We start from the raw sequence: 56,667 nt of genomic DNA, 5'->3' as shown, positions 1-56,667 counted from the left end.
GAGCGGCCGTCGGTCCACGATGCCAGCGGGTCCCGAACGTAGAGAGCCGATTTCAGGACGTCGTCGCACGCGTCGAGCAGCGCCCGCGCCTCGGGGTGGAAGTCGCGGTACAGCTCCCGCAGTTCGGCGACGGAACCGGGTGTGGTCCACGATTCCTCGGTCCACTCCTCCTGGCCGCAGGTGGCGAAGACGAAGATGTCCTTGCCCTGGTTGAGGGGGAACGTCACGATCTGCGTCGCACTGTCAGGGCCCCACCACTTGGTGAAGCAGTCGAGGTTCGGCAGGTTGCCGACGCGTTCGGTGGGGACGACGGCGCGGAACGCCACGACTCCCGTGAATGTCGGCTGTTCCCGTCCGAGGAGCGCGGTCCGGACCGCGGAGTGGATGCCGTCGGCACCGACGATCACGTCCGCGGAAACCGCACTGCCGTCGGTGAACTCGATGCGCCCGTCCGCGACGCCGGCGACCCGGCGGCCCATTTCGACGGACCCCGACGGCAGCCGGTTCTCGAGCGCGGTCATCAGGTCGCCGCGGTGCATGGTCAACTGCGGTGCGCCGTACTGCTGTTCCGCGCTGTCGCCCATCGGCAGCCGGGACGTCTCGGCTCCCGTGTCCCACGTGCGGCTGATCCGGAACTGCGGCCGGGCGGCGGAGTCGCGGATCGCCGGCCCGACACCGAGACCGTCGAGCGCCCGGACCGCGTTGGGGGTGAGGTTGATGTCGGCGCCGACGCGGGCGAACTGCCTCGTCTGCTCGTAGACCGTGACGTCGAGGCCGAACTTGCGGAGGGCGATGGCCGTGGCGAGTCCGCCGATGCCGCCGCCGCAGACGGCGACCGTGGTCACTGTGCACCCTTTCCTGGCACCGTCACGGGCGGCGTGAACGGTGCCGGCATGTCGCCGTAGGCGGCGAGGTCGACCTCGACGATCACGGGGGCCTGCCGGGACACGGCGTCAGCGAGCACGCTGTGCGCCTCGGCCGCGCCGCCGATCCGCAGGTAGGGCACGCCGATCGACTGTGCCAGCAACGGGAAGTCGGGGGTGACGAGATCGACGGCGTACGTGTCTTCGCCGCCGCCCTGCTGCATGTTTCGCAGCACACCGTACCCGCCGTCGTTGAACACGAGCAGCACCAGCCACGGCTTCTCCTGCGCCATGGTGAGGATCTCGCCGAAGTGGACGGCCAGGCCGCCGTCGCCGACCAGCGCCAGGGTGGGGCGGGTCTCGTCGGCCAGTGCGGAACCGATGGCCATGCCCAGGCCCTGCCCGATGCCGCCGCCGCGGGGGAAGACGTTGGACCTGGGGTCGAACATCGGCAGCAGCCGGTTACCCCAGGAACTCGACGCGATGGTGACGTCGCGGGCGATCACGGAGTCCTTCGGGAACGCGGCGCGGACGGCGTCGCACAGCACGGCGTGGTCGCCGAGTCCGGCGCGCTGCCGGGTGCGGACCAGTTCCCTTGTCGCCCGGCCACGCTCGGTCCACGACGCGTCGACCGGGGCCAGTTCGGACAGCGACCGCAGGAACGTCGCGACGTCGGCGGTCACCCCGGCCTGCGCCGGGTAGACCCGTCCGATCGCGGCGGCGTCGAGGTCGACCTGCACGTGCACGGCGGGGACGGGCATCGAGTAGTCGCCGGTCTCATTGGACCGGAAGTGGGTGCCCAGCGACAGCAGCAGGTCGGCGTCGGCGAGGAGTTCGCGCCCAGCCGGGGTGTTGCCGTAGTTGCCGATGCACAGCGGGTGGTCCTCCGGCACGGCGCCGCGCCCGGAGTTGCTGGTGAGCAACGGGACTCCCCACTGCTCCACCAGTGCGGTCAGCTCGGCACCGGCCGTGGCGACGCCGCCGCCCGCCCAGATCACCGGGCGTTCCGCCGACCGCAGCAGCGCGAAGGCGACGGCCAAGTCGTCGACGTCCGGCGTGCGCAGCGGTTCGACGACCGGCTCGACCACGTCGATGACGTGCTCCGCGTACTGCAGGTCGATGGGCCATTCGATGCTCGACGGCCCGCCGGGCGCGGCGAGTGCGGCGGCGATGCCTTCCCGCAACACCTTTCCGGCGCTGTCCGTGTCGAGGATGGTGGCGGCGTGCTTCGACGTCGCCGTCAGCATCCCCAGCTGATCCTTTGTCTCGTGGATGAACCCGCGACCCGATCCCAGGTACCGGCTCTCGACGTTGCCCGTCACGTGCAGCACCGACGTTCCGGCGCTGAGCGATTCGATCAGCGACCCGGCCGCGTTACCGGCGCCCGTCCCGGTGCTCGTGAGCGCACAGCCCAGTCCCCCGGTCGCCCGGGCGTATCCGTCGGCGGCGCTGACCGCGGTGGCCTCGTGCCGGACCGGCACGAACCGCAGGTGCTTGGCGACCGCCTGCACGAGGGGCTGGTTGTGCACGCTCACGATGCCGAAGACGGTGTCGACACCGGCTTCGCGCAGCACCTGGACGAGCAGGTCGCCCCCGTTTCCTACCGACATGGTGTTCCTCTCAGACATAGCGCGCGACGCCTCCGCAGACGTCGAGGCTGGTGCCCGTCACGTAGGACGAGCGGGGGGACAGCAGGGTCACGATCATGGCGGCCACCTCGTCGGCGCGGCCGAACCGGCCGAGGCCGATCCCGCGGTCCTGGGCGATCTCCGCCTCCCATTCGGCGAAGGTGGCCTCGGTGCCGGATTCCTCGTAGCGGCGGCGCCACTGACCGGTGTCGACCAGGCCGAGCGACACCGAGTTGACGCGGATGCCGTCGGCCGCGAGTTCCAGCGACAGCGACTTGCTGAGGTTCAGCAGCCCGGCCCGGGCGGCGCTGGTGGTGACCAGCCGCGGCTCGGGCTGGCGCGCGAGGACCGCCGAGATGTTGACGATGGACGCGGCGTCGGACTTGCGCAGCGCCGGCAGGGCCGCCTCGACGGTGTTGAGGACGCTGGAGAACTTGAGGTCGAGTTCGTCGCGCCAGTCGTCGAGCGTCGCCTCGCCGCGCGGGACCATGCGGGACTTGCCTGCGTTGTTGACCAGACCGTCGAGGCCGCCGAATCGGGCGACACCGGCGTCAACCAGTGCGGCGACCGCGGCCGGATCCCGGACGTCGCAGGACGCGGTCAGGACGCGGTCGCTGCCGGGCAGCGGCGCGATCACGGAGTCGAGCCGGTCGCGGTCGCGCGCGCAGGTGACGACGTTGGCATCCTCCTCGAGCAGCATCGCGACGGTGGCGAGCCCGACTCCCGAGCTTCCGCCGGTCACCAGGTGGGTGCGGTCTTTCAGTTGCAGGTCCACGACGTGGTCCCCTTCTCTAGTGCAGGACGAATCCGCCGTTGACGACGAGTTGCTGGCCGGTGATGTACGACGCCTCGGGTCCCATCAGGAACGCGACGGCGCCGACGAGATCCGACGGCTGCTGCGGCCGTTCGAGCGCGCGATTGAGGCGGTACAGCTCGTGCCGGTGCTCCGGAACCTTCTGCGCCGATTCGCTTTCGGTCAGACCGGGCGAGACGGTGTTGACGGTGATGCCGTGCGGGCCGAGGTCGCGGGACATGGCGCGGGTCAGCGCGGCCACCCCGCCCTTGGATGCGATGTAGTGCGCGAGTCGCGGCGAACCGTACAGGGCGGCGTCGGAGCCGATGGTGACGACTCGTCCGCCTCCGTTCCCGATGATGGAGGGAACGATCGCCCTGCTCACGAGGAACGTGCCGCGCAGATTCACGCCCAGCACACGGTCCCACTCGTCGATGTCGAGTTCGTGAATCGGTTTGCCGCCCACGCCGTCCGCGAGGGCCGCGTTGTTGACGAGGCCGTACAGCGGGCCACCCGAGGTGACGGTGGCCGCCATCGCGTCGACGGACTCCGCATCGCGGAGATCGACCCGCACGAACTGCGCCTTGACGCCGTCCGCGCGCAGGCTTTCCGCCGCGGCCTCGCCCCAGTCCTCGCGGATGTCGGCGAGCCACAGGGTGGCGCCGTCCTCGCCGAGCCGGCGGGCCAGGGCGAGGCCGAGACCCCGCCCCGCCCCGGTGACGAGGATGCTGCGGCCGTCGAGACTCACGGTCAGTCCCGCGTGACGCCGTGCATGGCCGACGTCTCGGGGTACGTCGGGATCTGCGGCTTCTGCGCGCCGATGATGACGCAGAACAGGGCGTCCTTGTCGCCGTTGTTCTTCAGGCTGCGGGGCACGCCGGCCGGGACGACGATCATGTCGCGGTAGCCGAGGGTGCGCTTCTCCACCTGGCCGTCGCGGTGGACGCCGACCTCCACCTCGCCCTCGAGGACGAAGAAGGCTTCCTCGGCGTCGTGGTGGGTGTGCTCCGGGCCCTCGGCGCCGGGGGGAAGCAGCATGTTGGAGAACGTGAATCCGCGCGATCCGATGGTGCGGTTGTCGTTCTCGTGGTTGCCGGTCGCGCCGGAGCCGACGTAGCGGATCTGCGCGCGCTTGAACTGGTCGCCGGCCTTGGCCTGGAAGCCCAGGGTGTCCCAGTCCTCGTGGCGGGAGCCACGGGTGAGGATCAGCGAGTCGGTGAATTCCTTCAGATCGGCGGTGCCGTATTCGAGTGTCATGTCGTGCTCCTTCTCTAGAGGTGGTTGCGTAGGCGTTCGGTGATGTGGATGAAGGATTCGACCCAGGCGTCGAAGGCGTCCGGCCGCTCCTGGTTCGCGAGGTGTCCGGCACCGCGGATGGTGACGAACACGGCGCCCGGAATTCCGCCTGCGAGAACCTGACTCGCGGGAACACCGGTCACCCCGTCCTCGTCGCCACTGAGGACGAGTGTCGGGACGTCGATCTTCGGCAGATCGGCCGTGTGATCGGCGGCCGCCATCGACTCCGCGGCGTACCCGTAGCCGGGCAGCCGGATCGACGACGCCATGATCGCCGTGGCCTTCGCGGTCAGTTCGTCGTCGGCGGTCCCGGACAGTAGCCGCGGGGCCCGTTCGGCGGCAAAGGCTTCCGCACCCTGCTGCTCGAGGGTCGCGGCCCGGGCACGCATCCGGTCGGCGGCTTCGCCGTCCGCTCCCGAGCCGACGGTGGAACTGCCGAGCAGCAGACTCCGCACGAGCCCGGGGTGGCGCAGCGCCAGCCGGGTGGCGATCACGCCGCCCCACGACATTCCGAGGACGTGCGCCCCCGCGTCCCCGCAGCGGTCGCGGATCACGTCGGCGGCGGCGTCGGCGTAGTCGTCGAGGTCGAACGGACGGCCGGGGTCTTCACTGCGGCCGTAGCCGGGAGCGTCCCAGGCCAGCAGTCGCAGCGACCCCGCGAGTTCGTCGAACTGCGGCGCGAAACTGTCCGCGCTGCCGCCAATCCCGTGCAGCATCAGCAGCGCGGGACCGGAGCCGGATTCGACGACGTGCGTCACGACGCCCGCCCGAGGTCGAACCGCTCGAACGCCCCGGGGTCGGGGACGCCGGCCATGTGGTCGCGGACCTGCGTGGACGGCGGGCCCGCGGTGCCCCACAGGTCGGAGAGCTCCGGAACCCGGCGCCACACCTTGCACAGCCACCGGTCCTCGTCGACCTGCGCGATGCCGGACGTGTACTCGCACACCAGCCCCGCCGGGTCGGCGAAGTAGGAGAACGTGTTGTCCCCGGGACCGTGCTTGCCCGGACCCCACAGCGGCACGGTGCCGTGGTGCCGCAACCGGCCGATGCCGCGCATGAAGTGGTCCACGGTGGGCATCTCGTAGGCGACGTGGTTCACCGACGTCCACTCGGCCTGGTTGAACGCGATGCTGTGATGGTCGGTGTTGCAACGCAGGAACGCCATCTGGTGCTCGGACCAGTCGGAGACCCGCATGCCCAGGATGTCGCAGTAGAACTTCACCGCGGCGTCGATGTCGACGGTGTTGAGGACGACGTGCGTGACACCCACGGGGACGGCGTCGTCGCGGCCGAGCCTGGGGACCGCGAGCGCGTCGGCGAGCAGTTCGACGACGCGCCCCTCGGGGTCGACGAGGCTCACGCCGTAGCCGCCACCGAGGTCGTCGACCGGCCCCGGGCCGCTGACGATCGGGACACCGCGCAGTTCGAGCCTGCGGGCGGCCTCGTCGACCTCGGCGGGTGTGGCGACGGCGAACGTGATGCGGCCGAGTCCGTTCCGTTCGGCCTGCGTGAGTTGCAGCGCGTGGTGGTGCTCACCGGTCCCCCGCAGCCAGGCACCGTTCGTGCCCTGTTCGACCACGCGCAGTCCCCACACCTCCGAGTAGAAATCGGTGGATTCGAGGCTGGCCTGTGTGCGCAGTTCGACGGAGCGCAGGCACCGCAGCCGGGCTATGGGTTGGTTCATCGCAAGCCTCCAGTTGCTTAGGTCTCAATATCTTAGCGCTAAAGTAATAGGTCGTACAGAGGTGGCGGGAATTTCTTTCCGGACGACCTACTACATCAATTTGCCCACGAGCGGGTCGCTCAATTTGCCCAGGGGTTGGGTTCCTCGTCGAGGCCCCAGTAGATGCTCTTCTGCCTCGAGTAGGCGGCGATGCCACTGCGGCCCTTCTCCACCCCGAGTCCGCTTTCCTTGACGCCGCCGAACGGCGTGGAGATGCTGAACTGCTTGTAGGTGTTGATCCACACGGTGCCGGCCTGGAGTCGGCGGGCGAGTTTCCAGGCGCGGCGGTAGTCGCCGGTCCAGATTCCGGATGCCAGGCCGAACACCGAATCATTGGCCTGCGCAACGAGGTCCGCTTCGCCGTCGAACGGCAGGACCACCAGGACGGGTCCGAAGATCTCCTCCTGACAGGTGCGCGAATTGTTGGGCAGCCCGTCGATGATCGTCGGCAGGTAGTACGCGCCGTCGCGCAGTCGCTCGTCGTCGGGGATCGCCCCGCCGCACAGCACTCGGCCGCCTTCTTCGCGAGCGAGGTCCACGTAGGCGGCGACGCTGTCGCGGTGCTTGCGGTGGACCATCGGCCCGACCTGGGTGTCGGGGTCGCGGCCGGGTCCGAGGCGGAGCCGGGTCGTCTTGGCCACCAGTTTCTCGACGAACTTTTCGTAGATGCGGCGGTCGACGAACAGGCGGGATCCGGCGATGCAGCTCTGCCCGGTGGACGAGAAGATTCCGTACATCACGCCGTTGACGGCGGCGTCGAGGTCGGCGTCGTCGAGGACGATCGTCGGCGACTTGCCGCCGAGTTCCAGCGACACGGGCATCAGTTTGTCGGCTGCCGCGTGCGCGATGGAGCGTCCGGTGTTGGTGCCGCCGGTGAACGTCACCTTCCCGACGCCGGGGTGGGTGACGATGGCGTCGCCGACCACCGAGCCCTTGCCGGGGAGCACCGACAGCAGCCCGGCAGGCAGTTGTGTTTGGTCGATCAGCCGCGCCAGTTCGAGGGACACCAGCGGCGTCCACTCGGCGGGTTTGAGGACGACGGCGTTGCCGGCCGCCAGGGCGGGGGCGATCTTCTGCGCGTCGCTGGCCACCGGCGAGTTCCACGGCGCGATGGCGCCGACCACGCCGATGGGTTCGAGAACGCTCATCGTGAGGAAGTTGCCGCGCGGGGCGGTGAGGTCGTCGTCGGCGGTTTCGAGGACGGCGGCGAAGTAGCGGAACGTGCCCGCCGCGCTGCCGACGAGTGCCGTGGTCTCGGCGACCGTCTTGCCGGTGTTGTAGCTCTGCAGCAGTGCCAGCCGGGACGTGTTCGCCTCGATGGCGTCGGCGATGCGGTGCAGGTACTTGGCCCGCTGGTGCGGGAGCAGCGCGCGCCACGCCGGGTCGTCGGCGGCGGCGCGGCCCTTCCGAACCGCCTCGTCGGCGTCGTCGGCGGTGGCCTGGTGGATCACCTGGAGGGTGTCGCCGTTCGATGGGTCCGTGACCGCGAAGGCGGGGCCGCTCGCCTGCCGCCACTGCCCGGCGACGAGGATCCGGTCGGCGACCGGGACGAACGGCAGTGTCTGTGGTGCGGTGTCGAGGATGGTCACTGGGAGATCTCCTCGAGGGTCTTTTCGCGGGTTTCGACGGCGAAGAAGCCGACCACGAGGGCACCGATCAGCGCGACCGCGGAGAACATTCCGAAGACGACGGTGAGCGTGCCGCCCCCGTCCAGGATGGCGCCGACGGCGAGGGGGCCGACGATGATGCCGAGGCGTCCGCTCGCTCCGCCGATCGCGCAGCCGATGGCGCGCATCCGGGTGGGGTACAGCTCTGCGGTGTAGACGTAGAGCGCCATGTTGACGGCGAAGACGAACAGGGCGGATCCGGCCGACCAGAACAGGACCTTCGTCGCGGTGTCGGCGCCGGTGGCGGCGAGCAGGAAGAGCAGCGACGAGCACAGGACCATCGACGCGGTGATGCAGATGCGGCGTCCGAGGTTGTCGATGAGGAACGCGACGAGGATGCAGCCGAGCAGACCGGCGACGCTGGTGACGATGCTGTAGTGCAGGGCGGTGTCGACGCTGACATTGAATGCGGACCGGTAGAGCGTCGGCAGCCAGGACGCGATGCCGTAGTTGACGAAGTAGGCGCAGCCCCAGATCGCGGCGAGCATCAGCGTGCGGCGCAGGTAGACGCCCCGGAACGCCTCCGCGAAGGTTCCGCGGCGCACGTCGACGGTGACGGAAGGCAACGGCTGCGGAGCCGGGAGCGTCTTGCCGTACTTCTCGGTGATCTCGTTCTCGATGCGGGTCATGGCGTTGTGCGCGTCTTCGTGGCGGCCGCGGGACGCGAGCCAGCGCGGCGACTCGGGAAGCTTCCACAACATCGGCAGCAGCAGGACGGGCAGCGCACCGAGCGCGAAGAGGATCTTGTAGCCGTAGTTCGGGACCACCCACGCCGACACGATCGCCGACATCACGAGTCCGACGGGGAAGATCACCTCGTAGAGCAGCACGAATCGTCCACGCTTGTGGGCTTTGGTGATCTCGCCGATGTAGCTCGCCGCCACCGGGACCTCGGCGCCGAGGCCGATGCCCTGCACGAATCGGAAGATGAGGAAGAGCTCCAGGGAGTCGGTGAACGCCATGCCCAGGCTCATTACCGCATAGAGCGCGAGCGAGAAGATGATGACGTTGAGCCGGCCGACGCGGTCGGCGAACCAGCCGCCGGCGAGCGCGCCGACGAGCATGCCGATGCCGCCGATGGCGATTACCCAGGCGATGTCGCCGGGGGTCAGGCCCCACTTGGGAATGAGGACGGGGAGCGAGTACGCGATCATCAACTGGTCGAAGCCGTCGAAGAACGTGACGGCGCCGACGATGACGCGGGCCTTGATGTGCCACCTGCTCATCGGCAGGCGTTCGAGTCGGGCGCTGATCATCTCAGCTGTGGCAGCCATGGCGGGCGATACCGTCGTCATGAGCATCCTCAGGGTCGGGTCGAGGCATTTACTTAAGCCCTCAAAGGCTTACCGCTAAGATGTAATCTCACGCACATGAGAAACGTCAACCCTTGACTTTGAAAGAAACATATTGTTCACACCTGTGAGTACTTGTTAACCGCCCGTGGTTAACAAGTACTCACAGGTGAGTGAGCCGTCGACCACGCGGTGGACTGCATCCATTCTGCACAGGTGCGTGCGGTCGTGTGTCACCAGCAGCGTCGCGACCTCGCGTTCTCGCACGACACCGAGGATCAGATCCATGATCGCGGCGCCCCGTTCCTGGTCGAGCGCGCTGGTCGGCTCGTCGACGACCAGCAGCGACGGATCGTTCATCAGCGCCCGGGCGAGGTTGACCCGCTGCCGCTGCCCACCCGACAACTGCGCCGGCCGTTTTCCGGCGTGATCTGCGAGGCCGACGGCGTCGAGCAGATCGCGAGCCTTCGCGCGCCCCGCCCGCCGCGGCACGAACCACCGCTGCCCGAGATGCGCCATCGCCTCGAGTTGTTCGAGGGCCGTCAGCGACGACACCAGGTTGGACTGCTGGAACACGATGCCGATCCGGTCGCGGCGCAGCGTGGACGCCTCGCGCCGGCTGAGCGCGGTGAGTTCGGTGTCGCCCAACCGGACGGAGCCAGAGTCGGGCCGGATCAGTGTCGACGCCACCGCGAGGAGCGTCGACTTTCCGGAACCGGACGGACCGGTGATCGCGGCGATCTCACCCCGGCCGAGGGTCAGCGACACGGAGTCGAGGGCGGTGACGCGTCCGGCGCCGTCCGGGTAGGTGAGGGTGACGTCGTCGAGGGTGAGGGCGGGTGTGGTCATCGTGTGCTCCCGAGTGCGGTGAGGGGGTCGGTGGTGAAGAGGAAGCGGAGCGCGAAGGCGGCGCCGAGGAGGCCGAGCCCGACGAGTGCGGTGGCGGGCAGGAGAGTGGTGGAGATGTCCAGCACGAACGGCACCGCGTCGCCGATCATCGCCCCGGCGACGGCCGCCATCCCGACACCGGCACCCACGCCGGCGAGCAGAACGACGAGCGCCTGCCCGAGCGCGTCCCGCACGAGCGACCCGGTGGACGCTCCGAGCGCCTTCAGCGTCGCGACGTCGGGGGTGCGCTGGAGTGTCCAGACCGTGAAGAACGCGCCGATGACCAGCGCGGAGATCGCGAACAGCATCACCGTCATCAACGTCAGCGACCCGTTCTCGGAGGTGTAGGAGCCGACGGCGGAGAAGGAGTCGGCCACGGTTCGGGAGGTCGTCCCCGCGAGGGAGTTCGTGGCGTCGTCCCCGCCAGACACCGCGAGCACCGTCGCCGCGCCCCCGCGCGGGTTCGCGTGCTGCCAGTCGGCGAGCGTCATCCACACGGCCGGGCTGTGGCCGTACCAGTCGTCGCCGCGGACCGCGGCGACGGTGAACGCCTGGCCGGCGATCGTCACCGTGTCGCCGGCGGATACCCCGAGCGACCGCGCCGCGCCGTCCCCGACGATCACGGTTCCCGGCGCGGACGGTGCGCGGTCGCCCACACCGCCGTCCGCGCCCACGAGCGCCACCCCCTTCGTCGCACCTCCAGCTGCCGACGCCGAGCCTCGTCCCACCCCGATCGGGTGCACCGAGTCGGCACTCCGCCGCCAGACGGCCACCTGCTCGGACGTCAGCGCGGACTCGTCGAACGACGGACCGTCGTCGGAGGCCGCGAAGACCACCGACTGGGCGTCGATACGTTCCACGACGGACACGTTCTGGTGGCGCAATCCGGCCGTGAGACCGCTGAGAAACGTGACGAGCAGCGCAATCAGCACCACGACGACGGATATCAGCGCGAAGCGACCACGCGCGGCACGCAGGTCTCTCGATGCGACGAACACAGATGGTCCTCTCCAGATCACGACCGGCGCCGCAGTCGATGTGGGCCGGGGCGGCGCTCACGGCCTCCGAACTCACCGTGCCCCCGGCACGGCACGGTTCCATCGCACGTGGGATGGAATTCTCGGCGGTCGAAGGTCGGGTGCGGGTTCCGACTTTCGATGGATGCCGGGTGCGCTCACGTCGATAAGCTGGACGGGGTGCACCGCTCCCCTCTCACTCCCGTGTTCGCGGGACTCCAACTCGGGCTGCATGCGCTGACCGCGGCGCTCACTGCAGTCGTGATCTTGCGTGCCGTCCTACTGGACGCGCCGAACGCGCCGGCGATCGTGGTGCTGTCGGTGGCGTTTCTCGCGGTGTACGCGGCGGGGGCGACGCGACGTCTGCGCGGGGGGTGGTGGCTCGCAGCGCTGACGGCACTGTGGGTGGCCCTGATGGTCCTCGCCCCCGACGCCGCCTATCTCGCGTTCGGACTGTTCTTCCTTTATCTGCATCTGCTGCCGCGACGATGGGGAGTCCTGGCGGTCGCGGCCGCGACCGTCGTGGCGGTGGCAGGCACCGGAATGCACCGCGGCTGGAGCGTCGCGGGTGTCGTCGGTCCGGTGATCGGCGCGTGCGTCGCGGTGGCGATCGGCCTCGGCTACCGGGCGTTGTACCGGGAGGCCGTCGAACGCGATCGCCTCATCGACGAATTGACCCGGACCCGAGCCGAACTCGCCGAGCAGGAACGTGCCGCCGGTTCCCTGGCCGAGCGTGAGCGGCTCGCACGCGAGATCCACGACACCGTCGCGCAGGATCTGTCGAGCATTCAGATGCTGCTCCACGCCGTGGAACGCGCGGACCCCGGCCACCCCGCCCGGGACCGTATCCGGTTGGCGCGGGAGACCGCCGCCGACAGCCTCGCCGAAACCCGTCAGCTCATCGGCGATCTCACACCCGCCGTCCTCGACGGGCAGTCGCTCGCGGACGCGCTCGCGCGGATCTGCACGCAGGCGAGGAGTGACACCTTCGACACGATTGCCGTCGTCGTGGGGGATCCGGTGCGGTTGCCGATGCCCGTCGAGGCGGCGTTGGTGCGGATCGCGCAGGGTGCGGTGTCGAACGTGGTCCGGCACGCGCAGTCGTCCCGGATGGCGGTCACTCTCACCTACTACGAGGATGCGGTCCGGTTGGACGTCGTCGACGACGGCATCGGCTTCGATGTCGCACTTCTCGACCGTGAACCGTCGAAAGCGTTCGGGCTGAATTCGATTCGCCGTCGCGTCGAGCTGCTCGACGGGTCGATGTCGGTGGAGTCGGAACCGGGACTGACCGCGGTCGCGGTGTCGTTCCCGCTCGAGGCCGGCGCATGATCCGACTGCTGCTCGCCGACGACCACGCGATCGTGCGCGCGGGCCTGCGCGCCCTGCTCGAGCACGAGGACGACATCGAGGTGGTCGGCGAGGCGGCCACCGCCGACGCCGCCGTGGCCTTGTGCGCGACGACCCCGGTCGACCTCGTCCTCATGGACCTCCGGTTCGGCGCCGGCACGTCGGGGGTGGACGCCACCCGGAACCTGCGGTGCCTGCCGAATCCGCCGCACGTGCTGGTCGTCACGAACTACGACACGGATGCGGACATCCTCGACGCGATCGCCGCCGGCGCCGCCGGGTATCTCCTGAAGGACACTCCCCCGCCCGAACTCCTCGCCGCTGTCCGGGCCGCGTCGGCCGGCGACAGCGTGCTCTCCCCGGCCGTGGCGTCGAAACTGATGACGCGCGTCCGCCGACCGGCCACCAGCCTCAGCCCGCGGGAGATCCAGGTGCTGACGTTGGTGGCCGCGGGGCGATCCAATCGGGAGATCGGGAAGGAACTGTTTCTCTCCGAGACGACCGTGAAGTCCCATCTCGTTCACATCTTCGGCAAACTCGGCGTCAAGTCTCGGACCTCCGCAATCGCCCGCGCCCGCGAGCTCGGCACCATCCCCAGGTGAGCGGCAAAGCGTCCGGACGCACACTTTGCCGCTCACATGCGTTTACGCTGGGAAAATGGACCCACCGGTCGTCCAGTACATCCAGCGGGACGGACACGCGCTGGCGTATCAGGTGGTGGGCGGCGGCGCGCTGGACGTCGTGTGGCTGTTCGAGATCAACATGCACCTCGACCTGATGTGGACCGACCCGCAGATCCACTACCTCATGGAACGCGGCAGCACGTTCGCCCGCACCGCGTATTTCCAGCAGCGGGGGCTGGGACTGTCCGAACCGGTTGACCACCTGCCGACACTCGAGGAGCAGGCCGACGACATCGTCGCGGTGATGGACGAGATCGGGATGCGTGAGGCAATGCTGGTGGGTGTGGCCAGCGCAAGCGGTGCCGTGGCACTCGTGGCGGCGCGGTCGCCGGAGCGGGTCACCGGGGTGGTGCTGATCCAGCCGTTCGCCGAGCGGCTGATCGGCGGCGACCACGATCCGGACGGCTGGACGGCCACCGAGCGGGACCAGTTCGTCTCCGCATGGCGCGCGGCCACGGAGTCGTGGGGGTCGGGCGCGACCGTGCCGCTGTGGGATCCCCTCGAGGATTCCCCGTTCAACCGGCGGCTGATGGCGATGCTCGAGCGAAACTCCGCGGCACCGGCCGTCGCGCGCGCCCACATGGAGTGGATCTTCCGCCTCGACTACTCGGACATTCTGCCGTCGATCCAGTGCCCGGCCCGGGTTGTGCTCGTCTCCGGTAGTCCCGTCCCCGCGACGGCCTCCCAGTACGTCGCCACCCATATTCCCGGCGGCACCTTCCATCTGCTGCCGCCTGCGCCGTCCGGCGCGTCGCTCGGTGAGGCGTGGAAGCCGATCATCGATCACGTCGAGCAAGTCGCGACCGGCGGGCACCCGACACCGGACGCCGGACAGTTCGTCGCGTCCGTGCTGTTCACCGATGTCGTCGGGTCGACGGAGATGCTCGCCCGGATCGGCGACGCCGCCTACCGCGACCTGCGCGCCACCCACGAACGGCAGGTCCGCGACGCGGTGGAGAACGCGGGCGGACGTCTCCTCAACGTGGCGGGCGACGGCACGTTCAGTATCTTCGACGGCCCCGCCGCGGCGGTCCGGTGCGCGCGGGGCGTCGTCGACGACGCCTGCACCCTCGGCCTCGAGGTGCGGGCCGGCGTCCACACCGGACAGGTGGAGCGGAACGGACCCGACGTCAGCGGGATGACCGTCCACGTCGGCGCGCGCATCGGTTCCGCGGCCGGAGCCGGGGAGGTGCTGGTGTCGCGGACCGTGCGCGACCTCGTGGTGGGGTCGGGACTGCGGTTCGCCGCTGTCGGTGAACGCGAACTCAAGGGCGTGCCGGGCCGATGGCCCTTGTACTCCCTCACCGACGCCGACCACGCGCCCCGGACCGTCCCGCGACTCACACCGAAGCTGAGCATGATCGACCAGGCCATCCTGCGGACCGCGAAGCGGGCACCGCAGGCACTGCGCGCACTCGTCGGCCTGGCCTATGCGAGGCAGCGCAAGCTGTCCCGCTGATCCGGTGCTCGGCGCGAAGTGTCTCCTTTAGAGGACTACACGCGATGTACTCGCGGCCATAGCGTTTCACTCACTGTTGCCCCCGTCACACAGGAGTGATCATGAGCAGGCTGAAGTTCGGAACGTTTCTGGCGCCGATCCACACACCGGGTCAGAATCCGACGCTGTTGTTGCAGCGCGACCTGGAGTTGGTTCAGTTGCTCGAGAGGCTGGGCTACGACGAGGCCTGGTTCGGGGAACATCATTCGGCGGGCTCCGAAATCTACGCGTCCCCGGAAATCATGATCGCCGCCGCCGGCGAACGGACCAGCCGCATCAAGCTGGGAACGGGGGTGACGTCGGTGTCGTACCACAATCCGCTGTGGGCGGCGGAGCGGATGGTGATGCTCGACCACCTGACCCACGGTCGCGTCCTGTTCGGCCTCGGTCCCGGGTCCCTGCCGACCGATGCGGCGATGCTCGGTCTGTCGCAGATCGACACCCGCGAATTGCTCGCGGAGAACACCGACATCATCATGCGCCTGCTGCGGGGTGAGACGGTGAGCGCGAAAACGCGGACCCATACGCTCGTCGACGCGTGCATTCAGATGGCGCCGTACTCCTCTCCCCTCTTCGACGTGGTCGTCGCCGCGATCGCCTCCCCGACGGGAGCGCGACTGGCCGGCCACCACGGAATCGGGCTGCTGTCGATCGCCGCGACACTGACCGCCGACGGATTCAGTGCTCTGCAACATCATTGGGGAATGCTCGAGGAATTCGCGACGCTCGCGGGCCGGAGCGAGGACGTCGATCGCTCGAAGTGGCGGCTGGTGGGTCCCTTCCACATCGCCGAAACGCGGGAGCAGGCCTACCGCGATGTCGAGCACGGCATCGAACACTGGTTCAAGTACCTGCAGCACGTTGCCGCGTTCCCGCAGATGGCGGTCGAGGGCGAGAACAAGCGCGAGATGATCGACTTCATCAACAACTCCGGCATCGGCGTCATCGGCACCGCGGAGGAGGCCCGCGCACAGGTCCAGCGTCTCGTCGATCAGTCGGGCGGCTTCGGCACTCTGCTTCTGCAGGGTCATGATTGGGCCAACCCGCAGGCCACCGCGCGATCGTACGAGCTGTTCGCCCAGGACGTCATGCCGTTCTTCCAGGGCCAGGCGCAGCCGCTGCTCGACGCGGACGAGCGTGCCCGCCGGGTGCGGGAGGGGCAGGCGGACGAACACAGGAAGGCCGTCGCGCACATGACGAAGAAGTACGAGGCCGAGCTGGGACGGGTGTAGGGCGATGGCCGAGATCAGCATTCAGAAGCAGTTCCCCGTCGGTGCCGACACGATCTGGGACCGCGTCGGCGACCCGGGAACCATCGCCGAATGGATTCCGTCAGTCGCGGCCGCCCGGATGGAGCAGGGGATCCGCCACATCGTCTTCGCCGACGGTCAGCCCGCCCGTGAGCGGATCGCCGAGCACAGTGACAGCGAACGCCGGTACACCTACGAGTACATCGACGGCCCATTGCCGTTGACGCACTACCGGCCCACCATCTCCGTGCTCGGCACGTCGTCGGAGTCCTGCACCGTGGAGTGGGCCGCGACGTTCGCCGCGGACTCGGCGGAGGTCGAGTCGGAGTTGGCGACGGCGATCGAATCGATCTATCGCGCTGCGCTCGACGAGTTGTCGATCCTCGTCTCGAATCCGTCCGTCCGCGGATAGACCTTGTTCGGAGTCCGCTTCCGTCCGGCGGACTCCGAACATTCAGCACCGAAGAAGGTACCGATGCGAACCCCCACCTCACCGCACATCACCGCCACCACCCCCGAAGACATCGCGGACGCCTACCGCACCGTCCTCGGAAAATTCTGCACCGGCGTCGTCGCCGTCACCGCACTCGACGACACCGGCAACCCCGTCGGACTGACCGTCGGCTCCTTCAGCTCCGTCTCCCTCGACCCCGCCCTCGTCGCCTTCTTCGTCGGCCGGCATTCCACCACCTTCCCCAAGGTCGCCGCCTCCGGCCGCTTCTGCGCCAACATCCTCGCCGCCGACCAACACGAACTCGGCCGCGCCTTCGCCCGCAGCGGCACCGACAAATTCCACGGAATCGACTGGACCCCCGCCACCACCGGTTCTCCCCGCCTCACCGGCGCGCACGCCTGGGTCGACTGCCACATCGACCTCGTCCAAGCTGTCGGCGACCACGACCTCGTCGTCGGCCGTGTCGTCGAACTCGGCGCCACCGACACCCCCGACCCGCTGCTGTTCTACACGTCCACGTTCCACCAGCTCACCCCCGCGAGCCCGGCATGACTGCGGTCGAACCTATTCCCTGCGTCGTCCGCTGCGCCGACGCCGTCGTCCCCACCGATCACGGCGCGTTCACCGCGATCGCCTACCGCTCGGCCACCGGGATCGAGCACCTGGCCATAGTGTTCGGCGATCCGACCGTCGGCACCGCGCTGACCCGCGTCCACAGCGAGTGCCTCACCGGCGACGTCCTCGGATCGCGGCGCTGCGACTGCGGCCCGCAACTGTCCGCCGCGCTGGAGCGTATCGCCGACGCCGGCGCCGGGGTGCTGCTGTACCTGCGGGGGCACGAAGGCCGCGGCATCGGGCTGGCCGCGAAGATCGCCGCGTACCAACTCCAGGACCGGTTGGGCCTCGACACCGTCGACGCCAACCTGCAACTCGGGTTGCCCGTCGACGCCCGCGACTACGCCGATGCCGCGGCCATTCTCCGCGACCTGCGCGTCGACCGCATCGATCTGCTCAGCAACAACCCGGCCAAGACCGCCGGGCTTGCCGCGGCCGGCATCACCGTCGCGGGCACCACGCCGCTCGAGATCGCGCCGAACGATCACAACACCCGGTATCTCGCATCGAAGCGGGATCGGCTCGGCCACAACCTCACCCACGCACATCTCGTCACCCGCCACTGACACGTCAGGAGAAACCATGGAACGCGTCCCGCTGAGTCACGTATTCGAGAAGCTGTCGGTGATGCATTCCACCCCGCACTGGGCGGAGGCATTCGACGACCTCACCGAGGTCCTCGGCCCCGCTGCGTTCAGCGACGGGCGTGCGTGGGCGAAGTTCACGACCCTGTGCCTGTCCGACGAGACGGACGTGCCGCCCTGGTGCCTGATGGGGAAGACGCACGACGTCACCGCGGCCGCGACGCTCGCACGGGACGCGGGATGGGATGTGGGCGAACCGACCGTCGGCGATCACGAGTGCCGTGTGATGCTTCGGTCACCCCACGGGCTGACCGTCATCGCCTATTCGCCGCTCACACCGTAGGTCCTCGCCGGAGTACGCACGCGGTCAGTGACGCCCGGTTCTTCAGACCGGTGGACTCGAAGATTCGGCTCACATACTTCTTGACGGTGAATTCGGACAGCGAGAGCACTCCGGCGATCTCGTTGTTGCTCAAACCGTCGCTCACCAATTCGGCCACCTGCATCTGGCGCGGGGTCAAACTGCTCAGTTGGTCGACGGTTCCGTCGTCCCCCGCCAGCCGTATCGACCTGCTCTGGGCGCGGAGTTGGCGAGCAAGAAACTGCACTGCCAGAGTCTCACCCGCATCCCAGCTCCGTTCCCGATCGAACATGCCCACCAGAGCTTCGCCGTCGGCGAGCCGGAGGTGCAGCGCCGACGCCGTTCCCATCCCGTGTGGGTGCAGGTAGTCCTCGACGTAGGAGCGTTGCGGCGCGGGCAGCGCATGCAGGTGGTCCAGGGAAATGAACCCGGTATCGGTCAGCGAGCGGCGCGCCTCGGGGAGCGCGAAGATGTCCTTGTCGCGCCAGCGGGCGTGATACTCGTGCAGCAGCGGGGAGGCGGCACCCGTCAGCAGCGGAGCGGGGTCGGCGAAGATGTCGGCAAATGTCGGTCCGAAGAAGAACGTGACGTCGCGGACCCGGAACACCGTCGCAATGGATTCCACGACGGTCCGCTTGTAGTCGGCGGGGTCGTCGACGTCGCAGCACGATTCGAGGACCTCGAGGATGCCGTGCATCTGCGAGCGGGACAGCACGTCCCTCCAGGATCCGGTACCCATGTTCGCCTCCGATCCCCAGGTGAGTGGCAAAGCGTGCCCGACCACACTTTGCCACTCACGTCACCTCAGGCTGCGACGGTGGACCGGCGGGCAGCCGACTGCTGGACGTCCGGCGACGAGTACTTCCGCACGATCGCGACGAGGCAGAGCAGCCCGACGATTCCGGCGCCGGCGAGGAAGGCCCCGACCCGCCACGCGTTGGAGGCGTCGCCGTTGATGAGCAGCACCATGACCATCGGGGAGAAGCCACCGATGATGGCGGAGATCTGATAGCCGAGGGACGCTCCGGAGAATCGGATCTCGGGCGGGAACAGTTCCGCGAACAGCGTTCCCTGCGTTCCGGTCTGGAACGACATGACGATCACGGCGCCGAAGACGGCCAGCGCGAACGGCCACAGTTCGCCCTGGCTCGAGTGTCCGATCATCAGCCACATCGGAATTCCCCACAGCAGCATCCCGGCGGTGCCGATGCCGAAGATCAGCTTCCGGCCGTAGAGGTCGGAGAGGTATCCGGCCAACGGGACCAGCGGAATCATCAGGACGCAGGCGGCGAGGATGAACCCGAGGACGGTGGATCGTTCGATCCCGAGGTACGTGGTGGCGAACTGCACGGAGCCGGTGATCATCGTGTAGAAGAAGATGACGCCGATGGCGTTCGCTCCGGCTGCGGTGAGGACGGTGCCGGGGTTCTTGCGCAGCACCTGCAGGATCGGCGACTTTCGTGCCGCCGGCGCCTCGGCCAGCTTCTTCGACAGCTCCTGGAACTCGGGTGTCTCCTCCAGGTAGCGGTGGATCAGGAACGCGACCGGGAGCATCACGAGGCTGATCCAGAACGGGATGCGCCACGCCCAGGCGAGGAACGACTCGGAGTCGAATGCCGCTGTGATGGCGAGGAAGACGACGTTTCCGAGGACGACGCCGATGGGCACGCCGAGTTGCGCGAAGCTGCCGTAGAACCCGCGACGTCCCGCGGGGGCGTTTTCGGTGGCGAGGAGGACGGCGCCGCCCCATTGCGCCCCGACAGCGAGGCCCTGGCAGATCCGCAGGGTCACGAGAATCGTGGGCGCGAGCCAGACGAGCTGGGTGTTCGGCACGAGACCGATCAGTGAGGTGGCGACGGCCATCATCACGATGGCGGCGACGAGAACGGGTTTGCGGCCCACCTTGTCGCCGAAGTGGCCGGCGAGCACACCGCCGATGGGCCGGGCGATGAACCCGACCGCCACGGTGGCGAATGAATTGAGGGCGGCGACGACCTGACTGTCGGTCGCGAAGAAAGTGGTGTTGAAGACGAGTGCGGCCGCGGTGGCGTAGATGAAGAAGTCGTACCACTCGAGCGACGTCGAGATGGCGGCGGCGAAGGACGCGCGGGCCGCGCGCGGCTTCGGCGGGACCGCATGCGAGGCGGTGGGCATGGGGGTCTCCTGCTCAGTCTTGGGCAATGGAACCGAAAGTGTCTCGGAGGACGCGTTTGAGGATCTTGCCGCTCGGGTTCTTCGGTAGGGAGTCGGCGACGATCACGTATTTGGGCACTTTGTAGCCGGCGAGCCGGGCGCGGCAGTGCTCGACGACGTCTTTCTCGTCGAGTTCGACGCCGGCGGACGGAACCACGACGGCGGCGACCGCTTCGATCCACCGGGGGTGCGGCACCGCGAACACGGCGGCCTCACCGACGCCGTCGAGTTCGTACAGCGTTTCCTCGACCTCGCGGGTGGCGACGTTCTCGCCGCCGGTCTTGATCATGTCCTTCTTGCGGTCGACCACCCAGAGGTATCCGTCCTCGTCGAGGTAGCCGAGGTCGCCGGAGTGAAACCAGCCGCCCGCGAACGCTTCCGCGGTCTTCTCGGGTTGCCCGAGATAGCCGACGGTGGCGTGCGGGCTGCGGTGCACGATCTCGCCGACCTCGCCCGCGGGGAGCGGCAGGTTGCGGTCGTCCACGATCCGCGTCTCCACGTTGAGAGCGGGCTTCCCCGCCGAACCGCCGCGTGTCTCTTGATCTTCCGGCCCGAGAGCCGTCGCGAGCGACGCCATCTCCGTCTGCCCGTAGAAGTTCCACAACCGGATGCCCGGCAATCGGCGGTTCATCTCCCGCAGGATCTCCAGCGGCAGCGGCGACGCCCCGTAGTAGCCCTTGCGCAGCGACCGCAGGTCGGTGTGCTCGAAGTCGGGCGACTGCAGCAGCGAGATCCACACCGTCGGCGGGCAGAACAGGTTGGTCACCCGCTCGGTCTCGATGGTGCGCAGCAGCACCCGGGGGTCGGGTCCGTCGACGATGATGCTCGTCGCGCCGAGATAGATGTCGGTGCTGAGGAAGTTGTCGAGCTGGGCACAGTGGTACAGCGGCAGTGCGTGCACCTCCACGTCGTCGCTGCTCATACCGCCGGTGACGATGCAACTGATGTACTGCCACATCAGGGACCGGCTGGTGAGCATCGCGCCTTTCGGCCGTGATTCGGTGCCCGACGTGTACATGATGCGGACCACGTCGTCGTCCGGCACGAACACCTCGGGTGGCGAGGCGAATTCGCCGTCCGTCCAACCGGCCATCGAGACCCACCCGTCCGGAACCCCCGCCCCGGCCAGCGGGATCGCCGCCCGCACCCGGACGCTTCCCTTCGACTCCGTGAGCGCCGTCTCGGCGACGGGCACCAGCGCGTCCTCGACGACGAACGCGTCGGCGGCGCAGTCGTCGAGGATGTACCCGATCTCCCCGCCGGTGAGCATGAAGTTGATCGGGACGAGGACCACCCCGAGCCGGGCGGTCGCGAAGTTCAGCACCGGGTACTGCCAGCAGTTGTGCGACAGCAACGCCAGCCGGTCGCCCCGCGTCAGCCCCTCGGCGTGCAGGGCCGCCGCGACCCGGTCGATCACGGCGTCGAATTCGGCGAACGTGAGCCGGACGTCGCGGTGCACCACGGCGAGCTTGTGCGGGAAACGCGCCGCGGAACGACGTGGAATGTCGCCGATGCTCTGCTGCCGGGCGCGCGTCCTGTCCTCGGTCACCCGCGGACTTCTTTCAGGACCGGGGTGGCGGCGAACTCGGCGCGGGCGAGCGAGCGGCGGTGCACCTGGTCGGGGCCGTCGGCGATCTGCAGGAACCGGGCCTGCGCGTACAGGACCGGCAGGATCGTGTCCTGCGACAGGCCGGCGCCACCGAAGATCTGCATCGCGTCGTCGACGATCCGCTTGACGGTCAGCGGGACCATCACCTTGGCGGCGGCGATGTCGTGGCGGGCCGCCTTGGTGCCCTCGACGTCCATCCGCCAGGCGGCCCGCAGCACCAGCAGCCGGGCGGCGTCGAGGTGGATCCGGGCGTCCGCGACGGTCGCCTGCACGACGCCCTCGTCCGCGAGGGGCTTGCCGAACGCGACGCGGGTGCGGGCGCGTTCGGTCATCAGCGCGATGGCCCGTTCGGCCATCCCGATCAGTCGCATGCAGTGGTGGATGCGCCCCGGACCGAGCCGGGCCTGCGCGACGGCGAAGCCCTTGCCGCGCGGACCGAGGAGGTTCGCCTTGGGGACGCGGACCTTGTCGAAGACGACCTCGCCGTGGCCGCCTTCGTGGCGGTCGGCGAAACCGAGCACGGTGGTGGACCGGACGATGGTCAGGCCCGGCGTGTCCATCGGGACGAGAACGATGCTGTGCCGGTTGCCGATCGGGGCGCCGGGGTCGGTGACGCCCATGACCATCGCCACCCGGCAGTCGTCGCGCAGCGCCGCGGTGGACCACCACTTGCGTCCGGTCAGCACCCAGCTGTCGCCGTCGTCGGCGATCTCGAGGCGGACGTTGTTGGCGTCCGAGCTCGCGACGTCCGGTTCGGTCATCGAGAAGCACGAGCGGAATTCGCCGTCGAGCAGCGGGGCGAGCCATTGCTGCTTCTGCTCGTCGGTGCCGTAGAGGTGCAGCAGTTCCATGTTGCCGGTGTCCGGCGGGTTGCAGTTGACCGCCTCGGGGGCGATCAGCGGGCTCCAGCCGGTGAGTTCGGCGAGCGGCGCGTACTCGAGGTTGGTCAGGCCCGCGCCCTCGCGGGCGGGGAGGAAGAGGTTCCACAGGCCCTCGCGTTTGGCGGCGGCCTTCAGGTCGGCCACGATCGGCGGCGCACCCCAGTGGTCCGGTTTGGACGCGAGCTGTTCCTCGGCGATCGCCTCGGCGGGCAGCACCCGCTCCTGCATGAACTTCGTCAGCTTCGCCTGCAGTTCCACGACTTTCGGGCTGTACTCGAATTCCACTTCCGTGGCTCCAATCTGTTTCGGTGGTGCCGCGGTCAGCGGCGAAGCTCGGACACAGGCGACGCCGCGGCGAGGTCGAGCGCCCGCTGCAGCAGCGGGCCGACCATGTCGCCGACGTCGTCGAAACCCCCACCGACGGTGTCGCCCTGTGCGTGCCGGGCGTTGATGCCCTCGAGGATGACGGCGATCTTGAAGTCGGCGAACACCGTGTACCAGTCGATGTCGGGGATCTCGATGCCGCGCTGTGTGGCGTAGCGGTCGAGAAGTTCGGCGCGGGTGGGGAATCCGTCGAGTCGGGCGAGGCCCTTGGTCACCGGGTTGTCGACCGCTCCGGGCTGGTCCCAGAAGCTCAGCATGATCCCGACGTCGGCGAGGGTGTCGCCGAGGGTGGCCATCTCCCAGTCCAGGACGGCGACGATCTTCCCGGCGTCGCCGCGGGACGCGAGCACGTTGTCGAGTTTGACGTCGCCGTGGACGATGCCCGGGAAGTGTGAGGTGGGCAGCGCGCGGCGCAGCTTGTCGAGCAGTACGGCCACCTCGGGGCGATCGGCGGCGCGCGAGGCCTCCCATTGCCGGGACCAGCGGTCGAGTTGGCGTTCCAGGTAGCCGTCGGGGCGTCCGAACGAGCCGAGCCCGACCGCGTCCGGGTCGACGTCGTGGAGTGCGGCCAGGGTGTCGGCCAGATCCAGTCCGAGCCGGCGGCGCTCGCCGGGGGTGAGTGCGGACGCCTGCTCGACCGTCCCGACGGGCATGCCGTCCACCAGTTCCATGAGGTAGAACGACGCGCCGAGCACGTCCGCGTCCTCGCACAGCAGCACCGCTTCGGGCACCGGGACGGCGGTTCCGGCCAGCCCCCGGATCACGGTGAACTCGCGTTTCATGTCGTGGGCGCTCGGCAGGACGTGCCCGTACGGAGGCCGCCGCAGGACCCACGTCCGGTCGGCGTCGGCGACCCGATAGGTGGGGTTCGATCGGCCGCCGCTGATGAGCGAGACAGCGAGGTCGCCGCTCACGCCGCCGTCGAGCGCGCCGTCGAGGTAGTGGGCGAGGGCGGTGAGATCGACGCCTGCCGAATCCTCCCGGTCCTCGTGGGTGTCCGCTTCGGCGTGGGACGTCGTCATCCGCTGCGTCCTTTCAAGTCCTTCGATCCTCAGCCAAACGCTCGTTCGGCCAGTGCCCATCATCAGCCGAACGGGCGTCGGAAGTCAATATCCCTATATTCTGCAGTTAATAGCTGAGATTCCCGAAAATCGAAGAACTTGCCAAGCGATCGTTCAGTTGGCATGATCTCCCGGAAGTGATGCACGTCTCATCCGCCTCGAAAGGTCAGGACACCCATGACGGACCAGTTGACCGGGACTGCTGCCACCACCGAGTGGCGAGCCGAAGACCGCATCCGAGCGCGCCGCGCCGCGATCGCAGGCGGCGTGGGCACCCTCATCGAGTACTACGACTTCAGCCTGTACGGCTACCTCGCGATCGTGATGGCGCCGCTGTTCTTCCCCAGCAGCGACCCTGCCACCGCGCTGCTGTCGGCACTCGCCGTGTTCGGCACCGCCTACCTCATGCGTCCGCTCGGCGGCATCGTGTTCGGGCACATCGGCGACCGGTTCGGGCGGAAGAAGGCCCTCCTCGCGACGCTCGTCTGCATGGGCCTCGGCAGCATGGCGATGGGATTCCTGCCCACCCACGCGCAGGCGGGGATCTGGGCCACGGTGCTGCTCGTTCTCGTGCGGATGGTCCAGGGATTCTCGGCCGGCGGCGAGGTCGGCGGCTCGGCCACGTTCATCTCCGAATCGGCGCCGCGGCATCTCAAGGCCACCTACGGCGCGTTCACCCCGCTCGGCTCCACGATGGGGTTCGCGATGGCCGCTGCGGTCGCGGGCACGGTGTCGGCGTTCACCACCGACGTGCAACTCGAGAGCTGGGGATGGCGGGTCCCGTTCCTGCTCGCGCTGCCGCTGACGCTGCTCTGCCTGTGGGCCCGCACCCGGGTCGAGGAAACCCACGGCGAGGACGCCGATTCCGGGCCGGCCCAGGCGCCCGTCGTCGCCGTCTTCCGGCGTCAGCCGCTCGCCCTCCTGCAGTCGGTCGGAATCAGTGTGGCGTGCAACGGAACCGCATACATCGGCCTCACCTACATGAGCATCCATCTGATGAAGAGCCTCGGCTACGAACGCACCCCGGTCTACTGGATCGCGACCGCCGTCATCGGCGTCGTCGCACTCGCGATGCCGCTCGGCGGCATGCTCGCCGACCGCATCGGACGGTTGCGGTTCACCGTGATCAGCTTCGCCGGATTCGCGATCGTCACCTACCCCGCCATGGCCGTCATGCACCACAGCCTGTGGATCGCCGCGATCGCCTATCTGCTGATCATGGTCAACACCGTCGGAGCCCAGGTCGGCTCGTACACGCTCATGCCGCTGCTGTTCGACAAGGACGTCCGCTTCACCGGTGTCGCGATGGGCTGGAACCTCGGTGTCGTCATCGCCGGTGGCACTGCCCCGTTCGTCGCCGTCTGGCTCGTGGAGAAGACCGGAAACATCCTCTCCCCCGCCGTCTTCGTGATCGTGGCGGCGGTGATCGGACTGATCTCGGTGGCCGGCGTGGCACGCCGGTCCAAGGTCGCGCAGGAGCAGCTCGGCTGACGCCGAGGCGGATTCACCACTCGAGATCCACCACGAATTGGAGTAACCATGTATCCCGGCGCTCATGCTGCCACCACACCCGACAAGCCGGCCGTGATCATGGCCGGCACCGGGCAGACGGTCACCTTCGCCGAACTCGAGTCCCGCTCGGTCCGCATCGCCCGCCACCTGCACGCCCTCGGCCTGCGCCGCGGGGATCACGTCGCGGTGCTGGCCACGAACACCCCCGCCATCTTCGACATCTACTGGGCCGCCATCCGTTCCGGGCTCTACCTCACCATGGTGAACTGGCATCTCACGCCACCGGAGATCGCGTACGTCGTCGACGATTGCGGTGCCAGGGCGCTGATCGTCGACGCAGCACTCGACGTGGTCGCCGGTGAACTTCCCGCCCTCACCCCCCGTGTCGAGCACCGACTGGCGTTCGGGGGAACGATTCCCGGCTACGCCTCCCTCGACGAGGCCGCGGCCGCGGAGTCCGACGTTCCGCTGCCCGACCAGCCGCGCGGGGCGGACATGCTGTACTCCTCCGGCACCACCGGCCGCCCGAAGGGCATCAAACCGGAGTTGCCCGCACGGCAGATCCAGGACCCGGGCGACACCATGACCGGGATGAACGCGACGGTGTGGGGAGTCACGCCCGACACTGTCTACCTGTCACCCGCCCCGCTGTACCACGCCGCGCCGCTCCGCACCTGCGCGTCGGTGCAGGCCCTCGGCGGCACCGTCGTCGTGATGGACCGCTTCGACGCCGAGAAGGCGCTCGCGTACATCGAGGAGTTCCGCGTCACCTACAGCCAGTGGGTGCCCACGATGTTCGTCCGCATGCTGAAACTGCCCGCGCCGACGCGGGAGAAGTACGACGTGTCCAGCCTGCGTGTCGCCGTGCACGCCGCCGCCCCGTGTCCGGTGGACGTGAAGCGGCAGATGATCGACTGGTGGGGTCCGATCCTGTCGGAGTACTACTCGTCCACCGAACTCAACGGCATGACCCTGGTGAACTCGGAGGAATGGCTGCACAGGCCCGGAACCGTCGGCCGCGCCGCCCTCGGCGTCGCCCACATCTGCGGCGACGACGGTGCCGACCTCGCACCGGGCGAGGTCGGCACCCTGTACTTCGAGCGGGACACCCTGCCGTTCGAATATCACAACGCCCCCGAGAAGACGCGCGACGCCCAGCACCCGCAGCACCCGACGTGGACCACCACCGGCGACGTCGGCTATCTCGACGAGGACGGGTATCTGTTCCTCACCGACCGGAAGTCGTTCATGATCATCTCCGGCGGCGTCAACATCTATCCGCAGGAGATCGAGAACACCCTCACCGAGCACCCGGCCGTCCTCGACGTCGCGGTGATCGGGATCCCGGACGAGGAGATGGGTGAATCGGTGCTGGCCGTCGTCCAGACCGTTCCGGGAGAGATCGGGGACGACGCGCTGGCCGGCGCACTCCTCGACCACGTGCGGGGACGGCTCGCCCGGTTCAAGGTCCCGCGGAACCTCGTCTTCAGCGACGATCTCCCCCGCACCCCCACGGGGAAGCTCGTCAAGGGCACGCTACGAGATCGCTATACCGCCGGGGTGCACGCCTGAACCGTCAGCCGGCGACCGGTTCCGGCCGGCGCCGGCGGTCGAGGAGGACGGCGATCGTGAGGACGATCAGTCCGGCGACGCCGAGCAGGGCGCCGACGGCGGCCGGGGCGGTGTAGCCGTATCCGGCGGCGATCACGACGCCACCGATCCACGCACCACCCGCATTGGCGAGGTTGAACGCGCTGTGGATCAGCGTCGACGCGAGCGTCTTGGCGTCACCCGCCGCGTCCATCAGCCGCGATTGGACGGCAGGGAAGATCGACGTCACCGCCATGCCGATGAAGAACAGCACGATCAGCGCCGTCACCGGGTTGTGTGCGGCGACGACGAACAGGGCGAGGACGCAGATCAGGGCGATCATGCACCCGAACAGGCCGGGGACCACCGCGTTGTCGGCGATGCGCCCACCCACGACGTTGCCGAGGATCATCCCCGAACCGAACAGCATCAACGCCACCGGCACCATCGAGTGCGGCAGCCCGGACACGTCGGTGAGCGTCGAACTGATGTACGTGTACACCGCGAACGAGCCACCGAACCCGACCGTCGCGAAAATCAGCGTCATCCACACCTGTCCCCGGCGCAGCGCCCCGAGTTCGGCCACCGGGTTGCTCACGTGCACCCCGGCCAGCGGCGGGACGAGACGCGCCAGTACCACCAGCGTCACGATTCCGATGAGCACCACGAACGCGAACGCCGACCGCCAGCCGAGGATCTGGCCGAAGAACGCCGTCGCGGGCACCCCGATCACGTTGGCGACGGACAGACCCATCATCACGGTCGCGACCGCCTTGGCACGCTTGCCCGGTTCCGCGAGGTGCGCGGCGACCAGCGCTGCGACGCCGAAGTACGCGCCGTGCGGCAACCCGGCGAGGAATCGGGCGGCGAGCAGCGTTTCGTATCCAGGGGCGAGCGCGGTCGCGAGATTGCCGATCACGAACGTGCCCATCAACGCGATGAGCAGCGTGCGCCGCTCCACGCGGGCGGCCAGTGCCGCGATGACGGGCGCCCCGACGACGACACCGAGCGCGTACGCGGACACGAAGTGCCCGGCCACCGGCTCCGACACCCCCGTCGCGGAAGCCATCGCCGGCAACAGGCCCATGGACGCGAATTCCGTTGTGCCGATACCGAACCCGCCGAGCGCAAGCGCGAGCATCGCGCCCCGCCGACTCGGTGACGGAATCCGCGGACGCAGAGACGGACGAGCGGTGACCGCAGGTTCGGTGAGGTGAACTGCAGGCGGCGTCATGGCAGCAAGACTCCCGTCGGGCTGATCGTAGGATCGGCGAGCACGTCCAGTGGACTCGCCTGAGGATGAACCGGGCCGAGATGGTGGCAATCCGGCTCGTACCAGTATGGGTGAGGCCGCAAGCGAATTAACAATCCGCGCGGGCGTGATTCCACTCACCGGGCCCGCAGGTGAGACGTGGGCCCGGCACACCGGACCGGAGCGATCTACGTCACGTGATGTGCTGCAGGATCACCGTGTGCACGTGGTGCGCCTTGTCCATGCCGCGGAAGTCGGCCTCGTACGTGGTCTGGGCGACGTCGACGGCGATGCTGCTGGACGAGAAGAACTGGCCGGCCCACGACTTGTTGCTGAGGAACGACACGGACCGGATGTTCTTGTACGGGATCGACGTGATCGCGGTGCGCTTGCCGACGAAGCTCTTGTCCTGGATCACGACGCGCAGGTTCGTGATCGCGAGGAAGCCGGTGCCCGCGCCGATGCAGTCGTACACGGCGATGATCGTCTCGCCGGGCAGAATCCCCTGCTGGACCTGCTTCAGCTGTTCCGACTTGTCGAAGATCGGATCGGTCACGGCTCCTCCTTCGACGTCGGTGCGGACTCGTCCATCGTCCCAGAAAGTTCGTCGAAGGTGACGTGGATTCCCTGACGCGGGACCGCGCGTTGCGCCTTCGCCTGGTCGGTGAACGTCCGCTTGTCGCCGACCGCGAGTTCCGCCTTGTCGGTGAACGGCACGAGCAGCGCCCGCGGATGCAGCCTGTCCACGCGGACGACGTTGATCTCCACGCACACCACGACGGCCGCGGCGGCGAGGAAGAGGAACGCCAGCAGGCCCAGCACGACGGCGAACACCCCGTTCGTCACGGACGCGGTGCTCACCACCTTGCTCACGTAGTACGCACCGAACGACTGCAGCACCTGCCACAGCACGGCCGCCGCCACGGCGCCGGGGGCCACGTCGGCGACGCACAGCGGGCGGGCGGTGGCGAGCCGGAACGCGAGGATGAAGATCACCGAGTTGATCGCGATCGCGGCGAGCGTCAGCAGCACCGTGAACGAACCGGACAGGTGCGTCGCGGCACCGACCCCGGCGACCGCGGCCGTCCCCAGGATTGCGAGCCCGATCGTGCCGAGCAGCAGCAGACCCCGCAGCCGGCCGCGGATCGGGTCGGGGCGCATGTTGCGCGGAACCGACCAGGCCGTGTTCATGGCGTTCTGGCAGGCCAGCGCCACGCCGAGGCCGCCGTAGAGGGCTCCGACCAGTCCGATCACCAGGCCGGTCACTCCGCCGCCGATCCGGTGCGGGTCGGCCAGGTCGGCTCCGATGACGGGGAACTGGCTGAGCGCCGAGTCGATGATGTCCTGCTGCAGTTCGGGATGCCCCGACAGCACGAATCCGAGCACCGTGGACAGCAGCAGCAGGAGGGGAAACAGCGAGATGAACCCGTAGTAGGCGATCAACGCCGCGAGGTACACGCCCTGATCGTCGAGGAATTTGTACGCGACGGCGATCGGGAAACCCATCGCCGGATATCGCTGCTGGAGAGCGTCGAGTCTTCGGGCGAATTTCATGCGATCAGACGGCCGGTTTCACCATCGCGAGGGCGAGGTCGGCGTAGCGCTCGGCGAGTTCTTCGGGTTTCAGGGGACCGTCGGCGTGCCACCACGTGCACACCGACTGCCCCATGTTGATGATGCCGCGAACCGCGTCCCGCGGGTATTCGGTCGCGAAATCGCCCTCCTCGACACCACGCTCGATGACGTCGCGGAAGAGGTGCTCCTGTTCGTCGCGGAGGGCCACGACGAGTCGGCGGCCCGGGTCGTCGAGGCTGCGGATCTCGGTGGCACCGACCATCGCGTCCCGCTGCCGGGTGGTGTGGAACATGACCCACGCCCGCATCAGCGCCTGCAACTGGTCGGCGGGGGCGCCGCCCGAACGCAGCAGCGCGCCGCGGGTCATCGCGATGGCGTCGTGCAGTGCGCGCACCATGATGTCCTGCAGGATCTCCTGCTTCGACGCGAAGTGGTGGTAGATCGACGCGACGGTGATGTCGGCGCCGCGCGCGATGTCGCGCATGGACGTGCCGTGATAGCCGCGTTCGTTCATGTTGGCGACCGCGGAATCGAGGATCACCTGCCGCCCGGTACCCGTGCTCGTAGCGGCCACCTTTGCAGCGCACATCCCTGGTACTCCGTCCCCGCTCCGATCGTCACACGACCACACCAGAGTAGTGGGTCCCGTCACAGATTCCGCTCTAGCGATCGTTCGGTAGCGATGTCATGCTGGTGCGATGGATCACATCGGACTCGACGTCGCCGACGGCATCGCGACGATCACCCTGAACCGGCCCGACCAGCTCAACGCATTCACCACCACGATGGAGAACGAGCTGATCGCCGCATACGACCAGCTCGACGCGGACGACACGGTCCGGGCGATCGTGCTCACCGGAGCCGGACGAGCGTTCTGCGCGGGCGCCGACCTGTCGGCGGGTGCCGCCACGTTCGACCACTGGCAGGACGAGGACGAGGGCGCCGACGCCCGCCGCGACGGCGGCGGCCGGGTGGTGCTCCGGATGTTCGAATCCCGCAAGCCGATCATCGCCGCGATCAACGGTCCCGCCGTGGGCGTGGGCATCACGATGACCCTCGCCGCCGACTTCCGTCTCGCCGCCGACGACGCCCGCATCGGATTCGTCTTCAACCGCCGCGGCATCGTCCCCGAATCCTGCTCGACGTGGTTCCTCCCGCGCCTCGTCCCGCTGCAGACGGCCCTCGACTGGGTGTACTCCGGCCGGGTGTTCCCCGCCACGGAGGCCCACGACGCCGGCCTCGTGTACAAGCTGTACCCGCGCGAGTCCCTGCTCGACGAGGCCTACGCGCTGGCCCGGAGCCTCACCGAGCACTCCGCCCCGGTGTCCGTGGCGCTGTCCCGCCAGATGATGTGGCGGGCGCTCGGCGCCGAGCATCCGATGATCGCGCACCGCGTCGAAACCCGCGGCATCAACATCCGCGGCATCGGGCCGGACGCACGGGAGGGCATCTCCGCGTTCCTCGAGAAGCGGCCCGCCGTGTTCCCCGACAGCGTCCGCGACGACCTGCCGGACGTGTTCGGCGAAGACCTTCCGACCCCGGCGTTCCGCGGATGACCGCCGCACAGCCGGCCCGGCCCGGCGTCGTCGACCGCTGGCACCACGTCGTCGAACACCGCGACCTCGCCGCCCTCGACGCCCTGGTCGCGGACGACGCCGTGTTCTCCTCCCCCGCGGTATTCACTCCACAGGAAGGGAAGCCGAAGGTCCTGGCCTACCTCGGCGCCGCCCTGACCGTCTTCGACGGCACCGGCTTCCGGTACGTCGAGGAGTGGTACGGCGATCGTTCCGCGGTCCTGGAATTCGCCACCGAACTCGACGGCATCCACGTCAACGGCATCGACCTGATCCACTGGAACGACCGTGCCCAGATCACGTCGTTCAAGGTGATGGTCCGGCCCGTGAAGGGCCTGCAGGCGCTCATCCCACGGATGGCCGCCCAGCTGTCCCAGTCGTAAAACCCTGCACCACCGCATCACTCATCACTGCATGAAGGAGAAATTCATGAGCCTGCCCCCCATCCTGCAAGACCGGCTCCGCCTGCCCGTGGTGGCGTCGCCGATGTTCATCGTCTCGGGTCCCGACCTGGTGATCGCCCAATCCACCTCCGGCGTCGTCGGGTCCTTCCCCTCCCTCAACGCCCGCCCGCAGCCCGTGCTGCGCGAATGGCTCACCCGCATCACCGAGGAACTCGCCAAGCACGACGCCAACAACCCCGAGACGCCCTCGGCCCCGTACGCGGTCAACCTCATCGTCCACAAGAGCAACGACCGCCTCGACGAAGACCTCGCCACCATCGTCGAATTCGAGGTCCCGATCGTCATCACCTCCCTCGGCGCCCGCGCCGACGTCAACGACGCCATCCACAGTTACGGCGGCATCGTCCTCCACGACGTCATCAACAACAAGTTCGCGAAGAAGGCCGTGGAGAAGGGTGCCGACGGCCTCATCGCCGTCGCCGCCGGCGCGGGCGGACATGCGGGCACCCTGTCGCCGTTCGCGCTGATCCAGGAGATCCGCGAATGGTTCGACGGACCGCTCCTGCTGTCGGGCTCCATCGCCCACGGCCGCTCGGTCCTCGCCGCGCAGGCTGCCGGCGCCGACCTCGCCTACGTCGGCTCCGCGTTCATCGCCACCGAAGAGGCCAACGCCGATCAGGGCTACAAGCAGATGATCGTCGACTCCACCGCCTCCGACATCGTCTACTCCAACCTGTTCACCGGCGTGCACGGCAACTACCTGCGCGGCAGCATCGAGGCCGCCGGACTCGACCCGAACAATCTCGCCGTCTCCGACCCGTCCGCCATGAACTTCGGCGTCGGTGAGGACGCGGACACCGCCGCGAAGTCCGAAGCCAAGCCCTGGCGCGACATCTGGGGAGCCGGGCAGGGCATCGGCGCCGTCGACGCCGTAGTCCCGGCGGCGCAGATCGTCGAACGCCTCAGCCGTGAGTACGCCGACGCGAAGGCCCGCCTGGGATAGGCGCTTCGCGCCCGTGCGCGGTTAAGGAGTCCAGAGACTCGTCAACCACGCACGGGCGGCGGAGCCGCCTACCCGGCCGCGATGTCGCGGCCGATGATTTCCTTCATGATCTCGGTGGTTCCGCCGTAGATCGTCTGGATCCGGCTGTCGACGTACGCGCGGCCGATGGGGTACTCCATCATGTAGCCGTAGCCGCCGTGCAACTGGACGCAGCGGTCGACGACGCGCTTCTGCAGTTCACTGGCCCACCACTTGCCCTTCGACGCGTCGACGGCGGTGAGTTCGTCTGCGTTCAAGGCGAGGACGCAACGGTCGATGTGCGATTCGGTCACCTCGATCTCGGTGAGCATCTCGGCCAGCGCGAACCGGGTGTTCTGCAGATCGCCGATCGGCTTGCCGAACGCCTTGCGCTCGAACACGTAGTCCCGGGTCCACCGGTAGGCGGCCTTGGCGGCCGCGATTGCGTTGACTGCGATCGAAATACGTTCGAGGGGCAGGTTTTCCATGAGGTGGACGAAGCCACGACCTTCGGCGCCGAGCAGGTTCGCCGCGGGCACCCGCACGTCCTCGAACACGAGCTCGGCGGTGTCCTGACCGGCCAGTCCGACCTTGTGCAGCTTGCGGCCCCGGCTGAAGCCGGGCATGCCCCGCTCCACGACCAGGAGCGAGAAACCCCTGGAGCCGGCGTTGGGGTCGGTGCGCGCGACGACGATGACGACATCGGAGTGAATACCGTTGGTGATAAACGTCTTCTGGCCGTTGATCACCCAGTCGTCGCCGTCCCGCACCGCGGTGGTCTTGATGCCCTGCAGATCGCTTCCGGTGCCCGGCTCGGTCATCGCGATCGCACCGATCAGTTCGCCCGCGGCCATGCCGGGCAGCCACCGCTGCTTCTGCTCGTGCGTGCCGAGATTCGCGATGTACGGGATGGCGATGTCGTCCTGGAGCGCCAGCCCCGAACCGAACGACGTCGTCGCGGTGCGGGCGATCTCCTCGGCGACGACGTACCGGAATCGGAAGTCGGTGACACCGGAGCCGCCGAACTCCTCCGGCACGGCGAGTCCGACGATCCCCGACTTTCCGGCGGCCAGCCACGCCGAGCGGTCGATCAGCCGGTCGGCTTCCCACTGTTCGTAGTTCGGTTCGATCTCGCGGGCGAGGAACTCGCGCACCGTCTCCCGGTACGCCTCGTGATCCTGCTCGAAGATGGTGCGCTGCATGACTTCTCTCCTACGATCAGGCGCTGACAGGAACCGACAGGCCGGCGAGGCGTTCCGCGATCAGGGCTTCCGCCTCGTCGACGATGCGTTCGACGAGTTCACCGGCGGTCGGGATGTCGTGGATGATGCCCTGGACGGTGCCTGCGGTCCAGATGCCCGCCTCGGGGTCGCCGTTCTCGAACACGGTGCGCCCGCGGGCACCGGCGACGAGTTCCCGGACGTCCTCGAATTTTCCTCCGCGGTCGAGGATCTCGACGACCTCCCGGCTGACGGTGTTGCTCGCGACGCGGGCGGTGTTCCGCAGCGGACGGAAGATCAACTCGGTGTCGGTCTCCTTGGCGGCGACAATCGCTTCCTTGATGTTCTGGTGGATCGGCGATTCGGCGGTGCACATGAAGCGGGTGCCCATGTTGATCCCGTCGGCGCCGAGCGCGAGGGCCGCGACCAGCCCACGCCCGTCGGCGAATCCGCCCGACGCGACCATCGGGATGGTGATCTGTTCGGCGGCGGCCGCGATGAGCACGAGCCCGGGGATGTCGTCCTCGCCGGGGTGGCCGGCGCATTCGAAGCCGTCGATGCTGATGCCGTCGACACCGCTGTCCTGGGCCTTGATCGCGTGCCGCACGCTGGTGCACTTGTGCAGGACCTTCACGCCGGCGGCGTGGAAGTCGGGGAGGTGCGGCGCGGGGTTGGAGCCGGCCGTCTCGACGATCTTGATGCCGGACTCGATGATGACCTGCCGGTACTCCTCGTACGGCGGCGGCGTGATCGCCGGCAGGATCGTCAGGTTCACGCCGAAGGGCTGGTCGGTGAGTTCGCGGGTGCGGGCGATCTCCTTGGCGAGGTCCTCCGGGGTCGGCTGGGTCAGTGCGGTCAGCAGACCCAGCGCGCCGGCGTTGGCGACGGCGGCGACGAGGTCGGCGCGACCGACCCACTGCATGCCGCCCTGCACGATCGGGTGGCGGACGCCGAAGGTCTTGGTGAATGCGGTGGAGAGCATGGCACGGCTCCTCTGGGGAAACGGTCAGTGAGCGGGTAGATACCCGACGGTGTGGAGAGCGATGTCGACGTAGCGGCCGGCGACCTGCTCGGGAGTCAGTGCTCCGCCGAGCTGATACCACCGCGGAATCGACTGGAACATCCCGAGGAGAGCGCGCACGGTCTCGGGGACGTCGCCGCTGTGGAACACGTCGCGGGCGACGCCGTCGGCGACGAGGTCGACCATCATCAGTTCGAGCCGCTTGCGGGTCGCGGCGTAGCGACTGCGGCTGTCGGCGGAGACGTGCCGCAGCTCGGTGTCGAGGGAGACGTGCCGCACCCGGTACGTCATGTACAGGACGATGGCCTCGACGACGTTGGCGAATTGCGCCAGCACGTCGTCGCCGGCCTCGCGGGCGGCTGCCTCGGCGCGTTCGTTCAGTTCGCGCATCTGCAGTTCGAACAGGGCCACGAGAACGGCTTCCTTGCTCTCGTGGTGGTAGTACAGGGCGGGGACGGTCACCCCGACACGACGGGCGATCTGCCGCACCGTCGTGCCGTGGTAACCGTTCTCGTTGAACAGATCCAGTGCCTGCTCGAGGATGGGCGTCATCGTCAGGGCCTCGAAGGTCCGCCAGTCGGCATACACCGTCTCGGTGGTGGCAGGCCCGTCCTCGCGCAGAGTCACAGGTCGCCGATCAGCGCGGTGCCATGCGGATGGCGCCGTCGAGACGGATGGTCTCACCGTTGAGCATCGGGTTCGACACGATGTGCGCGGCGAGGGCGCCGTACTCCGACGGGTCGCCGAGACGCGAGGGGTGCGGCACCTGGCCACCGAGCGACTGCTGCGCAGCCTCCGGCAGGGATCCGAGCAGCGGCGTCTTGAACAGGCCGGGAGCGATCGTGTTGACGCGGATCAGCAGCGAGGCGAGGTCGCGGGCGATCGGCAGCGTCATGCCGACGACGCCGCCCTTGGACGCGGAGTACGCGGCCTGACCGATCTGGCCCTCGTATGCGGCGACGGAGGCGGTGTTGATGATGACGCCGCGCTCGCCCTCGATCGGCTCGTTCTTCGAGATGCGCTCGGCGGCAAGGCGGATCACGTTGAACGTGCCGATCAGGTTGACGGTGACGATCTTGGTGAAGTCGGCGAGCGGGAACGCGCCGTTCTTGCTCACGGTCTTGATGGCGTTGCCGATGCCGGCGCAGTTCACGGCGACACGCAGCGGTCCGAGCGACTCCGCGACGTCGAGTGCGGCGGACACGTCGGCCTCGCTGGTGACGTCGCCTGCGGCGAAACGCACGCGGTCGCCGAGTTCCTTGGCGACGGTCTCACCGTCGGAGGAGGGCAGGTCGATGATGACGACGCTGGCGCCGTCTGCGAGCAGGGCCTTGGTGGTGGCGAGGCCGAGGCCGGAGGCACCGCCGGTGACGAGTGCGACGCTGTCGTTGACGATCATGTCTTACCTTTCGGAAGCAGGGTTTTCGGGGGGTGTGGGTCAGATGCGTTCGATGATGGTGGCGTTGGCCATGCCCGCGCCCTCGCACATGGTCTGCAGGCCGTAGCGTCCGCCGGTGGCCTCGAGGTTGTTGACCAGGGTGCTCAGCAGGCGGGTGCCCGACGATCCGAGCGCGTGCCCGAGCGCGATGGCGCCGCCCCACGGGTTGAGCTTGGCCGGGTCGGCCCCGAACTCGTGCGCCCACGCCAGCGGCACCGGCGCGAACGCCTCGTTGACCTCGTAGGCGTCGATGTCGTCGATGCTCAGCCCCGACTTGGCGAGGATCTTCTTCGTCGCCGGGATCGGCGCGGTGAGCATGAAGACCGGGTCGTCACCGGCGACGGCGAACGAGTGGAACCGTGCCCGCGGGGTCAGACCCAGCTTCGACGCCATCTCCTCGCTCATGATCAGTGCCGCGGACGCACCGTCGGTCAGCGGCGACGAGTTTCCCGGGGTGATGTGCCACTGCGCCTCGGGGAACCGGGCCGCGTACTTCTCCGAGTAGAACGACGACTTCAGCCCGGACAGTCCCTCGGCGGTAGTCGTGGCGCGCACCGTCTCGTCGACGGTGTGCGTCACCGTCTCACCGGCGGCGTTGGTCACGTCGATCGGGATGATCTCCTTGGCGAACAACCCCTTCGACGCGGCGTCGGCGGCGCGCTGGTGCGACTGCGCGGAGAACGTGTCGAGGGTGTCGCGGTCGAACTTCCACTTGGCGGCGATCAGTTCCGCGGAAATACCCTGGTTGACAAGGCCTTCGGGGTAGCGGGCGGCGATGCCCGGACCGGACGCGTCCTGCCCGATGGTGGTCGTACCCATCGGAACACGCGACATCGACTCGACACCCGCGGCGATCACGATGTCGTAGGCGCCGGCGATCACGCCCTGCGCCGCGAAGTGCGCCGCCTGCTGGCTGGAGCCGCACTGGCGGTCGACGGTGGTCGCCGGAACCGAATCCGGGAACCCGGCCGACAGCACCGCGGTCCGGGTGATGTTGAGGGCCTGCTCGCCGGCCTGGCCGACACAGCCGCCGATGACGTCGTCGACCAGCACGGGGTCGATGCCGTTCCGTTCGACGATGGTGCGCAGCACGTGCGCGAGCAGTTCCACCGGGTGCGTACCCGACAGCGCACCGCCGGGTTTGCCCTTGCCGGAGGCGAGGCGGACTACGTCCACGATGACAGCGTTGGTCATGATGTTCCCTTTCGAGGAGGAGAAAGTGTGTGCGGCTGCGCCACCCGTGAGTACTTGTTAACCGCCCGCGGTTAACAAGTACTCACGGGTCAGCGGCCCTGCCAGACCGGTTGCCGCTTCTCGGCGAATGCCGTCGGCCCTTCCTTGGCGTCCGCGCTGGTGAAGATGGTGGCGATGGCGGCGGTGTTCGCCTCCCATGCCCGGTCGCCCCAGTCGGGCTCGGTTGCGGTGCGGTGGATCATGGCCTTCGATTCACGCACCGACAGGGGTGCGTTGGCGGCGATCTGCTCGGCGAGTTCGAGCGCGACGTCGAGGGCGGTGCCCGCCGGGGCGACCCGGTTGACGAGGCCCAGTTCCTTGCCCTGCGCCGCGGTGATCGGTTCGCCGGTCAGCGCGATCTCCAGCGCGACCTTCTTGGGGATCTGCTGCTGCAGGCGGATCACGCCGCCCGCGGCGGCGAACAGTCCTCGCTTGACCTCGGGAAGCCCGAGTTTCGCTTCCTCGTCCACGACCGCGAGGTCGCTGGCCAGCACCAGTTCGGTGCCGCCGCCGAGGGCGAAGCCGTTGACCGCGGCGATGGTCGGCTTGCTGATCCAGTGCTGCGCGTATCCGGCGAAGCCCCATTCGGGGTGCCCCTCCGCAGCGATGTTTCCACCGGTGGAGAGTGCCTTGAGGTCGGCGCCGGCGCAGAACGCGCGGCCGGACCCGGTCACCACGACCACCCGTACGTCGGGGTCGTTCTCGGCCTGCTCGAGCAGATTGCCCACGGCGGTCGACAGCGCGCCGTTCACCGCATTGAGCGCCTTGGGGCGGTTCAACGTGATGATGCCGATGCCTCCGCGCCGCTCCCACAGTGCGGCTGCCTCCACCGTCTCGGTCTGTTCTGGCACGTCTCATCCTCCGACTCGGCCTGATTACTGATCGCTCGTTAAAGTTAGTACCACGCCGCCGAGCACACGGTCAATGGCCGACTTTATCTAGCGCCCGTTCAGTAGCGTCTGGTATGGATAGTCAGGGACCGACGGAGGAGATCACCACGTGTATGCCCAGCAACTGACCAGCGCTTCCGGCCCCGCCGGAGTACAGCTCGCCGAGATCGACGAACCCGACGGAACCGGACGCGTCGTCGTCGATCTGCACGCCGCCGGCGTCGCCTTTCCCGACCTGCTGCAGACCACCGGCAGCTATCAGATCGTCCGCGACATGCCCTTCGTGCTGGGACTCGAGGGCGCGGGCGTCGTCCGCAGCGCCCCCGCAGACAGCGGCATCCGGGCAGGACAACGGGTGGCCGTGCTCGCGACGGACGGGGCGTGGCAGCAGACCGTCGCGGTGGAACCCGACTCGGTGTTCCCGCTCCCCGACTCGGTGTCGCTCGAGGCGGGCGCCGGATTCCTGCTGAACTACCTCACCGTGCACTTCGCCCTCGACGAGCGTGCCCGCTACCGCGCAGGCGAGACCGTTCTGGTGCACGGCGCCGCCGGCGGTGTCGGGGTGGCCGCGCTGCAGGTCGCGGCCGCGCTGGGACTCGAGACAATAGCCGTGGTCAGCACGGAGGAGAAGGCCGGCATCGCGAAGGCCAACCGCGCCGACCACGTCGTCTTCGTGGACGGGTGGAAGGACCGGGTCCGCGACCTCACCGACGGCCGCGGCGTCGACATCATCCTCGACCCGGTGGGCGGCGACCGTTTCACCGACAGTCTGCGCAGCCTCGCGCCCAACGGGCGGCTCGTGGTCCTCGGTTTCACCGGCGGCGAGATCCCCACCGTCAAGGTCAATCGGCTTCTGCTGCGTAACATCTCGGTTCTCGGCGCGGGATGGGGCGAGTACGTGCGCACCCATCCCGGTTACACGGGCCGGCAGTGGGCGGCCCTGAGCCCTCTCCTCGAATCCGGCGCGCTCCGGATCACCGAACCCACCGTCTACTCGTTCGAACACGCCGGCGACGCACTGCGGACACTCGAAACCCGTTCCGCCACCGGCAAAATCGCCCTCTCCGTCCGCCCTTCCTGACTAAGGATCCTCATGACCTCCGACATTCCCGGCGTGCACACGACCGTCGACAACGGCGTCCTCCGCGTCACCCTCGACCGCCCGTCCCGCATGAACGCCGTCACCACCGAGTCCCTCGACGCCATCGCCGACGCCTTCGACAAGCACGCCGGTGACGCGGAGGCGCGGGTCGCGATCCTCACCGGCGCCGGCCGCGCCTTCTGCACGGGTGCCGACCTGGGTGGCCTCGACATCTCCGGGCCACCGTCGTCCGCGACGATCGACGCCGCGAACCGCGCGGCGGCCGCGATCCGCGCGTTCCCGCGGCCCGTGATCGGTGCGGTCAACGGTCCCGCGGCGGGTGTCGGGGTCTCGCTCGCCCTGGCCTGCGACCTCACGATCGCCACCGAGTCCAGCTATTTCCTGCTCGCCTTCACGAAGGTCGGTCTGATGCCCGACGGCGGCGCCACCGCGTTGGTCGCCGCGTCGATCGGTCGCGCCCGCGCCCTGAAGATGGCACTCCTGGCCGAACGACTGCCCGCGCGTGAGGCTCTCGCGGCCGGGTTGATCGCCGATGTATACCCCGACGACGAGTTCGCCGCGACCGTCGACGCCCTCGCGCGACGTCTCGCCGACGGACCGTCGGAGGCCTTCCACTTCACCAAGGACGCCGTCAACGACGCGACGCTCATCGAACTCGACAACGCATTCGCCCGCGAGCGTTCGGGCCAGATCGACCTTCTCGCCGCCGCCGATTTCCAGGAGGGCGTCGCAGCGTTCCTGGAAAAGCGTCCCGCTGTGTTCGGCCGGGCCTGAGGACATCACCATGACAGCGGACGTCACCGTGACAGCGTCGTCGCACGCGCAGCCGTTCGCCTCGCGGCGGACGCACTGGGCCAATCATGTTGCCCGGCATGCTTTCGCGAATCCCGATGCGGTGGCGCTCCGGTTCCGGGGCGCCTCGACCACCTGGCGTGAACTCGACGACCGCAGCGCGCGGACCGCGGCGGTACTCGCCGCCCGCGGTGTCGCTCGCGGCGACCGCGTCGTGCTGCTGCTCACCAACCGCCCCGAGTTCCTCGAGGTGATGCTCGCCGCGACCCGCCTGGGCGCGATCGCCGTCCCCGTCAATTTCCGGCTGAGTCCCGGCGAGGTGAAGTTCATCGTCGCAGACAGCGACGCCGCCGTCGTGGTCGTCGAGGATTCACTCACCGATCTCGCCGGCGAGGTCGACGGCGCCGTGCCGGTGCTCGTGGTCGGCGACGCCCCCGACGACGTCTCGCTCGAGAAGCAGTTGGGCGCCGCCGATCCCGACTTTCCGATCGCGGACGTACCGGAGGACTCGCCTGCCGCCATCATGTACACGTCCGGCACCACCGGGCGCCCGAAGGGCGCGGTGCTGTCGCACCTGAATCTGCAGGCGCAGGCACTGACCCTCATCCGGGGATGGCGACTGTTCGACACCGAGTCCGAGGTCAACCTGGTCTCGTCGCCGCTGTTCCACATCGCCGCCCTCGGCAGCGTCGGGCCGTTCCTGCTGATCGGCGCGACCGTCGTGATCCATCCGACCGGTGCGTTCGACGCGACCGAACTACTCGACGCGCTCGAGCGCGAGCGGGTGACCAGTGTGTTCATGGTGCCCACCCAGTGGCAGGCCATCCTCGACGACGCCGGCCCCGAGGGCCGGGATCTGGCCCTGCGGGTGCTGGGATGGGGCGCCGCGCCTGCCACCCCGACACTCCTCGACCGGCTGAACGCCGCATTCCCCGACGCCGCGATCGTGGCCTTCTTCGGGCAGACCGAGATGTCGCCGGTGACGTGCATGCTCGACGGCAAGGATGCCGTGCGCAAGATCGGCTCGGTCGGGAAGCCCATCGACACGGTCGCGATGCGCGTGGTCGACGAGACGATGAACGACGTGCCGCAGGGCGAGATCGGTGAGATCGTCTACCGCGGACCGGGACTCATGGAGGGATACTGGCGCAACCCCGAGGCCACCGCGGACGCGTTCGACGGCGGCTGGTTCCACTCCGGCGATCTGGTGCGCGTGGATTCCGAGGGATTCGTGTATGTGGTGGACCGCAAGAAGGACATGATCATCTCGGGCGGGGAGAACATCTACTGCGCCGAGGTCGAGAATGCCCTCGCCGCTCACCCGGACATTCTCGACGTCGCGGTGATCGGGCGGGCCGACGAGCGGTGGGGCGAGGTTCCCGTCGCGGTCGTGGTCCCGCGGGCCGGGGCCGCGCCGGGGGTCGACGCCCTCGCGGACTGGCTCGACGGCCGGGTCGCCCGGTACAAGCGGCCCAGGTTCGTCGAGGTCCTCCCCCAATTGCCCCGCAATGCCAGCGGCAAGGTCGTCAAAGGCGTTCTGCGCGAACAGTTCGGCGCCGTGAGCAGTTAGCCGGCCGGCGGCAGGAGGTGGCGGACCAGGAAGTCGGTCTCGTCCGCGACCACCCGCTCGAACAGTGCATCGAAGTACGGGTCGAAGTGCCCGCCCGGGTACACGTGCACCTCGGCGTCGGGGGTCCTGGCCGCGGCTTTCTGCGCACTGCGGGTGAACGTGACGACGTCGTTGTCTGCGATGGCGAAGAAGACGGGGCAGGCGATCTTCGCGACGGTCCTCGTCGGCCGGTACAGCGCCGCCTGCAACGCCACCCGGCCCGGGGTTTCGTTGCGCCACGTCGAACCGGGCGGATCCATCGCGTGATACCCCGCCTCCGCGTCGGGTGACGTCATGGCCGCGAACGAGCCCGGCGGTCCGACGACGGGGAACATGTGCGGCGGACGGTGTCGCAGTTGGGCGTACCGGTCGCGCAGGTAGGCGACCGCCATGCGGCCGAGCCCGGCCGGCCCGAGTCGCGGGAGGTTGGTCAGTCCGTCGACGTACGGAACCTGCGACACGACCGCGGCCACGCGACGGTCCCGCGCTGCCGTGGTCAGGACGAGTCCGCCGGACAGTGACGTCCCCCAGAGCGCAACCCGGCCGGGGTCGATGTCCGGGCGGGTGCACACGTACGCGACGGCGCTGTCCCAGTCGTCGAGCTGGCTGCCGATGTCGAGCAGTTGCCGGGGTTCTCCCTCGCTGGCACCGAAGTGGCGGTAGTCGAACACCAGCGCCGCGATTCCCGCGGCCGCGAACCGTGCCGCGAAGGCGTCGAGTCGCTGCTCGCGCACTCCGCTCCAGCCGTGCGCGAGCACCACACAGGGTGCCGGCGTGAGTGTTTCGGCTCGGCGACGGTACAGCCAGGCGGCGCAGCGCTGCCCTCGCGAGGTGAACGAGACGTCCTCGCGGCGGACGTCAGGGCACGACCGACCAGCTTCGACGGGTGTCGGCCGAGGATTCATGGAGGCGCCTCCGAGAGGTGTGGACACCGTTCAGTCTCGGGTCCTTCGGAGACTTGCGACAGGCACCCTAGGGTGACGAATCCGCACCCCAGGGTGGAAGATCAGCTCTCGAGGGCGACTTTCATGCGCTCGAGAGTCTGCCGCATTCCGTCCTGCATCAGCCGGTCGCGGTTGCTGCCCAGCACCTTCGATTTCTGCACCAGTCGCACCCACCATACGGGCGTCGCGTAGTTCTCCCGGGTCTCGGTGACGAGAGTGCCGGAGCCGGAGGGTTCGAGGTGGTACGTCCAGCGGGCCTTCGGTTCGTCCGCCTCGAACGAGAACCTCTGGTCCGGAACGACATCCACGACGGTGCAGTGCGTCTTCCAGCGCACCGGTCCGTGCCGGTTGGCGCCGACGAACCGCGATCCCACCGTCGCCGGTGTGCCCGATGTCCAGCGCGCGCCGGTGTTCTCGGGACTGAACCGGCCCATGCCCTCGACGTCGGTCACCACACCCCACACTTGGGTGGGCGGAACGTCGATCAGGATTTTCGCGCTGTCCACGTCTAGCGGCCCGGAATCCACTGCAGCGCCTTCACGAAGGGCGGCATGATCTTGGCCCACACCTTCGGCGACAGTCCCCGCGGGCCACCGAGGTTGAGGACGCGGGTGGTGGCGATGGTCTGCGGCTCGGTGTACTTGAGGAGCCCGTCCTCGCCGTGGCGGCGCCCGACGCCGGACACCCCCATGCCGCCCATCGGCGCTCCGGTGCTGCCCCACGCCGGCGCGTAACCCTCGTCGACGTTGACGGTTCCGGCGTGGATCCGTGCGGCGATGGCCTCGCCCTCCGCCTTGGTTCCCGCCCACACGCTCGCGTTCAGGCCGTACTCGGTGTCGTTGGCGCGTTCGACCGCTTCGTCGACGTCGGCGACGGGGTAGATCGAGACCAGCGGTCCGAACGTCTCGTCGCGGTAGCACTCGGCGTCCTCGGGAACACCGGTCAGGACCGTCGGCTCGTAGAACAGGGGTCCGAGGTCGGGGCGTGCCTTGCCGCCCGCCACCACGGTGGCGCCCTTGACGACGGCGTCGTCGACGTGGCTGGACACGGCCTTGACCTGGTCCTCGGACACGAGGCTGCCCATTTCGATGCCGAAGTCGTAGCCGGCGCCGAGCTTCATGTTGCGGACGCGTTCGCCGAACATCCGGGTGAATTCGGGTGCGATGGACTCCTCGACGTAGATGCGCTCGATGGAGATGCACAGCTGCCCGGAGTTGGAGTAGCAGGCACGCACGGCGGCGTCGGTGACCTCACGGAGGTTGGCGCCCGCGGTGACGATCATCGGGTTCTTGCCGCCGAGTTCGGCGGAGAAGCCGATGAGGCGGCGACCGGCCTGCTCGGCGAGGAGCTGACCCGTCGCCGAGGACCCGGTGAACATCAGGTACTCGGTGTTCTCGACGAGGGCGGTGCCGACCACCGAGCCCGGTCCGGGAACGACGGCGAACAGGTCGCGCGGCAGCCCGGCCTGGTACAGCAGGTCGACGCAGGCCAGGGCGCAGTACGGGGTCTGGCTGTCGGGCTTGAGGACGACGGCGTTGCCGGCGAGGAGCGCGGCGACGGCGTCCGACACCGCGAGGGTCATGGGGTAGTTCCACGGCGAGATGACGCCGACGACGCCCTTCGGCTGGTACCGCACGACCGTCTTGGTGAGGCCGGGCAGCATGCCGGAGATGCGGCGGGGACGCAGCAGCTTGGGGGCGACGCGCGCATAGTGGCGGGCGGTCATCGAGATGTCGAGGACCTCCTCCTGCGCGGCGGCGCGGGACTTGCCCGTCTCGGCCTGCGCCATGTCCATCAGGGCGTCGCGGTTCGCGAGCACCAGGTCGCGGTAGCGGTGGAAGATCGCGGCGCGTTCCGTGACGGGACGCGTGGCCCAGTCCTTCTGTGCCACCCGCGCACGTGCGATCGCGTCCTCGGCGTCCTGGGCCGTGCCGACAGGGACGGTGGCCAGTTCCTTGCCCGTGAACGCCTCGACGACGGACCGCGTCGGGCGATCTGCGGCGTCCGGGATGGCGATGAGGTCGGCGAGCCGCGCGAACGTGGCGGCGGTCGGAACAGGCATTTCGTACCCCTACTGGTTAGTAGTTTTCGCGGTTACACATAACTTACCTGTTCGGTGCGCTGTGTCACAGGGGCGCATGGATCAGTGCCGCTCCTCGAGCCCGACCGCCTCCCGCAGCTTCACCTCCGCCTTCTTCAGTTCGGGATCGTCCTGGGCGGAGGAGTCGAGCAGGTCGGCAAGGGCCTCGGCGATGACGTTGAGTTTCTCCTGCAGCGCCTCCGACGAACGCCTGCTCGCGTTCTCGAGCAGCACCACCAGCAGCAGCGTGAACACGGCGCCGACGGTGTGGATGGCGATCTGCCACTCGTGGAGGTCCTTCCACAGCGGAATGCTGACCACCCACAGGACCACGACGCCGGCGCAGATCCCGAAGAACGGCGCCTGGCTGACCCGGAGTTCGATCTGCTCGACGAACTTGTCGAACGTCGACCGCTGATCGGTGCGCTGCTCGCGTGCAGCCTTCGCACTGCGTTCCATCTTCGGAGTCTAGGCTCAGCCACCACTCCCGATATGCCCGTTTCAACTGATATGCCCGTTTCAACACATCACAACGTTGAGCGCGAGACCGCCCGTCGACGTCTCCTTGTACTTGTCGGACATGTCGAGGCCGGTCTGCCGCATCGTCTCGATGACGGTGTCGAGGGAGACGACGTGGCTGCCGTCGCGGTTGAGCGCCATCCGGGCCGCGCTCAGAGCGGTCACCGCCGCGATCCCGTTCCGCTCGATGCAGGGGATCTGCACGAGACCTCCGACCGGGTCGCAGGTGAGACCGAGGTGGTGTTCCATCGCGATCTCGGCGGCGTACTCGACCTGCGCCGGCGTTCCGCCGAGCACCGCGCACAGCGCCCCGCCAGCCATCGCGCACGCCGACCCGACCTCACCCTGGCAGCCTGCCTCCGCTCCCGAGATGGACGCGTTCGCCTTCACCAGCGATCCGATCGCCGTGGCGGTGAGCAGGAACGTCCGCATGTCCGCGGTGCCGCCGGCGAGGAACTGCTCGTAGTACCTCCCGACGGCCGGGACGATCCCCGCTGCCCCGTTCGTCGGCGCCGTGACGACGCGACCACCGGCGGCGTTCTCCTCGTTGACGGCCATCGCGTACGTCTGCAGCCAGTCGATCGCATCGTGGGACGCGCCGGTGGACACCAGTCGCCGGTACAGACCCGGTGCCCGGCGCACCACGTCCAGTCCACCGGGCAGCCTGCCCTCGGTGGCGACGCCGGACTCGATGCACGACACCATCGCCGACCAGATGCGGTCGACCGCTTCCGGCACGCGGTCGGCCCCGATCAGTACTGCCTCGTTCGCGTCCGCGACCTCGGCGATGCTGTTCCCGGTCTCGGCGCAGATCTCGAGCAGCTCACCGGCGGTCGTGAAGGGGAACGGCACGGCGGGCCCGTCGTCGACTGCGGGCGGTCGCGCATTCTCCGGAACGACGAACCCGCCGCCGACCGAGTAGTACACCCGGTCGGCGACGGCGGATCCGGCGCCGTCGACGGCTCGCAGCCGCAATGCGTTGGTGTGCACCGGCATCCGAGTGAGCGGCGCGAACACCACGTCCCGTTCGCGCACGATCACCGGACGCGTCCCGCCGAGGGCCACGGGGGCGCCGTCGCCGAGCCTTCGCCACGCGCCCCGGACGTCGTCGGGATCGCACGTCTCCGGCCGGGCCCCGGCGAGCCCGGCGACGACCGCATCGGGGGTTCCGTGGCCGATGCCGGTCGCCGCCAGCGCCCCGTAGAGAATGCACTCCACCTTCTCGACCCGGTCGAGCCGACCGGCCGCGTGCAGTTCGTCGACGAAGTCCGCCGCCGCCCGCATCGGGCCGACGGTGTGGGAGCTGCTGGGCCCGATCCCGAGGGAGAACAGTTCCGTCAGGGAGACGTACGCGCTCATGCCCAGTTCGCGGTCCGGGTGAATCCCTCCGGGCGTTCCGCCTGCAGCCGGAGCAGCTCACCGCGGACCCCGGCGTCCAGTGCGGCGTCGAGGACCGTCCATGCCAGCGCCGTCGCACCGTCGATGATCGCCGTGTCCGCGGCAGGAGTCGCCGCGGCGTCCGCGAAGTCGGCGTTGTGCGGGATCGCGGTGCTCCCGAGGACGGCGATCCCGGGGTGGATGGACGGCACGACCTGGGACACGTTGCCCATGTCGCTGGACCCGCCGCCCAGTGCGGCGGACGTCAGTTCGCGGCCGGTGGCCTGCAGGTTCCGGTCCCAGATGTCCGCGAGCACCGGATTCTGCACCATCGGCGCGTACGGCGGTTCCGTCGCCTCGTAAGTCCACTCGCATCCGGTCGCGATCGCACCCGCTTCGAAGCAGGCGAGCACGCGTGCCTTCACCTCGCGCCACTCGTCGATCTCCGGTGCCCGCACCTCGACCTGCACGACCGTCCGGGCCGGGATGATGTTGGTGACGTCGCCGCCGTGCGAGACGAACGCGTTGACGCGGGTCTTCGCCCGGAACTGCTGGCGGACCAGCCCGATGGCGTTCAGCGCGATCGTCGCGGCGGCTCCGGCGTTGATCCCGTGCTCGGGTGCGCCGGCGGCGTGTGCGGCGCCTGACTTGCACAGGTCGATGGGGATTTCCCGCTTCGGCTGGCGTTTGTGCTGGTAGTGGATTCGCGGGTCGGGGATATGGGGCACTAATCGGTCGGTAGGATCGCCGGTTGTGGCTGCCTATATCCGCAAGGTTCGGACCGCGTCGGGGGCGACGGCGGTGCAGATCGCCGCGAAGGACGGGGGCCGCCACAAGATCCTTGAGCACCTCGGTTCCGCCCACACCGAGGGCGAGTTGGCGGCACTGTTGCAGGCGGCCCGGGAAAAGCTGCAGGCCGGCCAGCAGGAACTCGACCTCGACCTCGGCGGTGGTGGGGAACGCGGATCGGTGATCGCGACGAAACGGTCCCGCTGGCTGATCGAGGCGATCGAGACCGGATGGCGACGCCTGGGTCTCGACGCTGTCGACGACGACGCGTTCTTCCAGTTGGTCCTCGGCCGGCTCGTCGAGCCGACATCGATGAGCGACACCAGCCGGGTCGTCGCCGAGATCGGCCTGACCCCGGCCCACCGCAACACCTACGCCAACGCATTGAAGCGTTGCGCCACAAACGATTACCGAGACCGGGTCGCGAAGAAATGTTTCGAGCATGCCGCCGCGACCGGCGGATTGAGCTTGGTGCTCTACGACGTCACCACGCTGTACTTCGAGGCAGAGAAGGAAGACGACCTGCGCAAGGTCGGATATTCGAAGGAACGCAGGGTGGATCCGCAGATCGTGGTAGGCCTGCTCGTCGACCGTACCGGATTCCCCCTCGAGATCGGCTGCTTCGAAGGGAACAAGGCAGAAACCCATACCATCGTCCCGATCGTCCGGCAGTTCCAGGCCCGCCACGACATCGAGGGCGTCGAGATGGTTGTCGCCGCCGACGCAGGCATGCTCTCCGCCGGCAATCTCAAGGACCTCGACGAGGCCGGACTCAAGTTCATCGTCGGGTCCCGCGTCACCAAAGCCCCCGCCGATCTCGCAAACCATTTCCATTGGAACGGAAATAGTTTTGCTGACGGACAGATAATCGATACGGTCACTCCCCGGCACGCGAAGAGCACCGTCAACAACGTCAACAAGCGCACCGAACCGGTCTGGGACGCGGCCGGACATCCGAAGTCCTGGCGGGCGGTCTGGCAGTACTCGAAACGACGGGCGGTCCGCGACAATCAGACACTCAACGCCCAAGAGGCCCGGGCCAGGGAGGTCGTCGACGGCGGCACAGCTCCGAAGTCGACGCGGTTCGTCAAGACCACCGCGGGAGGCCGCACCCTCGACACCGCATCTCTCGATCGGGCCCGATCATTGGTCGGGTTGAAGGGCTACGTCGCCAACATCCCCGCCACACTGATGGACCCGGGCGAGGTGATCGGCAAGTATCACGACCTTTGGCATGTCGAGCAGTCGTTCCGCATGTCGAAAACCGACCTACGGGCGCGGCCGATGTTCCACCACACCCGCGACGCGATCGAAGCCCACCTCACGGTCGTGTTCACCGCGCTCGCGGTCGCCCGCTATCTGCAGGCCGAGACGGGAGTCTCGATCGGGCGCATCGTGAAAACCCTGCGCCCGCTACAAGAAATCAGCCTGACCATCGCCGGCCACCCCCACACCGCCGCCGACCCGCTCACCGTCGAAGCCGCAGCCATCCTCACCTCGCTGGAACTACCGACACGTTGACCGGGGTACTAAAACTGTGCAAGTCAGGTCCGGCGTTGATCCCGTGCTCGGGTGCGCCGGCGGCGTGTGCGGCGCGGCCGGTGAACGTGACCTCGAACCGGTCGACCGCCTGCATCCACAGTGAGGCGCAGGGCATGTCCGTGCCCGACGTGCCGTGGACCATCAGCGACAGCGCCGCGTCCTCCCACGCGCCGGCTTCGAGCATGGGAATCTTGCCGCCGCCGTGCTCCTCGGCGGGTGTGCCCAGCAGTTTGATCCGGAGTCCGGCCTCGTCGGCGACGGCCGCGAGCGCGAGTGCGGTGCCGACCCCGGCGGCCGCGATCATGTTGTGCCCGCATGCGTGTCCGACCTCGGGCAGTGCGTCGTACTCGGCGCAGATCGCGACGGTGAGGTCGCCGCTTCCGTAGGTCGCCTCGACGGCCGTGTCGAGTCCGTAGACGCCGACGGCGGTATCGAAGCCGGCGTTCCGGAGTGTGTCCCCGACGAGCGCGGCCGCGCGGTGCTCCTCGAACGCGATCTCGGGGGTGTCGTGAATACGATGGCTGAGCTCGAGCAGTTTCTGCTCGTTGTTCCGGATGATTTGCGCCGCAGCATCCTTCAGCGCAACCGTGCGCGCGTCGGTGGTGTCGCCTGCGGAGGTGGCGAGAGTCATGAGCGGGTGCCTTCCTGGTGGGTATGAACGACGGTCACTGCGCGACGGCGACGGCGTCGCGCAGAGGCGGCGCGACGATCCCGTCGGGAAGCGGTGAGTCGTAGGGAGTTTGCGTCGTGCGGGTGCTGAATTCCTTGCGCGCCGACGCCAGCAGTTCGGCGTCCGTCAGGAGGTCCACGGCGGTCGAGGCCATGATCTTCGCGGCGTGGATCATCCCCTTGTGCGCAGCGGGCAGCTTGCCCTGCGCGACCATCTGCCACGAGTGGGCGGCCGTGCCGACACCGACGCACGCGGTGGCGCACTGCACGAGCGGCGTCACCCAGCTGACGTCGCCGAGGTCGCTGGATCCGGTCATCGTCGGGCGCAGCGAGCGCGCGTCGAACGTGACGATCCCGGTGTGCAGAGCGCCTCCGTCGCCATCGAATTCACCGCCGAGCGTGCTCGCCGTGCGTCCCGACGCCGTCTTGGTAATGAACGCCTCCGCGGTCGCGAGATCGGTGACGTCGAAGGGCACCGGCCCGAGCTCGCGGAGCCGCTCCTGCATCGAATCCTCGAGGACGACGTTGGGCAGGATGTCCGAGCAGCCGCCGTCGACCTCGATCTCGACCGTCGTCTCCGTCATCAGGGCGGCGCCTTCGGCGATCTTCGTCACGCGGGCGAACAGCTCGCGCATGCCGGCCACGTCGGGCGAGCGCACCAGGTAGTAGGCCTCGGCGGACGCCTGCACGACATTCGGCGAGCGGCCTCCGGTGTCGAGGATCGCGTAGTGGATCCGGCAGTCCGAGGGCATGTGCTCACGGAGGAAGTTCGTGCCCACGTTCATCAGTTCGAGTGCGTCGAGTGCGCTGCGGCCACGTTCAGGAGACACTCCGGCGTGCGCGGCGATGCCGGTGAACCGGACGTACGCCTGGACATACGCGAGCGTCCGGATCCGTTGCACGGTGGTGGTGTCGCCGGGATGCCAGGACACGGCGGCATCGACGTCGTCGAAGGCACCTTCCTTGACCATGAACGTCTTTCCGGCGGCTGCTTCCTCCGCGGGACAGCCGTAGTAGCGGACGGTTCCGGGCAGGCCGTTCGCGTCGAGGTAGCGTTTGACCGCGGTCGCGGCGAGGAGGGAGCCGCCGCCGAGCAGGTGGTGGCCGCAGCCTTGTCCGTTGCCGGACTCGTTGCCGGGTTCCGGCTCCGGCACAGCACTTCCCGACTTCTGGCTCAGCCCGGCGAGGGCGTCGTACTCACCGACGATGGCGATCACCGGTTGACCGCTGCCCGCTTCCGCGCTGAATGCGGTCGGGATTCCCGCCACCGACCGGGTGACGGTGAAGCCCTCCGCCTCGGCAGCAGCGATCTGCGCATCGACGGACGCGTGCTCTTCCCAACGCAATTCGGGGTTGTCCCAGATGGCATCGCTCAACGCGGCGTACTGCGGGCCGAGCTCGTCGATGGTGCCGAGGAGTTGTGGATCGACAGACACTTCGATGTCCTTTCGTTCGGTGTCACGGGTTGTCAGGCGTGTACTTGCTCGCCGTCGGCGAGCGTGGGCTTGTCGTTCTCGGTGGTCGTCGCGGAAGACCGGAGTTTGCGCGCCAGGATGGCCGTGACGACGCACAGTGCCGCGCAGACTGCCCAGACCACGTGATAGGCGCTCGCGGAGGGGATCTGCTTGCCGCCGGCGGTGAGTGCCGGGGTGACCATCGACGACATCACGAGCGCGAACACGGCGCCGGACACGGCGCCCGCCGCGGTGCGGGACGTGTTGTAGAGGCCGGACGCGATGCCGACCGAATCCGGCGGCGCCTGCTGCACGATGACGGTGGGCAGCACCCCGACCACCACTCCGCCGCCGAGGCCCGCGACGACGAGCCACAGGGCGAACAGTGGGGCGCTCCCCGGGACGACGATCATCAGTCCGTAGGCCGCCGCCGAGAGCAGCGCACCGAGCGCGAGGGATCCGGGGACGGTGAGGGCGGATCGGGCGAGCCGGTCGCTGACGGACGCGCCGACGAACATCGCGAGCGCGAACAGCGCCAGGATCAGTCCGGTCACGGACGCGGTGACACCCATCCCGTAGCCGTTCGTCTCCGGCACGGCACGGAGGAAGAGGGCGCAGGGGGTCTGGACACCGAACAACTGGGCGCCGAACAGCAACGCCATCAGCATCGGTACCCGCATCCCTCGTCCGATGACGTCGAGGTCCACGAGGGGGTGCTGGACGCGTCGTTCCACGAACACCCACACGACGAGAACCGCGGCCCCGACGCCGATGGCCGACCACGTCAGCGCGCTCGTCCAACCCCAGGTGCTCGCGTTGGACACACCGCCGAGCACGCCGAGCAGTCCGACCGTGAGCAGGACCGCACCGGCCCAGTCGACTGTTCCTTCCTTACGTACCGTCGTCTCCGGGACGAGGAAGTACACGACGGGCAGGCAGATCGTCATGAGCACGGCGGGGACGAGCAGGACCAGCCCGACATTGTCGACGACGGAGTCGAGGAGGAATCCCGAGAGCAGGCCGCCGACGGCGGCGCCCAGCGTCAGTGACCCGACGAGCCGGCCGATGCTCCGGCCGGCCGTGGCCGCGTTTCGGTCCCGCACGATCGCGAATTCGAGCGGCAGGAACGCCGCGAGCGGTGCCTGCAGCGCCCGGCCGACGAGCAGCAGTTCGTAGGACGGCGCGAACGCGACGAGGTACGAACCGAACGCGACGGAAGCGGTGGCGAGAACGAGAAGGCGTTTGTGCCCGAAGAGGTCCCCCAGTTTGGCGATCAGCGGCACGCAGGCGGCCGTTCCCAGCAGGTACATGGCGCTCACCCAGTTCAATGCGGCGGACGACGCGTCGAAGCGTTCGCCGATGGCGGGCAGCAGCGGGGAGAACCACCCCTGCAGCAACCCGCTCGCGAACTCCATGACCACGAGGAACCCGACCGCTGCGGTGGCAGCGTCGCCTCCCCGGATGTGGGGCGAAGAACTCATGTCGACTCCAAGAGGACGAGTGGAAAGTGACTCATGGAAGAGTGCCGCCGCGTGAATTCCGTCGTGTAAATTTGCAGCATTCTCGGCATCGAAGGGCAAACCATGCAGGATTACGAGCCAGATGACGTCGACTTCGCACTCATCCATGCACTGCAAATCGAGCCACGGGCATCGTGGAAGGCGCTCGCGCCCGCATTGGCCGTCGACCCCGTGACGTTGTCGAGGCGCTATCAGCGGCTCCTCAACGCCGGCCTGATCTGGATCACCGGATACGACCCCGGGACGCCCGGGCGCGGCGCGCTGATCGAAATCGAATGCGCACCCGGACAATCCGTCTCCACTGCGGAGGCCATCTCCGAAGATCCAATGGTCGCGAGTATCGATTTCACGGCGGGCGGACGCGACCTGCTGCTCACCCTGATGGCAGAGGATTCGGTGGACACGTCACGATTCCTGCTCCACCGCCTCGGGGAGTATCCGGCGATCCGGCGAGCCCGGACGCACCTCATCACGGAGGTGCTCTTCGAGGCCGGGAACTGGCGGCTCCGGACGCTGTCGGCGGAGCAGGTCGCCAAGGTTCCCGCAGCCCGACCGCCGCGTCCCCGCGCAGCGCGGACGGTCGCACCCGGCCTCAAGCGCCTGATCCATCACGAACTGGGAATCGACGGCCGCGCAGCGACCACGGCGATCGCGGAACGCGCAGGCGTCAGCAATCAGCGCATCACCGACGCGATCGCGACGATGCGGCGGGACGGCTCTCTCCGACTGCGCACCGACATCGCCCGGAGCTACTCGGAGTGGCCGATCTACGCCTGGTACTTCATGCAGGTTCCCGCGCCCCTCGTCGAGCGACTGAGGACCTCGCTGGGCAAGATCGAGGAAGTGCGGTTGGCGGTGCTCGTGGCCAGCGAATACAACCTGATCATGGCCGTCTGGTTGCGCACCCTCAACGACGTCCACCGGTTCGAACTTCTCCTGGAGAAGCTCCTGCCCGGGTCGCGGGTGGCGGACCGCTCGGTGGTCATGCAGATCGGCAAACACCTCGGGCACATCCTGGACGACCGCGGACGCGCGACGGGTCAGGTGGTGTCCATGATTTCGCCCGACCCGACGTGACCGCGGGCCCCCATTCGCAGACGGTCCTCAGACGAATCACAACTCGTACCCCTAACGTGTCCCCGGCATACCCACCGACATTGGAGGACTCGTCATGAACGTTTCACGAGCACGTCTGCACCTCGGCATCGCAGCGGCCGGCACCCTCGCCGCCGCCGCGCTGGTACCGGGGATCGCCTCCGCGGATCCGGCCGACACCGACTCCGACCGCCTCGTGAACAGCACCTGCAGCTTCGCCCAGATCGATGCGGCGATGCACGACGTAACCCCGCAGCTCGCCGCGCGCCTGGATCAGGCACCCGAGCGCAAGGCTCAACTGGCGGACTTCTTCTCGAAGTCCCCTGCCGATCGTCAGGCCGTCCTCGATTCGCACCCGCAGCTGAAGAGCCGGCTGGAGACCGTTCCAACCGAGGGACCGGCTGTCGAGTGGCGCGCGAAGGCACTGACGATCGCCGAGACCTGCGGCAACTACTGAGGGACGCCAGTCACGGTCGACAGAGATCGTGCCGCAACGGTTTTCGCTTTGCCGTCGGCCAAAAGTGTTGTGAAATGCCGAAAGCCCCCCAACATGGTTGGGGGGCTTTCGGTAACGGATGTTCGGCGGTGTCCTACTCTCCCACACCCTGTCGGGTGCAGTACCATCGGCGCTGGAGGGCTTAGCTTCCGGGTTCGGAATGGGACCGGGCGTTTCCCCTCCGCTATGGCCGCCGTAACTCTATGAAACTGTCACACGGAACATCAGCGAAGACACAACCAACACATCGTTGGACCGATGGTGGTGGTGGTTCTTCTTCTTCAGTTCCGAAACGTGTGTTGTTTCAGATACTGCACAGTGGACGCGTAGCTTCTTTGTGGTAAGTCCTCGGCCTATTAGTACCAGTCACCTGCATCCGTTACCGGACTTCCAGTTCTGGCCTATCAACCCGGTGGTCTGCCGGGGGCCTTACCCCCTCGAGGGGGTGAGAAACCTCATCTTGGAACAGGCTTCCCGCTTAGATGCTTTCAGCGGTTATCCCTTCCGAACGTAGCTAACCAGCGGTGCTCCTGGTGGAACAACTGGCACACCAGAGGTTCGTCCGTCCCGGTCCTCTCGTACTAGGGACAGCCTTCCTCAAGTTTCTAACGCGCGCGGCGGATAGAGACCGAACTGTCTCACGACGTTCTAAACCCAGCTCGCGTGCCGCTTTAATGGGCGAACAGCCCAACCCTTGGGACCTACTCCAGCCCCAGGATGCGACGAGCCGACATCGAGGTGCCAAACCATCCCGTCGATATGGACTCTTGGGGAAGATCAGCCTGTTATCCCCGGGGTACCTTTTATCCGTTGAGCGACACCGCTTCCACTTGCCGGTGCCGGATCACTAGTCCCGACTTTCGTCCCTGCTCGACCTGTCAGTCTCACAGTCAAGCTCCCTTGTGCACTTGCACTCGACACCTGATTGCCAACCAGGCTGAGGGAACCTTTGGGCGCCTCCGTTACATTTTGGGAGGCAACCGCCCCAGTTAAACTACCCACCAGGCACTGTCCCTGAACCAGATCATGGTCCGAGGTTAGAGGTCCAATACGATCAGAGTGGTATTTCAACAACGACTCCACACTCACTGGCGTGAGCGCTTCACAGTCTCCCACCTATCCTACACAAACCGAACCGAACACCAATACCAAGCTGTAGTGAAGGTCCCGGGGTCTTTTCGTCCTGCCGCGCGTAACGAGCATCTTTACTCGTAATGCAATTTCGCCGAGTCTATGGTTGAGACAGCTGAGAAGTCGTTACGCCATTCGTGCAGGTCGGAACTTACCCGACAAGGAATTTCGCTACCTTAGGATGGTTATAGTTACCACCGCCGTTTACTGGGGCTTAAATTCTCAGCTTCGCTCCGAAGAGCTAACCGGTCCTCTTAACCTTCCAGCACCGGGCAGGCGTCAGTCCGTATACATCGTCTTACGACTTCGCACGGACCTGTGTTTTTAGTAAACAGTCGCTTCTCACTGGTCTCTGCGGCCCCACCCAGCTCACACTGCAAGAGTGATCACCGGACGAGGCCCCCCTTCTCCCGAAGTTACGGGGGCATTTTGCCGAGTTCCTTAACCATAGTTATCTCGATCGCCTTAGTATTCTCTACCTGACCACCTGTGTCGGTTTGGGGTACGGGCCGTGTGAAAGCTCGCTAGAGGCTTTTCTCGGCAGCATAGGATCACTGAATTCGCCTCATTCGGCTATGCGTCACCTCTCAGGCTGTGTGAATGGCGGATTTGCCTACCATTCGCCCTACAGGCTTACACCAGTATTACCACTGACTGGCTCAGCTACCTTCCTGCGTCACCCCATCGCTTGGCTACTACCAGATCAGGTCCCATGCATCCACATCCAGG

Annotated in this window: 54 protein-coding genes and 2 rRNA genes (2 of these 56 only partly in view); 19 read left to right on the top strand and 37 right to left on the bottom strand. The window is 68.1% G+C overall.

The features are described 5' to 3' along the window. From JWS14_RS21815 to JWS14_RS21765, 11 genes are all read right to left on the bottom strand, one after another. Window positions 1–845, bottom strand: partial view of an FAD-dependent monooxygenase gene (locus JWS14_RS21815; RefSeq protein WP_206014342.1) — the 5' portion only. It extends 274 nt beyond the left edge of the window; only the first 845 of its 1,119 coding nucleotides appear in the window; it begins with the start codon at window positions 843–845; its stop codon lies off the left edge, out of view. Next, complete coding sequence (locus JWS14_RS21810; protein WP_206014341.1) at window positions 842–2,491, bottom strand: thiamine pyrophosphate-binding protein; 1,650 nt, start codon at window positions 2,489–2,491, stop codon at window positions 842–844. The genes JWS14_RS21815 and JWS14_RS21810 overlap by 4 nt, the downstream gene beginning before the upstream one ends. Continuing rightward, window positions 2,484–3,266: an SDR family oxidoreductase gene (locus JWS14_RS21805; RefSeq protein ID WP_206014340.1), complete on the bottom strand. Its 783-nt coding sequence runs from the start codon at window positions 3,264–3,266 to the stop codon at window positions 2,484–2,486. The genes JWS14_RS21810 and JWS14_RS21805 overlap by 8 nt, the downstream gene beginning before the upstream one ends. 16 nt (window positions 3,267–3,282) lie before the next feature. Then, on the bottom strand, window positions 3,283–4,032 hold the full coding sequence (locus JWS14_RS21800) for a 3-oxoacyl-ACP reductase family protein (RefSeq protein ID WP_072949169.1): 750 nt from the start codon (window positions 4,030–4,032) through the stop codon (window positions 3,283–3,285). A gap of 2 nt (window positions 4,033–4,034) precedes the next feature. Continuing rightward, window positions 4,035–4,541, bottom strand: a complete 507-nt coding sequence (locus tag JWS14_RS21795) for a cupin domain-containing protein (protein WP_072949171.1) — start codon at window positions 4,539–4,541, stop codon at window positions 4,035–4,037. A gap of 14 nt (window positions 4,542–4,555) precedes the next feature. Next, window positions 4,556–5,338, bottom strand: a complete 783-nt coding sequence (locus JWS14_RS21790) for an alpha/beta fold hydrolase (RefSeq protein WP_072949173.1) — start codon at window positions 5,336–5,338, stop codon at window positions 4,556–4,558. Continuing rightward, the gene (locus tag JWS14_RS21785; protein WP_206014339.1) at window positions 5,335–6,264 is read right to left on the bottom strand and encodes a VOC family protein; all 930 of its coding nucleotides are present in this window, start codon (window positions 6,262–6,264) and stop codon (window positions 5,335–5,337) included. Before JWS14_RS21785 ends, JWS14_RS21790 begins: the two co-directional genes overlap by 4 nt. A gap of 119 nt (window positions 6,265–6,383) precedes the next feature. Beyond that, window positions 6,384–7,892: an aldehyde dehydrogenase gene (locus tag JWS14_RS21780; protein WP_072949177.1), complete on the bottom strand. Its 1,509-nt coding sequence runs from the start codon at window positions 7,890–7,892 to the stop codon at window positions 6,384–6,386. Next, window positions 7,889–9,271 carry an MFS transporter gene (locus JWS14_RS21775; protein WP_072949179.1) on the bottom strand — a complete coding sequence of 461 codons (1,383 nt, stop codon included), beginning with the start codon at window positions 9,269–9,271 and terminating at the stop codon, window positions 7,889–7,891. Before JWS14_RS21775 ends, JWS14_RS21780 begins: the two co-directional genes overlap by 4 nt. Window positions 9,272–9,400: 129 nt before the next feature. Further along, the gene (locus JWS14_RS21770; RefSeq protein ID WP_072949180.1) at window positions 9,401–10,111 is read right to left on the bottom strand and encodes an ABC transporter ATP-binding protein; all 711 of its coding nucleotides are present in this window, start codon (window positions 10,109–10,111) and stop codon (window positions 9,401–9,403) included. Further along, complete coding sequence (locus JWS14_RS21765; RefSeq protein WP_095862785.1) at window positions 10,108–11,148, bottom strand: ABC transporter permease; 1,041 nt, start codon at window positions 11,146–11,148, stop codon at window positions 10,108–10,110. The genes JWS14_RS21770 and JWS14_RS21765 overlap by 4 nt, the downstream gene beginning before the upstream one ends. A gap of 159 nt (window positions 11,149–11,307) precedes the next feature. Here JWS14_RS21765 and JWS14_RS21760 point away from each other — a divergent pair, with 159 nt between their 5' ends. The 8 genes from JWS14_RS21760 (at window position 11,308) to JWS14_RS21725 (ending at window position 17,943) form a co-directional block, all read left to right on the top strand. Continuing rightward, on the top strand, window positions 11,308–12,498 hold the full coding sequence (locus tag JWS14_RS21760; RefSeq protein ID WP_072949184.1) for a sensor histidine kinase: 1,191 nt from the start codon (window positions 11,308–11,310) through the stop codon (window positions 12,496–12,498). Beyond that, complete coding sequence (locus tag JWS14_RS21755) at window positions 12,495–13,118, top strand: response regulator (protein ID WP_206014338.1); 624 nt, start codon at window positions 12,495–12,497, stop codon at window positions 13,116–13,118. Before JWS14_RS21760 ends, JWS14_RS21755 begins: the two co-directional genes overlap by 4 nt. A 55-nt stretch (window positions 13,119–13,173) precedes the next feature. After that, complete coding sequence (locus JWS14_RS21750) at window positions 13,174–14,658, top strand: adenylate/guanylate cyclase domain-containing protein (protein ID WP_206014337.1); 1,485 nt, start codon at window positions 13,174–13,176, stop codon at window positions 14,656–14,658. 101 nt (window positions 14,659–14,759) lie between these two features. Then, window positions 14,760–15,929, top strand: coding sequence for an LLM class flavin-dependent oxidoreductase (locus tag JWS14_RS21745; RefSeq protein WP_072949192.1), 1,170 nt, complete (start codon window positions 14,760–14,762; stop codon window positions 15,927–15,929). Between the two features lie 4 nt (window positions 15,930–15,933). After that, the gene (locus JWS14_RS21740; protein WP_206014336.1) at window positions 15,934–16,359 is read left to right on the top strand and encodes an SRPBCC family protein; all 426 of its coding nucleotides are present in this window, start codon (window positions 15,934–15,936) and stop codon (window positions 16,357–16,359) included. Between the two features lie 63 nt (window positions 16,360–16,422). Next, complete coding sequence (locus tag JWS14_RS21735) at window positions 16,423–16,953, top strand: flavin reductase family protein (protein WP_072949196.1); 531 nt, start codon at window positions 16,423–16,425, stop codon at window positions 16,951–16,953. Further along, window positions 16,950–17,582 carry a GTP cyclohydrolase II gene (locus tag JWS14_RS21730; protein ID WP_072949198.1) on the top strand — a complete coding sequence of 211 codons (633 nt, stop codon included), beginning with the start codon at window positions 16,950–16,952 and terminating at the stop codon, window positions 17,580–17,582. Before JWS14_RS21735 ends, JWS14_RS21730 begins: the two co-directional genes overlap by 4 nt. A 16-nt stretch (window positions 17,583–17,598) precedes the next feature. Beyond that, complete coding sequence (locus JWS14_RS21725) at window positions 17,599–17,943, top strand: hypothetical protein (protein ID WP_072949200.1); 345 nt, start codon at window positions 17,599–17,601, stop codon at window positions 17,941–17,943. Here the strand turns inward: JWS14_RS21725 and JWS14_RS21720 are convergent. The 5 genes from JWS14_RS21720 to JWS14_RS21700 form a co-directional block, all read right to left on the bottom strand. Beyond that, on the bottom strand, window positions 17,933–18,700 hold the full coding sequence (locus JWS14_RS21720) for a helix-turn-helix transcriptional regulator (protein ID WP_206014335.1): 768 nt from the start codon (window positions 18,698–18,700) through the stop codon (window positions 17,933–17,935). The two genes, JWS14_RS21725 and JWS14_RS21720, sit on opposite strands and share 11 nt — an antisense overlap. A 65-nt stretch (window positions 18,701–18,765) precedes the next feature. After that, on the bottom strand, window positions 18,766–20,115 hold the full coding sequence (locus tag JWS14_RS21715; RefSeq protein WP_206014334.1) for an MFS transporter: 1,350 nt from the start codon (window positions 20,113–20,115) through the stop codon (window positions 18,766–18,768). A 13-nt stretch (window positions 20,116–20,128) separates the two neighbouring features. Continuing rightward, on the bottom strand, window positions 20,129–21,703 hold the full coding sequence (locus tag JWS14_RS21710; protein ID WP_206014333.1) for an acyl-CoA synthetase: 1,575 nt from the start codon (window positions 21,701–21,703) through the stop codon (window positions 20,129–20,131). Next, window positions 21,700–22,929: an acyl-CoA dehydrogenase family protein gene (locus JWS14_RS21705; protein WP_072949208.1), complete on the bottom strand. Its 1,230-nt coding sequence runs from the start codon at window positions 22,927–22,929 to the stop codon at window positions 21,700–21,702. Before JWS14_RS21705 ends, JWS14_RS21710 begins: the two co-directional genes overlap by 4 nt. 35 nt (window positions 22,930–22,964) lie before the next feature. Next, window positions 22,965–24,050: a phosphotransferase family protein gene (locus JWS14_RS21700; protein WP_206014332.1), complete on the bottom strand. Its 1,086-nt coding sequence runs from the start codon at window positions 24,048–24,050 to the stop codon at window positions 22,965–22,967. Between the two features lie 216 nt (window positions 24,051–24,266). Between JWS14_RS21700 and JWS14_RS21695 the strand changes: the two genes are divergently transcribed. Beyond that, a complete protein-coding gene (locus tag JWS14_RS21695) occupies window positions 24,267–25,580 on the top strand; it encodes an MFS transporter (protein WP_206014331.1) in 1,314 nt (437 codons plus the stop codon). Window positions 25,581–25,628: 48 nt separating this feature from the next. After that, window positions 25,629–27,173 (top strand): acyl-CoA synthetase, encoded by a 1,545-nt coding sequence (locus JWS14_RS21690; RefSeq protein WP_206014330.1) that lies wholly within the window; start codon window positions 25,629–25,631, stop codon window positions 27,171–27,173. 4 nt (window positions 27,174–27,177) lie between these two features. On the opposite strand, the gene JWS14_RS21685 is transcribed toward JWS14_RS21690, so the two are convergent. The 4 genes from JWS14_RS21685 to JWS14_RS21670 all read right to left on the bottom strand — a co-directional run bounded on the left by JWS14_RS21685 (window position 27,178) and on the right by JWS14_RS21670 (window position 30,607). Next, window positions 27,178–28,425: an MFS transporter gene (locus JWS14_RS21685; protein WP_241031435.1), complete on the bottom strand. Its 1,248-nt coding sequence runs from the start codon at window positions 28,423–28,425 to the stop codon at window positions 27,178–27,180. A 211-nt stretch (window positions 28,426–28,636) separates the two neighbouring features. Beyond that, window positions 28,637–28,999: a PH domain-containing protein gene (locus JWS14_RS21680; protein ID WP_087561913.1), complete on the bottom strand. Its 363-nt coding sequence runs from the start codon at window positions 28,997–28,999 to the stop codon at window positions 28,637–28,639. Next, on the bottom strand, window positions 28,996–29,997 hold the full coding sequence (locus JWS14_RS21675) for a YihY/virulence factor BrkB family protein (protein WP_206014329.1): 1,002 nt from the start codon (window positions 29,995–29,997) through the stop codon (window positions 28,996–28,998). Before JWS14_RS21675 ends, JWS14_RS21680 begins: the two co-directional genes overlap by 4 nt. Window positions 29,998–30,001: 4 nt before the next feature. Continuing rightward, complete coding sequence (locus JWS14_RS21670) at window positions 30,002–30,607, bottom strand: TetR/AcrR family transcriptional regulator (RefSeq protein ID WP_072949220.1); 606 nt, start codon at window positions 30,605–30,607, stop codon at window positions 30,002–30,004. A gap of 109 nt (window positions 30,608–30,716) precedes the next feature. On the opposite strand from JWS14_RS21670, the gene JWS14_RS21665 reads away from it, so the two are divergent. Genes JWS14_RS21665 through JWS14_RS21655 form a run of 3 tightly spaced genes read left to right on the top strand, consistent with a single transcriptional unit; the run spans window position 30,717 to window position 32,999 of the window. Next, the gene (locus tag JWS14_RS21665) at window positions 30,717–31,574 is read left to right on the top strand and encodes a crotonase/enoyl-CoA hydratase family protein (RefSeq protein WP_095862774.1); all 858 of its coding nucleotides are present in this window, start codon (window positions 30,717–30,719) and stop codon (window positions 31,572–31,574) included. After that, entirely contained in the window at window positions 31,571–31,975 is a 405-nt protein-coding gene (locus JWS14_RS21660; protein WP_206014328.1) for a nuclear transport factor 2 family protein, read from the top strand. Before JWS14_RS21665 ends, JWS14_RS21660 begins: the two co-directional genes overlap by 4 nt. A gap of 46 nt (window positions 31,976–32,021) precedes the next feature. Then, window positions 32,022–32,999 carry an NAD(P)H-dependent flavin oxidoreductase gene (locus JWS14_RS21655; RefSeq protein WP_072949258.1) on the top strand — a complete coding sequence of 326 codons (978 nt, stop codon included), beginning with the start codon at window positions 32,022–32,024 and terminating at the stop codon, window positions 32,997–32,999. Window positions 33,000–33,067: 68 nt separating this feature from the next. On the opposite strand, the gene JWS14_RS21650 is transcribed toward JWS14_RS21655, so the two are convergent. From JWS14_RS21650 to JWS14_RS21625, 6 genes are all read right to left on the bottom strand, one after another. Beyond that, window positions 33,068–34,219, bottom strand: coding sequence for an acyl-CoA dehydrogenase family protein (locus JWS14_RS21650; protein ID WP_206014327.1), 1,152 nt, complete (start codon window positions 34,217–34,219; stop codon window positions 33,068–33,070). A gap of 16 nt (window positions 34,220–34,235) precedes the next feature. Then, window positions 34,236–35,219, bottom strand: a complete 984-nt coding sequence (locus JWS14_RS21645; RefSeq protein ID WP_072949225.1) for an NAD(P)H-dependent flavin oxidoreductase — start codon at window positions 35,217–35,219, stop codon at window positions 34,236–34,238. A 24-nt stretch (window positions 35,220–35,243) separates the two neighbouring features. Next, window positions 35,244–35,885, bottom strand: a complete 642-nt coding sequence (locus tag JWS14_RS21640) for a TetR/AcrR family transcriptional regulator (protein ID WP_095862770.1) — start codon at window positions 35,883–35,885, stop codon at window positions 35,244–35,246. A 10-nt stretch (window positions 35,886–35,895) separates the two neighbouring features. Further along, on the bottom strand, window positions 35,896–36,657 hold the full coding sequence (locus JWS14_RS21635) for a 3-hydroxyacyl-CoA dehydrogenase (protein ID WP_072949228.1): 762 nt from the start codon (window positions 36,655–36,657) through the stop codon (window positions 35,896–35,898). Between the two features lie 39 nt (window positions 36,658–36,696). After that, the gene (locus JWS14_RS21630; RefSeq protein WP_206014326.1) at window positions 36,697–37,890 is read right to left on the bottom strand and encodes a thiolase family protein; all 1,194 of its coding nucleotides are present in this window, start codon (window positions 37,888–37,890) and stop codon (window positions 36,697–36,699) included. 89 nt (window positions 37,891–37,979) lie between these two features. Further along, window positions 37,980–38,780 carry a crotonase/enoyl-CoA hydratase family protein gene (locus tag JWS14_RS21625; RefSeq protein WP_206014325.1) on the bottom strand — a complete coding sequence of 267 codons (801 nt, stop codon included), beginning with the start codon at window positions 38,778–38,780 and terminating at the stop codon, window positions 37,980–37,982. A gap of 148 nt (window positions 38,781–38,928) precedes the next feature. On the opposite strand from JWS14_RS21625, the gene JWS14_RS21620 reads away from it, so the two are divergent. The 3 genes from JWS14_RS21620 to JWS14_RS21610 are packed head-to-tail and all read left to right on the top strand — an operon-like array spanning window position 38,929 to window position 42,283. After that, window positions 38,929–39,900, top strand: coding sequence for an NADPH:quinone oxidoreductase family protein (locus JWS14_RS21620; RefSeq protein WP_206014324.1), 972 nt, complete (start codon window positions 38,929–38,931; stop codon window positions 39,898–39,900). Between the two features lie 12 nt (window positions 39,901–39,912). After that, window positions 39,913–40,695 carry an enoyl-CoA hydratase gene (locus JWS14_RS21615; protein ID WP_206014323.1) on the top strand — a complete coding sequence of 261 codons (783 nt, stop codon included), beginning with the start codon at window positions 39,913–39,915 and terminating at the stop codon, window positions 40,693–40,695. Window positions 40,696–40,705: 10 nt separating this feature from the next. Further along, complete coding sequence (locus JWS14_RS21610; RefSeq protein WP_241031434.1) at window positions 40,706–42,283, top strand: long-chain-fatty-acid--CoA ligase; 1,578 nt, start codon at window positions 40,706–40,708, stop codon at window positions 42,281–42,283. On the opposite strand, the gene JWS14_RS21605 is transcribed toward JWS14_RS21610, so the two are convergent. The 6 genes from JWS14_RS21605 to JWS14_RS21580 all read right to left on the bottom strand — a co-directional run bounded on the left by JWS14_RS21605 (window position 42,280) and on the right by JWS14_RS21580 (window position 47,970). After that, complete coding sequence (locus JWS14_RS21605; RefSeq protein ID WP_206014322.1) at window positions 42,280–43,227, bottom strand: alpha/beta hydrolase; 948 nt, start codon at window positions 43,225–43,227, stop codon at window positions 42,280–42,282. The two genes, JWS14_RS21610 and JWS14_RS21605, sit on opposite strands and share 4 nt — an antisense overlap. 101 nt (window positions 43,228–43,328) lie before the next feature. Next, complete coding sequence (locus tag JWS14_RS21600) at window positions 43,329–43,772, bottom strand: SRPBCC family protein (protein WP_206014321.1); 444 nt, start codon at window positions 43,770–43,772, stop codon at window positions 43,329–43,331. A gap of 2 nt (window positions 43,773–43,774) precedes the next feature. Further along, a complete protein-coding gene (locus tag JWS14_RS21595; RefSeq protein WP_072949243.1) occupies window positions 43,775–45,328 on the bottom strand; it encodes a succinic semialdehyde dehydrogenase in 1,554 nt (517 codons plus the stop codon). Window positions 45,329–45,409: 81 nt separating this feature from the next. Continuing rightward, complete coding sequence (locus JWS14_RS21590; protein ID WP_072949245.1) at window positions 45,410–45,805, bottom strand: low affinity iron permease family protein; 396 nt, start codon at window positions 45,803–45,805, stop codon at window positions 45,410–45,412. 60 nt (window positions 45,806–45,865) lie between these two features. After that, window positions 45,866–47,224: an L-serine ammonia-lyase gene (locus tag JWS14_RS21585; protein WP_072949247.1), complete on the bottom strand. Its 1,359-nt coding sequence runs from the start codon at window positions 47,222–47,224 to the stop codon at window positions 45,866–45,868. After that, window positions 47,221–47,970, bottom strand: coding sequence for a peptidase dimerization domain-containing protein (locus tag JWS14_RS21580; protein WP_241031433.1), 750 nt, complete (start codon window positions 47,968–47,970; stop codon window positions 47,221–47,223). The genes JWS14_RS21585 and JWS14_RS21580 overlap by 4 nt, the downstream gene beginning before the upstream one ends. Before the next feature lie 25 nt (window positions 47,971–47,995). Here JWS14_RS21580 and JWS14_RS21575 point away from each other — a divergent pair, with 25 nt between their 5' ends. After that, window positions 47,996–49,552, top strand: a complete 1,557-nt coding sequence (locus tag JWS14_RS21575; RefSeq protein ID WP_206014320.1) for an IS1634 family transposase — start codon at window positions 47,996–47,998, stop codon at window positions 49,550–49,552. On the opposite strand, the gene JWS14_RS21570 is transcribed toward JWS14_RS21575, so the two are convergent. The 3 genes from JWS14_RS21570 to JWS14_RS21560 are packed head-to-tail and all read right to left on the bottom strand — an operon-like array spanning window position 49,524 to window position 53,177. Continuing rightward, window positions 49,524–50,204: a M20/M25/M40 family metallo-hydrolase gene (locus tag JWS14_RS21570; protein WP_241031432.1), complete on the bottom strand. Its 681-nt coding sequence runs from the start codon at window positions 50,202–50,204 to the stop codon at window positions 49,524–49,526. The two genes, JWS14_RS21575 and JWS14_RS21570, sit on opposite strands and share 29 nt — an antisense overlap. A gap of 34 nt (window positions 50,205–50,238) precedes the next feature. Further along, window positions 50,239–51,678 (bottom strand): amidohydrolase, encoded by a 1,440-nt coding sequence (locus tag JWS14_RS21565; protein ID WP_072949251.1) that lies wholly within the window; start codon window positions 51,676–51,678, stop codon window positions 50,239–50,241. A gap of 32 nt (window positions 51,679–51,710) precedes the next feature. Beyond that, window positions 51,711–53,177 (bottom strand): MFS transporter, encoded by a 1,467-nt coding sequence (locus JWS14_RS21560; RefSeq protein WP_095862759.1) that lies wholly within the window; start codon window positions 53,175–53,177, stop codon window positions 51,711–51,713. Window positions 53,178–53,279: 102 nt separating this feature from the next. Between JWS14_RS21560 and JWS14_RS21555 the strand changes: the two genes are divergently transcribed. Together JWS14_RS21555 and JWS14_RS21550 are read left to right on the top strand one after the other, a co-directional pair. Beyond that, entirely contained in the window at window positions 53,280–54,293 is a 1,014-nt protein-coding gene (locus tag JWS14_RS21555; RefSeq protein WP_206014319.1) for an Lrp/AsnC family transcriptional regulator, read from the top strand. Window positions 54,294–54,387: 94 nt separating this feature from the next. Next, window positions 54,388–54,768, top strand: coding sequence for a hemophore-related protein (locus JWS14_RS21550; protein WP_206014318.1), 381 nt, complete (start codon window positions 54,388–54,390; stop codon window positions 54,766–54,768). 120 nt (window positions 54,769–54,888) lie between these two features. Here the strand turns inward: JWS14_RS21550 and rrf are convergent. Further along, window positions 54,889–55,005 (bottom strand): 5S ribosomal RNA (gene rrf / locus JWS14_RS21545). Window positions 55,006–55,143: 138 nt separating this feature from the next. Beyond that, window positions 55,144–56,667, bottom strand: a 23S ribosomal RNA gene (locus tag JWS14_RS21540); it runs 1,609 nt beyond the window's last position.

It is taken from the genome of Rhodococcus koreensis (assembly GCF_017068375.1).
Classification (GTDB): domain Bacteria; phylum Actinomycetota; class Actinomycetes; order Mycobacteriales; family Mycobacteriaceae; genus Rhodococcus_F; species Rhodococcus_F koreensis.
Note: the sequence above shows the minus strand (reverse complement) of the source record. Positions and strands in the feature narration are given on the sequence as shown.

Coding starts and splice junctions, on each gene's coding strand:
- JWS14_RS21810 (WP_206014341.1), bottom strand. CDS start 2,491: ATGTCTGAGAGGAACACCATGTCGGTAGGAAACGGGGGCGACCTGCTC.
- JWS14_RS21795 (WP_072949171.1), bottom strand. CDS start 4,541: ATGACACTCGAATACGGCACCGCCGATCTGAAGGAATTCACCGACTCG.
- JWS14_RS21785 (WP_206014339.1), bottom strand. CDS start 6,264: ATGAACCAACCCATAGCCCGGCTGCGGTGCCTGCGCTCCGTCGAACTG.
- JWS14_RS21775 (WP_072949179.1), bottom strand. CDS start 9,271: ATGCTCATGACGACGGTATCGCCCGCCATGGCTGCCACAGCTGAGATG.
- JWS14_RS21770 (WP_072949180.1), bottom strand. CDS start 10,111: ATGACCACACCCGCCCTCACCCTCGACGACGTCACCCTCACCTACCCG.
- JWS14_RS21760 (WP_072949184.1), top strand. CDS start 11,308: ATGGATGCCGGGTGCGCTCACGTCGATAAGCTGGACGGGGTGCACCGC.
- JWS14_RS21755 (WP_206014338.1), top strand. CDS start 12,495: ATGATCCGACTGCTGCTCGCCGACGACCACGCGATCGTGCGCGCGGGC.
- JWS14_RS21750 (WP_206014337.1), top strand. CDS start 13,174: ATGGACCCACCGGTCGTCCAGTACATCCAGCGGGACGGACACGCGCTG.
- JWS14_RS21745 (WP_072949192.1), top strand. CDS start 14,760: ATGAGCAGGCTGAAGTTCGGAACGTTTCTGGCGCCGATCCACACACCG.
- JWS14_RS21740 (WP_206014336.1), top strand. CDS start 15,934: ATGGCCGAGATCAGCATTCAGAAGCAGTTCCCCGTCGGTGCCGACACG.
- JWS14_RS21735 (WP_072949196.1), top strand. CDS start 16,423: ATGCGAACCCCCACCTCACCGCACATCACCGCCACCACCCCCGAAGAC.
- JWS14_RS21730 (WP_072949198.1), top strand. CDS start 16,950: ATGACTGCGGTCGAACCTATTCCCTGCGTCGTCCGCTGCGCCGACGCC.
- JWS14_RS21725 (WP_072949200.1), top strand. CDS start 17,599: ATGGAACGCGTCCCGCTGAGTCACGTATTCGAGAAGCTGTCGGTGATG.
- JWS14_RS21720 (WP_206014335.1), bottom strand. CDS start 18,700: ATGGGTACCGGATCCTGGAGGGACGTGCTGTCCCGCTCGCAGATGCAC.
- JWS14_RS21715 (WP_206014334.1), bottom strand. CDS start 20,115: ATGCCCACCGCCTCGCATGCGGTCCCGCCGAAGCCGCGCGCGGCCCGC.
- JWS14_RS21700 (WP_206014332.1), bottom strand. CDS start 24,050: ATGACGACGTCCCACGCCGAAGCGGACACCCACGAGGACCGGGAGGAT.
- JWS14_RS21695 (WP_206014331.1), top strand. CDS start 24,267: ATGACGGACCAGTTGACCGGGACTGCTGCCACCACCGAGTGGCGAGCC.
- JWS14_RS21690 (WP_206014330.1), top strand. CDS start 25,629: ATGTATCCCGGCGCTCATGCTGCCACCACACCCGACAAGCCGGCCGTG.
- JWS14_RS21685 (WP_241031435.1), bottom strand. CDS start 28,425: ATGACGCCGCCTGCAGTTCACCTCACCGAACCTGCGGTCACCGCTCGT.
- JWS14_RS21675 (WP_206014329.1), bottom strand. CDS start 29,997: ATGAAATTCGCCCGAAGACTCGACGCTCTCCAGCAGCGATATCCGGCG.
- JWS14_RS21670 (WP_072949220.1), bottom strand. CDS start 30,607: ATGTGCGCTGCAAAGGTGGCCGCTACGAGCACGGGTACCGGGCGGCAG.
- JWS14_RS21665 (WP_095862774.1), top strand. CDS start 30,717: ATGGATCACATCGGACTCGACGTCGCCGACGGCATCGCGACGATCACC.
- JWS14_RS21660 (WP_206014328.1), top strand. CDS start 31,571: ATGACCGCCGCACAGCCGGCCCGGCCCGGCGTCGTCGACCGCTGGCAC.
- JWS14_RS21655 (WP_072949258.1), top strand. CDS start 32,022: ATGAGCCTGCCCCCCATCCTGCAAGACCGGCTCCGCCTGCCCGTGGTG.
- JWS14_RS21650 (WP_206014327.1), bottom strand. CDS start 34,219: ATGCAGCGCACCATCTTCGAGCAGGATCACGAGGCGTACCGGGAGACG.
- JWS14_RS21645 (WP_072949225.1), bottom strand. CDS start 35,219: ATGCTCTCCACCGCATTCACCAAGACCTTCGGCGTCCGCCACCCGATC.
- JWS14_RS21635 (WP_072949228.1), bottom strand. CDS start 36,657: ATGATCGTCAACGACAGCGTCGCACTCGTCACCGGCGGTGCCTCCGGC.
- JWS14_RS21630 (WP_206014326.1), bottom strand. CDS start 37,890: ATGACCAACGCTGTCATCGTGGACGTAGTCCGCCTCGCCTCCGGCAAG.
- JWS14_RS21615 (WP_206014323.1), top strand. CDS start 39,913: ATGACCTCCGACATTCCCGGCGTGCACACGACCGTCGACAACGGCGTC.
- JWS14_RS21610 (WP_241031434.1), top strand. CDS start 40,706: ATGACAGCGGACGTCACCGTGACAGCGTCGTCGCACGCGCAGCCGTTC.
- JWS14_RS21605 (WP_206014322.1), bottom strand. CDS start 43,227: ATGAATCCTCGGCCGACACCCGTCGAAGCTGGTCGGTCGTGCCCTGAC.
- JWS14_RS21595 (WP_072949243.1), bottom strand. CDS start 45,328: ATGCCTGTTCCGACCGCCGCCACGTTCGCGCGGCTCGCCGACCTCATC.
- JWS14_RS21590 (WP_072949245.1), bottom strand. CDS start 45,805: ATGGAACGCAGTGCGAAGGCTGCACGCGAGCAGCGCACCGATCAGCGG.
- JWS14_RS21585 (WP_072949247.1), bottom strand. CDS start 47,224: ATGAGCGCGTACGTCTCCCTGACGGAACTGTTCTCCCTCGGGATCGGG.
- JWS14_RS21570 (WP_241031432.1), bottom strand. CDS start 50,204: ATGACTCTCGCCACCTCCGCAGGCGACACCACCGACGCGCGCACGGTT.
- JWS14_RS21560 (WP_095862759.1), bottom strand. CDS start 53,177: ATGAGTTCTTCGCCCCACATCCGGGGAGGCGACGCTGCCACCGCAGCG.
- JWS14_RS21555 (WP_206014319.1), top strand. CDS start 53,280: ATGCAGGATTACGAGCCAGATGACGTCGACTTCGCACTCATCCATGCA.
- JWS14_RS21550 (WP_206014318.1), top strand. CDS start 54,388: ATGAACGTTTCACGAGCACGTCTGCACCTCGGCATCGCAGCGGCCGGC.